Here is a 55,728-nt window from a genome sequence, read left to right as displayed (position 1 = left end):
TCGTGCCGCCCGTGCCTTGCTTGAATCCGATGATCCGCTCGACGGTCGTCACGTGCCTGAAGCGCCACTGGCGAAATGCATCCTCGAGATCGACAAGTTCCTCCGCCATCTCGTACAGCTCCCAATGTTGCGAAGGATTCCGATAGACCTCCAGCCAGGCTGCTTCGACAGAAGCATCATGGACAGTCGGCTGTGTCCAGTCTCTCTCCAACCTGGACGGTGAAATTGCAAACCCACGCCGCGCCAGCAAGCGCACGACTTCGTCGTAGAAAGAAGGTGATTCCAGCGAGGCCTTAACCTCTGCGAATACATCGGCCCGATGCGCATGCGGCTTCAGCATCTGCTCATTCTTATTGCCGAGCAAAAACTCGATCTGCCGATACTGATAAGACTGGAATCCGGAAGAGCTGCCCAGGTAAGGCCGCATCGCCGTGTACTCGGACGGCGTCATCGTCGCGAGAACGCTCCATGCCTGGACGAGCTGCTCCATGATCCGCGACACGCGTGCGAGCATCTTGAACGCTGGCGGCAACTCGTCGCGATGCACGGCCTTCAACGCCGCGCGCAGTTCATACAGCGCGAGCTTCATCCACAACTCACTCGTCTGGTGCTGGATGATAAACAGCATCTCGTTGTGATCCGGCGACAACGGATGCTGCGCGTCCAACACCTTCCCCAGCGAAAGATAATCGCCGTAACTCATCGACTCCGAAAAATCGAGTTGCGCGTCATGCCAGCCATCGCCGGAATCTGCAGCAGCGGCCGTAGCGGAGGCCGTCTCCGGAGCCGAATGGACAGCCCCACTGCCGTGCCCAAACGGACAGCCTTGCGCCGGCTTCTCTTCCGGCAATCCCGGCGTTTGCATGTGATCGGTCATTACGTGTTCCTCAGGTCACTGCGCCGCGTGCGGCAAATTCAGGTGCTCGCCAGCTCTCTTGCGTAAGCACCTCGCGCAGCGTCTCCACTGCATCCCATACATCGACAAAGCGCGTATACAGCGGTGTAAAACCAAACCGCAGCACATGGGGCTCACGATAATCGCCGATCACGCCACGCGCGATCAGCGCCTGCATCACTTCATAGCCATGCGGATGCTCGAAGCTCGCGTGCGAACCGCGTCGCGCATGCTCACGCGGCGTGACGAGCTTCAAGGGAAACTCGCCGCAACGCGCCTCGACCAGCTCGATAAACAGATCGGTCAACGCGAGCGACTTGGCGCGGATCGTTTGCATATCCGTTTGCAGGAACACATCGAGTCCGCATTCGACGAGCGACATCGACACCATCGGTTGCGTGCCGCACAGGAAGCGGCCGATGCCGTCATCGGGCTGGTAGGCCGGGTCCATCTTGAACGGCGCGCGATGCCCCCACCAGCCGGACAGCGGCTGCGCGAAATCGTTTTGATGGCGCTTCGGTACCCAAACGAACGCCGGTGAACCGGGGCCGCCATTCAGATATTTATACGTGCAGCCGACTGCGTAGTCGGCGCCGACGCCGTTCAGATCGACCGGCACCGCGCCCGCCGAATGCGCGAGATCCCACAGCGCGAGTGCGCCCTTGTCGTGGATGAGGTTGGTCAGCGCGGCCATGTCGTGCATGTAGCCGGTGCGGTAATTCACGTGCGTGATCATCGCGATTGCGGTGTCGTCGCCGATCGCGGCGGGCAACTCGGAGGGATCGTCGACAAGGCGCAATTCATAGCCGCGGTCGAGTTGTTCGATCAGCCCTTGCGCGATGTACAGATCGGTCGGGAAATTCGAGCGCTCGGAAACGATCACGCGACGCTTCGGATCGCGCGCGTTTGCGAGGCGCACGGCCGCCGACAAAAGCTTGAACAGGTTGATCGAAATCGTGTCGGTGACGACCACTTCGTTGTCGGCCGCGCCGATCAGCGGCGCGAGCTTGTTGCCGAGACGGCGCGGCAATTCGAACCAGCCCGCAGTGTTCCAGCTGCGGATCAGGCCTTCGCCCCATTCGGCGCCGATCACAGTCTGCGCGCGTTGGGCGGCGGCGGCCGGCGGCACGCCGAGCGAATTGCCGTCGAGATAGATGGTGCTCGGCGAGAGTGCGAACTGGTCGCGCAGCGGCGCGAGCGGGTCGGCGTTATCGAGCGCCAGTGCTTCGTCACGAGTGTTCATGTTGGTCCAGTCAAAGGGATTGGGAGAGTTCGGTGAATGTGATTCAGTTTCGGCAGGCACCAGCAGCGCCTTTAGCGCCCGTGTTCACCGCGATTCGGGCAGCGCCCGCAGCACGGCGCGCACAGGGCTCGCGTCGAGCGAGGTCAGCTTGAGCGGCAGCGCGATCAACTCGTAGTCGCCGGGCGCGACCGCATCCAGCACGATCCCTTCGAGGATCGCCATGCGGTGCGCGCGAATCCGGTGATGCGCGTCCATCGTCTTCGATTCCTGCGGATCGAGCGACGGCGTGTCGATGCCGATCAGCTTCACCCCTCTCGCTGCCAGCAAGTCGATCGTTTCCGGCGCGACCGCGCAGAATGAGCTGTCCCAGACCTCGGTCGGCGCGTTTTTGTAAGTGCGTAGTAAGACTCGCGGCGGCAGGTCGTCGAGCGAGCCGCTCAGGTGTTGTGGCGTCACAACAGGCGAAGCGCCGATGCAATGAATCACGCGACACCGTCCAAGGTACGCATCGAGCGCAACCTGGCCGATTGCCGGGCCTTCGGCGTCGTAGTGAAGGGGGGCGTCGGTGTGGGCGCCGGTGTGCGGCGACAGTGTCAGGCGCGCGACGTTGACGGGCGAGCCCGCCTCCATGCGCCACACGCGTTCAATGCCGACCGGCGTATCGCCCGGCCAGACGGGCGTCGCCGTATCGACGGCGGGGGTGATGTCCCAGAGTGTGTCCATGTCTCCATCGGCGGATTGTGTCTATCCACAAATGATAGGTGGCTTGACGCGAAATGTGATTGCGAAAAAATCTCCTTCTGAGCCGTGTCTTGGAACATAATTTGAGTCAAATGGGAAAGGGAGACCGAATATGAACGCGATCTCGCTCGACGCCACCGATTGCCGTATCTTGACGGTGCTTCAGCAAGAAGGACGGATCAGCAATCTCGATTTGGCGGAGCGTATTTCGCTTTCGCCGTCGGCCTGTCTACGACGCCTGCGTCTGCTGGAAGAGCAGGGCGTCATCGAACATTACCGCGCGTGTCTGAACCGCGAAGTGCTGGGTTTCGAACTGGAAGCGTTCGTGCAGGTGTCGATGCGCAACGACCAGGAAAACTGGCACGAGCGTTTTGCTGAAGCGGTGAGGGATTGGCCGGAGGTCGTCGGCGCATTTGTCGTGACCGGCGAAACCCACTATCTGTTGCGGGTGCTCGCCCACAATCTCAAACACTATTCGGATTTCGTGCTGCAACGCCTCTACAAGGCGCCGGGCGTGATGGATATTCGTTCGAATATCGTGCTGCAGACGCTGAAGGAAGATTCGGGCGTGCCGGTGTCGCTAGTGACGAAAAGCAGCGGTCATAGCGCGACGCATAGCTGAATGCGGGCGGCGGGGCCGCTTACGCGTGCCTGTATCTGGGCGCGTGGAGGCCGCCGATCCCAAGGCGCCGCCGTCCGTTCAGAACGGCTTGAGCCCGTGAAACTGGCCGTTCTGAAACACCAGCGGGGCAATCTCCGCAGCATGCTCGTGAACCCCGCAGCGCTCCACTTCGCCGACGAAAATCACGTGGTCGCCTTCCTCGTAGCGGCTGCGGTTATGGCATTCGAACCAGGCGAGCGCGCCGTCGAGCACCGGCATACCGGTGTCGCCCTCGGCATGCGAGACCCCTTCGAAACGATCTCCCTTCACCGTCGCGAAGCGTTTGCACAGATCGAGCTGCGACGCGGCCAGCACGTTGACCACGTAGTGACTGTTGGCGCGGAACACCGGCATCGACGCCGAGCGCGTGGCGAGGCTCCACAGCACCAGCGGCGGATTGAGCGAAACCGAATTGAACGAGCTGGCCGTGATGCCGATCAATTGGCCGGACGCCGCGCGTGTCGTAATCACGGTGACGCCGGTGGCGAATTGACTGAGCGCCTGTTTAAAGGCGGACTGGTCGAAGTTGGGCGGACTGGCGCGCTTCATTGGACGTAAGCCTTTGCGTCAAACCGGGTGAGCCCCGGTCCGGACCCATCGTGCATGCGGCCAGAAACAAATGATTCAAAAGTCATAGTGAAAATCGTCGATTTGTCCCAATTTTAACTGCAATCGCGGTGGACTGGCCGCGCGCCCTGCCAGCTAGTGGAAAAACCGCTAAGCTGGAAAGTCTGGGCGGTGGCATGAGCGTTGCGGTGAACTGGGACCGGCATTGGCCGGCTATGGGTATCAAGGAGCAAGCAGCATGAGTCAGACAGGCGAAATCGCCACCCTCGGTGGCGGGTGTTTCTGGTGTCTCGAAGCGGTGTATCTGGGCGTCGAAGGCGTGAACTCAGTGGAGTCCGGCTATGCGGGCGGCCACACCCAGCGGCCGACCTATGAGCAGGTGTGCGACGGCGTAACCGGCCACGCGGAGGTCGTGAACGTCGACTTCGATCCGGCGAAGATCAGCTATCGCGAGATTCTCGATATTTTCTTCGCGATTCACGATCCGACCCAGTTGAACCGGCAGGGTAACGACGTCGGCACGCAATACCGCTCGGTGATTTTTACCCATTCCGACGCGCAGCGCGAAACGGCCTTGCAGGCGATCCGCGAGATCGGCGAACAGGGTATCTACGATGGCCAGATCGTCACCCAGGTGCTGCCGCTCGACGGCAACTACTGGCCGGCCGAGGCATATCACCAGAACTATTTCGCGCAGCATCCGAATCAGGGCTACTGCTCGTTCGTGGTGGCGCCGAAGGTCGCGAAATTCCGTCAGAAGTTCGCGCATCGGATCAAGGCGAGCTGAGCCTTTGGCGGCGGACCGGCGGACCGGCGGTCCGATGCGGCTTGTTCTACCTGCGCCGACAGCTCAGTTCTGGCTGCCGGGCTCGGCGCCTTCGTCCCGCTCACTCGGGTCCGATTGCGGCTCAGCTGCAGGCGCCGCTTGCGTGTCGTCGTGGTCGTGCTCATGTTCGTGAGCTAGCCGCGCGTACGCCTCGATAATCTCCCGCGCGAGTTCCACGCAGCTTAACGGCGCCGAGCCTTCCGCCTTGTTGTTGACGGCGATCACCACCGGCTGGCCGGCCAGCGCGTAGCGCGCGGCCAGTTCGGCGAGCGCGGCGCGGGTGCCCGGGTCCTGATCGACCAGCCGGTCGAACGGTTCGTACTTGGCTTTCGCCTGCTCGTATTTGAAGCCGCCGTGCAAACTCCAGCGCACGATCAGCGGGCCGGCCGGCTCGCCGTCCAGCAGCGCGAGCGCCGCCGCCTGACGTAACGGGTCCGGCATCCGCGCATGAATCCCCACGCAATACCGCACCCCTGCCGCTTTCAGCGTGCGGATGAAGCGTGGCGTGAGCAGACTTGCATCGCGGATTTCGATCGCATAGCAGGTGCCGCCGGGCAGCTTGGGCAACGCTGCCATGAATTCCGCGAGTCGCTCGATGAACGCCGCCGGTTGCGCGAGCATCTGGTCGGGCAGCGGCGAGAGCTGGAACACCAGCGCACCGGCTTTGGCACCGAGGCCTTCGAGGCATGGCGTGACGAAGTCGTCGATCGCCATTTGCGCGTTCAGAAAGCACGGATTCAGCGAGACCGGCTCGCCGCGTTCGGCGCGCACGGTGGCGTCGGTGATCGTCATCGGAGCTTTGACGATGAAGCGGAAGTGCTCCGGCACCTGCTGCGCGTAGCGCAAGTATTCGGTGACCGTGAGCGCCTGGTAAAACGACCGGTCGATGCTGACAGTCTTCAGCAGCGGATGCGCGCCGTAGGCCGTCAGGCCTTCGCGCGAGAGTTTGCTATTGCTGTATTCGTCGCCGTAGACGATGCCGTTCCAGCCCGGAAACGACCATGTCGACGTGCCGAGATGCACCTGCGGCGGCAGTTCGGCAGCGATCGCGAGGAGTTCGGCAGAGGGCGGTGCGGCGAGAACGTCGCGTGAGCGGCGTTTCCTCGGCGTATCGGCCGTTGCCGGTGCGGCATTGGCTTGCGTAGTCGCACGCGGTGGTTTTGCTCCGGCGTCAGGCTTCGGTGCGGATGCCGGTGCCGATACCGGCTTCTGTTCCACCGGCATCCCGAACAGATCGAATTGCACGGCGCCGGCCTGCACCTCATCTGCGCCGCTCACCGGCTGTTCAACTTCGCTTGTCCCGCTCTGGTCCATCTATGTCCGACCTGCTGTCGTTTAGGGTTTGCGCCGCGTCGGCCTGCCTATGCAGTGTCCGTAGCCCCGGCACGCGGCGACGGTAGATCGCCACGGCGCAACCGTATCACAACGTTTTGTCGTACATATAGCGACGCGACCACGGCAAGGTTTTCGCGCTGCGGCCGGCTTTGCGGCACACCACCTGGTAGATCGAGACGTCGTCGTTTTCGAATGCATACGCGCAACCGGCGAGATACACGCGCCAGATGCGGAATTTTTCGTCGTCGACCAGCTTGCGGGCTTCGTCCGCGTGCGTTTCGAAGTTATCCGCCCAGATGTCCAGCGTGTGCGCATAGTGACGGCGCAGGCTTTCGACGTCAACCGCTTCAAGGCCACCGCGCTGCATCGATTCGAGCGCAAGGCTGATGTGCGGCAGTTCGCCGTCCGGGAACACATAACGGTCGATAAATTCGCCGCCGCCCAGCGCGGTTTCGCCGCTATCCGCATCGCTCGACGTGATACCGTGATTCATGGCGATGCCGTCGTCGACGAGCAGATCGTGGATCTTCTGGAAGTAGCCCGGCAGATTCTTGCGGCCGACGTGCTCGAACATGCCGACGCTGGTGATGCGATCGAATTGCCCCTCGACGTCGCGATAATCCTGCAGACGAATCTCAATCTGGTTTTCCAGGCCCGCGGCTTTCACACGCGCGGTCGCGAGATCGAACTGGTTCTGCGACAACGTCACCCCGACACACTTCGCGCCGAATTTCTGCGCGGCGCGCAGGACGAGTGCGCCCCAGCCGCAGCCGATATCGAGCAGGCGCTGCCCCGGTTGCAACTGGATCTTGGTGAGGATGTGATCGATCTTCTTGATCTGCGCGGTGGCGAGATCTTCATTGCCGTTTTCGAAGTACGCACACGAGTACACCATATTCTCGTCGAGCCACAGCTTGTAGAACTCGTTCGAGACGTCGTAGTGATACTGAATGGCCTTCTTGTCCGACGACTTCGAGTGATTGAAATAGCGTCGCACGCGCGCCAGCTTGCTTGCGCTCGTGACGGTGTTGCGCGCCAGCTGATAGCCGACGTTGATGATATCGGACAGCTTGCCTTCGATATCGATCTTGCCCTTCACGTACGCCTCGCCGAGATTGTCGAGGCTCGGTTCGAGCAGGTAAGGCAGCGCCGTAGCGCTTTTGACATGTAGCGTGACCTGAGGCGCGGCGAACTGCCCGAAGTCATGTTGCTGACCGTCCCACAGCACAAGGCGTGCTGGCAGGTTAGCCTTGGTTTTTACCTCTTCCACCCACTGCGCCAGCTTTTTCTCCCAGAACATGTGAACTCTCCGTGTCCGTTGAACTAAAGCAAAGCCTGTGCGGATTGCGTCTCCGTGCGGCGCAACTCCTATGCCGCGAGACGCAGTCCTTCCGGCGCGCGCTGCTGCGTTGGCAACGCGCGTATGGTGTTGTATTCCGATTCAAGGCGATAGGCGGGAGATTTGCCAGTCGCTGTTTTCGCTTGAACGTGTGTAGAGCAACCGGTCGTGCAAACGCGACGGCCGGCCCTGCCAGAATTCGATTGCTTCGGGTACCAAACGATAACCGCCCCAGTGCGGCGGGCGCGGTGGATGGTCGCCGTATTGCAGGCCAATTTCACGTTCGCGCGTCTCAAGCTGCGAACGGCTTTCAATTACCTGACTTTGATTGGATGCCCACGCACCGATGCGTGAGCCAAGCGGGCGCGACGCAAAATACGTATCGCTTTCTTCCGCGCTGGTTTTGACGATGCGGCCTTCAATACGCACCTGGCGCTCGAGTTCGATCCAGTAGAAGAGCAGGCTTGCGTAGGGATTGGCGGCCAGTTCGCGGCCCTTGCGGCTTTCGTAATTGGTGAAGAACACAAAGCCGCGCTCGTCGACCCCTTTGATCAGCACGATGCGCGCCGACGGCCGGCCACGCGAGTCGACCGTGGCTAGCGTCATGGTATTCGGCTCGGGCAATTGGGCGTCTACCGCTTGCTGAAACCACGTCTCGAATTGACGAAACGGGTTGCGGTCGATATCGGCCACGTCCAAAGAACCCAGCGAATAATTTTTTCGAAGTTCGGCGAGGGAGGTCATATTCTTATGCGAACGCTTCAGTCCAATCAGTATAGCCAGGGCTTGAAGTTTTTGCCCGCAACCAGATCAAGGCCCGCGGGGCTGTGTGGATATGCACGCTACAGCCACGTTACAACGTTAGCCGCCGTTTGTCCTCCAGATTGGCGTGGTCATGCCGATTGACGCGATCAGGCAAAATACGGGCTGGGAACGCTTGGGCGCGCCCGAGCGTTTTCATCACTTTGTGCTTTGCCTGCTTTGAACGAGCCTTCCACTATGTCCAGTACCGCCGCGCCTTCTGATCTTACTACCAGCCTCGACGGGAGCGAAACCGCCGACCGCGCGCGGCGCTTCGGCGGCGTTGCCCGGCTGTACGGCGCGCCGGCGCTCGCTGCATTCGAAGGCGCACACGTCGCCGTGATCGGCATCGGCGGGGTGGGTTCGTGGGTAGCAGAGGCATTGGCGCGCAGTGCGGTCGGCACGCTGACCCTGATCGATCTGGACAATGTCGCCGAGAGCAACACTAACCGCCAGATCCATGCGCTGGACGGTAACTACGGAAAACCGAAAGTCGAAGCGATGGCCGAACGCATCGCGGCAATCAATCCGTTCTGCGACGTGCGGCTGGTTGAAGACTTCGTCGAGCCGGACAATTTCGCGGCAACGCTCGGCGGCGGTTTTGACTACGTGATCGATGCAATCGACAGCGTGCGCACCAAAACCGCGTTGATCGCGTGGTGCGTCGAAAAGAAACAGCCGTTGATCACGGTAGGCGGCGCGGGTGGCCAACTGGACCCAACGCGCATCCGGATCGACGATCTCGCGCTGACCATCCAGGACCCGCTGTTGTCGAAAGTGCGCGGGCAGTTGCGCAAGCAGCATGGTTTCCCGCGTGGTCCGAAGGCGAAGTTCAAGGTGAGCGCGGTGTACTCCGACGAACCGTTGATCTATCCGGAAGCCGCCGTGTGCGATATCGACGAGGAAGCGGAGCATGTGACCACGTCGCCGGGGCATACGGGGCCGGTGGGTCTGAACTGTGCGGGATTTGGATCGAGTGTGTGCGTGACCGCGAGTTTCGGGTTTGCCGCGGCCGCGCATGTGTTGCGGGCTTTGGCAAAGCAGGCAGCGGGTTGATGCCAGGGGTAATACGGCAATAGGCCGGTAGGGCGGTAGGACGCCAGGGCGGTTTATGCCGCGTGTGCGGCAGTGCATTCAGACGCGGCTGCCGCGCCGCGCCTGAATGCAAAACGGAACAGGTCTAAAACCAGCCTAGAACAGCAGCGCGCTCAGCTTGCGCCGCCATTGCGACACCAGTTCCGGCTGATGCGCGGCGAGATCGAACACCGAAAGCATCGTCTTGCGGCCGATGTCTTCGCGGAACGTGCGGTCGCGTTGGACGATAGCTAGCAGCTGCTCGAGCGCGCCTTCGTATTTGCGGCGGGCAATGAGCGCACTCGCCAGATCGAAGCGGGCTTCGAGATCGTCAGGATGCGCCGCGACTTTGGCTTCGAGCGCGTCCGTAGGCGGCAGATCGGCCGCTGCATCCACGGCGTCGAGCCGGGTCTTGATCGCGTTGAAGCGGGCGTCGATCCCTTGCGTGGTCTTCGGCGACAGCAGGTCGACTTCATTGCGTGCTTCGTCGATACGTTGATCTTCGAGCAGCATCTCGATGCGATCCATGCGCGCCTCGTCGAAGCCGGGGTCATAGGCGAGCGCTGCTTGCAGTGCGTTGTAGGCATCCTCGCGGCGGCCTTCAGCCAACGCGGCTTGCGCTTCAAGACGCGCTGCTTCCGCGCCTTGTGGCACGAGGCGCTCGATGAATTCGCGCAACTGGCTTTCCGGCAGCACACCGACGAATTGATCCACCGGCTGGCCATCGGCAAACGCCATGACGTGCGGAATGCTGCGCACCTGGAAGTGCGCGGCCAGTTCCTGGTTCTCGTCCACGTTCACTTTGACGAGCTTCCATTTGCCGGCTGCTTCGGCTTCGAGCTTTTCCAGCATCGGGCCGAGCGTCTTGCAGGGACCGCACCACGGTGCCCAGAAATCGACCAGCACAGGGGCCAGTGTCGACGCCGTGATGACGTCCCGTTCGAAAGTGGCCAGCGTGGTATCCATTACGTCCTCGTCGATAAAACAGTTGATGGCTAAATGGGGGCGTGTGCAGCGAATTCAATGACTCAGCGCGGCGAATGCAGGCCGCGACCACGCTGGCTTATTTTTTCAGCGGCAGCGGAATCCACTCGGTTTCACCCGGCACTTTGCCCATCTCCTGATTGGTCCACGCCAGCTTCGCCGCTTCGATCTTCTCGCGCGAGCTGGCGACGAAATTCCATTCGATAAAACGCTCGCCGTCCAGTTTTTCGCCGCCGAGCAGCATGACACGCGCGCCGTGGGTGCTGGCAAGCGTGACGGTTTCGTCGAGTGCGAGCACGGCCATCTCACCGGCTTCGAGCGGTGTGCCGTCGATCTCCAGATCGCCTTCCGCCAGATAGACGCCGCGCTCCTCGTGTTCCGGTTCGAGCGCGAAGGCGCCACCCGGGGCGAATTCCGCAGCTACATACAGCGTGCCGGAAAAGGTCGCGACCGGCGAGGTTGCGCCGAACGCGGTGCCCGCGATCACGCGCAGCGCGACGCCGTTGCGTTCGACCACCGGCAGCGTCTCGGCGGCGTGATGCGAGAAGGACGGCTCGATATCTTCGTCTTCGAGCGGCAGCGCGACCCAGGTCTGGATGCCGTGCATGGTCTGGCCGCTCGCGCGCTCTTCGGCGGGCGTGCGCTCGGAATGGACGATGCCGCGGCCCGCCGTCATCCAGTTGACGTCGCCTGGGACGATCTTCTGCTCGGAGCCGAGGCTGTCGCGATGCATGATCGAGCCTTCGAACAGATACGTGACGGTGGCAAGCCCGATATGCGGGTGTGGACGTACGTCGAGTCCGACGCCGGGAGCGAGCGTGGCAGGGCCCATGTGGTCGAAAAAGATGAACGGGCCGATCAGGCGCGCCGCCATGGCCGGCAGCACGCGCCGCACGGTGAGGTTACCGACGTCGCGCAAATGCGGTTTGAGAACGGCTTTAATCGAGGAAGACATGGGCGGGCTCGGCTGAAAGGGGGTAGTCGGTTTTTTGCTCGATAGACGATTCTACTGCGGAGGGCGCAATGCTGACGGTTTGCGCCGCATGGCGACTTCGGGATTCCGTAATGCGCGCGGCTCCCGTGGCGCGGCGGGCTCCGCTAAACTGCCAGATCGAACAATCAAATGGAGACTGGGATGTCGCCCAGGGACTTACTGCTCGCGCTTGTCGTCGTGGTGGCGTGGGGCGTCAATTTCGTGGTGATCAAGGTGGGTCTGCACGGGGTGCCGCCCATGCTGCTCGGCGCGCTGCGCTTCACGCTCGCCGCGGTGCCCGCTGTGTTCTTCGTCAAACGGCCGCAGATGCCCTGGCGCTGGCTGTTGGCTTACGGCGCGACGATTTCATTCGGGCAATTCGCCTTCCTATTCTCGGCCATGTACGTCGGCATGCCGGCGGGGCTCGCTTCGCTTGTCTTGCAGGCACAGGCGTTCTTCACGCTGATTTTCGCGGCCGTGTTTCTGCATGAGCGCTTTCGCGTGCCGAACGTCGTTGGCTTGTCGATCGCGGCGGCCGGTCTCGCGGTCATCGGCATGCAAGGCGGCCATGCGATGACGCTCGCCGGTTTCGTGCTGACGTTGTGCGCCGCCTGTTCCTGGGCGTTAGGCAACATCGTCACCAAGAAGGTCGGCAAGGTCGATCTGGTCGCGCTGGTGGTGTGGGGCAGCCTGATTCCGCCGTTGCCGTTCCTCGCGCTGTCGTACGCATTCGAAGGGCCGCAGCGGATCGTCGCGGCGTTGTCCGGGATCAGCGCGATGTCGATTTTCGCCATCGTGTACCTCGCGTTTATCGCGACGTTGATCGGCTATGGTCTGTGGAGCCGGCTTTTGTCGCGCTATCCGGCCAGCCAGGTGGCGCCGTTCTCGCTGCTGGTGCCGATTGTCGGACTGGCGTCGGCTTCGCTGTTTCTCGACGAGCACTTGTCCACGGTGCAGGTCGTGGGCGCCTTGCTGGTGATGGCGGGTTTGGCGGTGAATGTGTTCGGCGGGTGGGTCGTGCAACGTTTTTCACCGGCGCGTTGAACAGCGCTCAAGCGTGACGCAGAAAAAAACGGCCGCATCGAGCGGCCGTTTTTTTGTTGCCTGCGTGCCACCCCGCATCAGGTCATGCGGTTCTTGGCCAGAGGGGGATTGGCCGCGAAATAGCGCTTGATGCCGTTCATGATCGCATCGGCCATCTTGTCGCGATAGGCGTCGTCATTCAGGCGGCGCTCCTCGTCCGGGTTGCTGATGAACGCGGTCTCCACCAGGATCGACGGAATGTCCGGCGCCTTCAGCACGGCGAATCCGGCCTGTTCGACCGAACCCTTGTGCAGCTTGTTGATACCGCCGATCTCCTTCAGCACGAAGTTGCCGTAGCGCATCGAATCGCGAATCTGCGCGGTGGTCGACATATCGAACAGCGCGCGGTTGACGGAGGCGTCGGCCGACTTGATGTTGATGCCGCCGATCTGATCCGACGAGTTCTCCTTGTTTGCCATCCAGCGCGCCGCGGCGCTCGACGCGCCGTGCTCCGACAGCGCGAACACGGACGAACCCTTCGCTTCGGGCGTGGTGAACGCGTCGGCATGGATCGACACGAACAGGTCCGCGCCCACGCGCCGCGCCTTCTGCACGCGCACGTTGAGCGGCACGAAGAAATCGGCGTCGCGCGTCATCATGGAGCGCATGTTCGGCTGGGCGTCGATTTTTGCGCGCAGCTTCTTCGCGATGTCGAGCGCGATGTGCTTCTCGTAGGTCCCCGCGCCGCCAATCGCGCCCGGATCTTCGCCGCCGTGACCCGGGTCGATGGCGACCGTGAGCAAACGCACGGTGTTGCTCTTGCCGGTTTTCGGGTTGGTGAAGGCGTAGTTGTCGCTGCTGTCGCTGTCGTCGCCGCCCAGATTGCTGCCGCTGGTGCCGCCCTTGTTGCGGGCGATTGCGGTGGGCGGCGCGACAGGCGCCGTCGGTGTGGCAGGTTTGCCGAGGATGGGCGGAACGGGCGGCGGCGCGCTATGCGTGGGCGGGTGCGGCACGGCCGACCCGGACCCGCTGCCGCCGTTCTGCGCATAACGTTCGAAAAAGGCCTCGCTGTTGTCAGCGGTGGGCGGCGTGGTGCCGGGACCGCTCAGCGTGACGGGCGGCGCGTTGTTTTCGTCCAGCGTTTGTTGCTTGCGCTCGGTCTGCGCGAGCAGATCCATCAACGGATCGGGTGCGACCGCGGGGTACAGGTCGAACACCAGCCGGTATTTGTACGCGCCGACGGGCGGCAGCGTGAACACCTGCGGCTTCACCGAGCCTTTCAGATCGAACACCATGCGCACGACGTGCGGCTGATATTGGCCGACGCGCACCGACTGGATCTGCGGGTCATTCGGCGTAATCTTCGATACCAGATCCTTCAGCGCCTGATCCAGATCGAGGCCGTTCAGATCGACCACCAGCCGGTCCGGACCCTGCAGCAATTGCTGCGTGTTCTGCAAAGGCTGATCCGACTCGATCGTGACGCGTGTGTAATCTCGCGCCGGCCAGACCCGCACACCCAGCACCGAACTCGCCCACGCGAGGCGCGGCGCGACCAGGCCGAGCACCAGCGTGGAAGCGCCTGCGCGCAGAATCTGCCGGCGCCGCCAGTTATGCGTTGCGGTGGCCGCCGATTCGATCGAGCGGAACGGTTTGATTAACATCTTTCGAGACATGCCTTTCCTGATTCGCTGTATGCCCGTGCAACGAGTACCCGGCCTTCGCCCTCCTGGTCCAGGTCGAGTGCGAAGACGAGATCCGGTATGCCAAGCAGACGCCCGGCGCGCTGCGGCCATTCGACGAGGCAAATAGCGCCGCTGTCGAAGTACTCGCGAAAGCCGGCGTCGGCCCATTCGGCCGGGTCGGTGAATCTGTACAGATCGAAGTGATAGAGCGCGAGTTCCCCAACGGGCCGCTCGAGCACGTAGGGTTCGACAAGCGTGTAAGTGGGACTGCGCACGCGGCCGGTGTGGCCGAGGCCGCGCAAGGTCGCGCGCACGAGCGTGGTCTTGCCCGCGCCGAGGTCGCCGATGAGTTGTACTTGCAGGCCATGGAATGGCTGCTTGGCTTCGGTGCCCGGCGTGGCTTGCGGCGAGTTTTGCTGTGGGTCTTGCCGCGAGTCTTGCTGCGGGTTTTGCTGCGGGTTTTGCTGCAACTCGCGCATGCTTTCGATTGCCCGTGCAAAGCGCTCGCCGAATGCATTGCTGGCGGCCTCGTCCGCGAGCGCGAAGGAGCGTTCGAGCAGGATATCGGCGGGCGGTTGGATCGCGAGATCGGGATTGACGGGCATTCTCGTAAAATGGCGTGATGAACCGAAGTCCGGAGTCCCCTGTTTCTGGCATGCCCACGTCCGACGACGATGCGCATGCCGAACGTCGTTTCGATGAAACGGCGCTGAACGCGCTCGCGCTCGACATCAAAACGTGGGGCCGTGAACTGGGTTTCGGGGCAGTCGGTATCAGCGACACCGACCTCTCCGCTGCCGAAGCGCCGCTTGCAGCATGGCTGGACGCGGGTTGCCACGGCGAGATGGATTATATGGCGAAACACGGTATGAAACGCGCGCGGCCCGCCGAGCTTGTGGCCGGCACGCGACGTGTGATTACCGCGCGCATCGCCTATTTGCCCGCTCAGACATTGAGTGGAAAGGCACACGAAAGCGCTTTGCAGGACTCGCCGCGGATACCGCAAGACTGGCGCGCAGCCGAGCATGCGCGGCTTGCGGACCCATCGGCGGCGGTGGTCTCGATCTATGCGCGGGGCCGCGATTATCACAAGGTGATGCGTAACCGTCTGCAACAACTAGCCGAGAAAATAGAGGCGGCGATTGGTGCATTCGGCTACCGCGTATTTACCGATTCGGCGCCGGTACTCGAAGTTGAATTGGCCCAGAAGGCCGGCATCGGCTGGCGCGGTAAGCACACGCTGCTGCTGCAACGCGATGCGGGGTCGCTGTTTTTTCTCGGCGAGATCTACGTCGATGTGCCCTTGCCTGCCGATGCCGAGACCTCGCCCGACGATGCGCCTGAAACGCCGGGCGCGCATTGCGGCAGTTGCACGCGCTGCATCGACGCCTGCCCGACGGGTGCGATTGTTGCGCCGTACAAGGTCGATGCGCGCCTCTGCATTTCCTATCTGACGATCGAATTGAAGGGCAATATTCCCCTGGAAATGCGGCCGCTGATCGGTAATCGTGTGTATGGCTGCGACGATTGCCAGCTCGTCTGTCCGTGGAACAAGTTTGCGCAGGCCGCACCGGTCGCCGATTTCGATGTGCGGCACGGGCTCGATCGCGCGACGCTGGTCGAGCTGTTTGCATGGAGCGCGGAGGACTTCGATACGCGCATGCAGGGGAGTGCGATTCGCCGTATCGGCTATGAGAGCTGGTTGCGCAATCTGGCGGTGGGGATGGGCAATGCGCTGCGGGCCCCTTCGGAGCATCTGGGCGCGGATGCGCGCGCGGCGATTGTGCACGCGCTTGAATTGCGCGTCGGAGACCCCTCTGCCGTTGTGCGAGAGCATGTGGAATGGGCGTTGGAAGCGGCGTAAAGTAGCGGCAATCCGGTGGCGGGTGCATGCCTGCACGCCATGCAGGTACGCTACCGCGAAGTTTAAAAGGCACCGGTTCAGTCATGAGGCAAGCACCATGTTCAACGCAGTGATCGATGCACCGTTCGGCAAGGTCGGCATTCGTCTCGAAGGCGAGGCCGTGCGCGAGATCGTCTATTTGCCGGAGTCGGTGCAGAGCGTTGCACCGGACACGCTATTGGCCAGACAGGCAGCCGGGCAGATCGAGCGTTATTTCGAGCGTGCGTCGGCGAAGTTCGAATTGCCACTGGCGCAGGTCGGCACCGCGTTCCAGCGCCGCGTATGGCAAGCGATCAGCGACATCCCGCCCGGTGTCGTGCTGACCTATGGACAACTGGCACGGCAGGTCGGCAGCGTCCCGCGCGCGGTCGGCCAGGCGTGCGGCTCCAACTATTTCCCGATTGTGGTTCCGTGTCATCGGGTGGTGAGTTCGAGCGGCATCGGCGGATTCGCGCATACGGGTGGAGACGGCTTCTTTCGCAACGTCAAGCGTTGGCTTCTGGCGCATGAAGGCATTCCCTACGCATGAGCGACACCGTGACTGAAGACGCGCTCGTCGCGTCGCCTTTGTTTGTCGCGAGCTCGGCCTCGATCGATGCATTCTGCGACGCGCTGTGGCTCGAACACGGCTTGTCGCGCAACACGCTCGACGCGTACCGGCGCGATCTGCGGTTGTTCTGCGAATGGCTCGCACAAACCCGCAACGCGTCGCTCGATACCGCCAGTGAGGCCGATCTCAACGCCTACAGCGCGGCGCGCCAGAAAGACAAATCGACCTCGGCGAACCGGCGCCTCTCGGTGTTTCGCCGCTACTACGGTTGGGCGGTGCGCGAACATCGCGCAAAGGTCGATCCGACGGTACGCATCCGTTCGGCCAAGCAGCCGCCGCGTTTTCCGTCGACGCTCACTGAAGCCCAGGTTGAGGCGCTGCTCGGTGCGCCGGATATCGACACGCCCTTGGGCCTGCGCGACCGCACCATGCTGGAGTTGATGTACGCGAGCGGTTTGCGTGTCACCGAACTCGTCACGTTGAAGACCGTGGAAGTGGGCCTGAACGAAGGCGTCGTGCGTGTGATGGGCAAGGGTTCGAAAGAGCGCCTGATTCCATTCGGCGAAGAGGCTCACGGCTGGATCGAACGCTATCTGCGCGAAGCGCGGCCTGCTTTGCTGGGCGCGCGCGCGACGGATGCGCTGTTCGTCACGAGCCGCGCGGAGGGCATGACCCGTCAGCAGTTCTGGAACATCATCAAGCGTCACGCGGCAGCGGCCGATGTGCACGCGCCGCTCTCGCCGCATACGCTGCGGCACGCGTTCGCGACGCACCTGCTGAACCATGGCGCCGACCTGCGCGTCGTGCAACTGCTGCTCGGCCATACGGATATCTCGACCACGCAGATCTATACGCACGTGGCCCGCGAACGGCTGAAGTCGTTGCATGCGCAGCATCATCCGCGCGGATGATTCACACAAGGCGTGCTACTCGCGTTTGCCCGCGCCGTTAGATGAACTCGCGCAACCGGTGCTTGAGAATCTTGCCCGTCGACGCCGCCGGCAGCGCGGCGAGCACCTTCACTTCAGCAGGACGCTTGTAGGGCGCGAGACGCTCGCCGCACCACGCGATCAGTTCCGCTGGCGACACCGTTGCTCCCGCGATCAATTCGACGAACGCGACCACTTCTTCGTTGCCCTCTACCGCGCGCCCGATCACGGCCGATTGCACTACCTGCGGATGCGCGTTCAACACATGCTCGACTTCCGACGGATACACGTTGAAGCCCGAGCGGATGATCAGCTCCTTGCTGCGCCCGACGATATGCAATGCACCGTCCGCGTCCTGGCGGGCGAGGTCGCCGGTTTTGAGCCAACCGTCTTCGGTGACGGCAGTGCGGGTCTGCTCAGGGTTCCGGTAATAGCCGAGCATCACGTTCGGACCGCGAACCCATAGTTCGCCGATTTCGCCCGCCGCAGCATCCACGCCATCGGGTCCGACGAACCGCACGTCGACGCCGGGAATGACTTCGCCGACCGAGCAATCGCTGCGCGGTGCGTCGAGCATGGTGTGCGAGACGGTCGGGCTGCTTTCGGTCATACCGTAGCCGTTGTGCAGCGTAAGGCCGTAGACGGTTTCGACGTGCGCCTTTAGTGCAGCATCGAGCGGCGAGCCGCCCGAATAGGCGAAGCGCAGACGTGGCGCGGACCAGGCGTGGCCGTGCGTGTGCAGATGTTCGAGCAGTTTGGCGTGCATGGCCGGAACGCCCTGGAAGATCGAGACGCGTTCTTCGGCGAGCGCGCGCCGCACCGCTTCTGGCGCGAAACGCGGGGCGAGCCGCAAGGTTGCGCCGGCGTGCAGGCTGCCAAGGCAAACCGAGGCGAAACCGTACACATGCGAGATCGGCAGGACGGCGTACACCACATCGTCCGGCCCGACTTTGCGCAAGCGGCTCGACACGGCCGCGATGAAGAGCAGATTGCGATGCGACAGCATCACGCCCTTCGGCGCGCCGGTGGTTCCCGTGGTGTAGATCAGCGCGGCGCATTGGCGGTGACTGGCGGCTTCGACCGGCTCGGCTTGCGCGTTGGCGTCGATCGCGTACGACCAGCCGCCGATATCCGGCGTGATGGCAGGCGCCTTGACGGCTTGATGCCGCTCGGCATGCTGTTGGGCATCCACGGAGCTTTCGACCGCGTAGGCGACCACGCGAGGCTGCGCATGCGCACGGATCGCGTCGAGTTCCGCAGCCGACAGGCGCGCGTTCGACACCAGCGCCCACGCGTCGAGTTTCGCGGTCGCGAACAGCAGCACGATCTGCGCGATGCTGTTCTCGGCCACGATCATCACCCGATCGCCGCCACGCACCCCCCATTCGCGCAGCAGCGCGGCGGCGGCGTCGACGGCCTCCAGAAGCTGTGCATTGGTCAAGCGGCGCGCGTCCTCGATCAAGGCGACGTGCTGCGGATCCCGCGCGGCCGCAAGCACCGGGATTTCGGCGATACGCGTGGGCAGGCCGGCCAGTAACGCGGGGATGTCGATAGTGGAACGGGTGGAGGAATCGAGGTTCAACGCTGTCTCCAGGAAGCAATCCGGTACCCGGCATGCGGTGCGCCGGAACATTTGCGAACGATCGTGCCACAATCGCCGGGCCCGCACAATTGGCCGTTCGGCAAATAGCCGTTGTGCAAACTCGCTATTACAATGCGCCGATGAGCAAATCCAGACACGTCTCCGAAACGCCCGCGACGCAGTTTCTGCGCCGCCATGGCGTCACTTTCGGCGAGCATCCTTATGATTATGTCGAGCATGGCGGCACTGAAGAGTCGGCGCGCCAGCTCGGTGTGGACGAACATCATGTCGTGAAGACTTTGGTGATGGAAGACGAGCACGCCAAGCCGCTGATCGTGCTGATGCACGGCGACCGCACCGTCAGCACCAAGAATCTGGCGCGGCAGATTGGCGTGAAACGCGTCGAGCCGTGCAAGCCCGAGGTGGCGAACCGCCATTCGGGTTATCTGATCGGCGGCACGTCGCCGTTCGGCACGCGCAAGCAGATGCCGGTGTACGTGGAGTCCAGTATTCTCGAGTTGGACAAAATCTGGCTGAACGGCGGCCGGCGAGGTTTTCTGGTCAGCATCGAGCCCGGGATCTTGACCGGTTTGCTGGCGGCGCAGCCGGTTCAGTGCGCGAGCGTCGATTGACGTTTGCCTGAATGTTGGCCGGGCAGGCGGGTTCGGTAGAATGTGCGCCGCCTTGTTCCCTGTTGCGGTTGAAGTATCGAGTTTCAGACCGCCGATCCTTATAAGAGTCCCCAGATGCAAAACCTGATCGTTGCTGTCGTTGCCTACCTGATCGGCTCGGTGTCGTTTGCCGTGATCGTGAGCGCTGCAATGGGGCTGGACGACCCGCGCTCGTATGGTTCGGGCAATCCGGGCGCCACTAACGTGCTACGCAGCGGCAGCAAGAAGGCCGCGATTCTCACGCTGATCGGCGACGCCTTCAAAGGCTGGTTGCCGGTGTGGTTCGTGGTGCACTTCGGCGCGCGCTACGGGCTCGACGATACGTCGGTGGCGATAGCGAGCATCGCCGTGTTTCTCGGTCATCTGTATCCGGTTTTCTTCCGCTTCAAGGGCGGCAAGGGTGTGGCGACCGCCGCGGGTGTGCTGCTCGCGATCAATCCGATCCTCGGCATTGCTACGTTGCTGACGTGGCTGATCGTGGCATTCTTCACGCGCTATTCGTCGCTGGCGGCTTTGGCCGCGGCCGTATTCGCGCCGCTCTTCGACGGTTTTCTGTTCGGGCCGCATATCATCGCGCTGGCGATTGTCGTGATGAGTTCGCTGCTGGTATGGCGTCACCGCGGCAATATCGCCAAGCTGATGCGCGGCCAGGAAAGCCGCATCGGCGACAAGAAGAAAACCGACGCAGCGGGGAGCGCGGCCGGCGGTAACGAGTCTTGAGCGTGGACCCATTGGCGGGCCTCAACGGGGCCTCAACGCACGTCCGCTACCAGGCGTCCACACATGCCTGGTTTTAAGCGTCACGCGTGTCAGTCACGGAAGTTGTTGAAGTCGAGCGGCGTGTCAGTCACGTCCTTGCGCAGCATTGCGATCACGCTTTGCAAGTCGTCGCGCTTGCCGCCTGTGATGCGCACCGCATCGCCCTGAATGCTCGCCTGGACCTTGATCTTGCTGTCCTTCACGAGGCGCACGATTTTCTTCGACAGATCGCCGGAGACGCCTTTCTTGATCTTGATGACCTGCTTGACCTTGTCGCCGCCGATCTTCTCGATCTTGCCGTAGTCGAGAAAGCGCACGTCCACATTGCGCTTGGCCATTTTCGACAGCAGGACGTCCTTGACCTGGCCGAGCTTGAAATCGTCGTCGGCGTAGGCCGTGATTTCACTTTCCTTCTGCTCGACACGCGCGTCCGACCCTTTGAAGTCGAAGCGGGTTGAAATTTCCTTGTTGGACTGCTCGATCGCGTTCTTGACTTCGATCATGTCCGCTTCGCAGACGACGTCAAACGATGGCATTGTTTTCTCCCAATGGTGCTGCGGTGCGTGGCGCAACCGGTCGGCTGCTCACGGGGCACTCGCTATAATCACGAACCTGGTGTCATTTTACCGATGCCACTCCCTTTTGCCTAAGGCCGCCGCGCATTGTCGCGCGGCAGGGGCCAGATGCCGTTTCGTTCGCCGTCCCATTCTTTCTATTCCGATGTCTCTATCCGACTCTGCCGCGTTCGTTGCCGGCTATCCGCTGAAGGCGCATAACACCTTCGGTTTCGATGTTCGCGCGCACTTCGCGTGCCGGATCGAGCACGAAGCGCAACTGATGGCTGCCGTGCGCGATCCGCGCGCCACCGGCTTGCCGCGGCTGGTGCTGGGCGGCGGCAGCAACGTCGTGCTGACGGACGACTTCGCCGGACTGGTGCTGCTAGTGGCGCTGCGAGGCCGCCGCGTCGTGCGTGAGGACGATGACGCCTGGTACGTCGAGGCGGCCGCCGGCGAGCCGTGGCACGAGTTTGTCGCATGGACTTTGTCGCAAGGGCTGCCTGGATTGGAGAACCTCGCGCTGATTCCCGGCACGGTGGGCGCAGCGCCGATTCAGAACATCGGCGCGTACGGGCTGGAAATGTGCGAGCGGTTTGCGTCGCTGCGAGCGGTTGAGCTGGAAACGGGCGCCGTGGTCGAACTCGATGCCGCCGCTTGCCGATTCGGCTACCGTGACAGTTTTTTCAAGCGGGAAGGGCGCGACCGTTTTGTGATTACTTCGGTCACGTTCCGTTTGCCGAAAGTTTGGCAGCCGCGCGCCGGCTATGCGGATATCGCGCGCGAACTGGCTGCGGGCGGCCATGCCGCGGCCGCGCCGAGTGCGCAGGCGATTTTCGACGCGGTGGTCGCGGTGCGGCGCGCCAAGCTGCCCGACCCGCTTCAGCTTGGTAACGCGGGGAGTTTCTTCAAGAATCCGGTCGTGGAAGCGGCGCAGTTCGAGGCGCTGAAGCTCAAGGAGCCAGAGGTCGTGTCTTACCTTCAACCGGACGGCCGGGTGAAGCTCGCCGCTGGCTGGTTGATCGATCGATGTGGCTGGAAAGGCCGTGCGATGGGCGCGGCGGCGGTGCATCAGCGGCAGGCGCTGGTGCTGGTGAATCTCGGCGGCGCAAGCGGGGCGGAGGTATTGGCGCTTGCAAAGGCGGTGCAGCGGGACGTGCTGGCACGGTTTGGGGTGGAGCTGGAGGCGGAACCGGTTTGTTTGTGATGGCGTAAGTGGCTTGCGGCAAGGAAAAAAGGCGCCGGGAGAAAACTCCCGGCGCCTTTTTTTGCGTCTGTGATTCAGTGCCGGTCACGCCTTGCGGCGCTTAACTTCGCTCACGCGAAGTTAGCCTGCACTGAAACCCGTGCTCAGCCGCGTTGACGACGTGCGTTTTCAGCAATCCGCATACGCAGCGCGTTCAGCTTGATGAAGCCGCCAGCATCGGCCTGGTTGTAAGCGCCGCCGTCGTCGTCGAACGTGGCGATCGTCTTGTCGAACAGCGTTTCTTTCGAATCGCGCGCGACAACCGAGACGCTGCCCTTGTACAGCTTTACACGCACCCAGCCGTTGACCTTCTCTTGCGTATGGTCGATCAGCACCTGGATGGCGCGGCGCTCCGGGCTCCACCAGTAGCCGTTATAAATCAGCGACGCGTAACGGGCCATCAGATCGTCTTTCAGGTGAGCGACTTCACGGTCGAGCGTGATCGACTCGATACCGCGGTGCGCCTTCAGCATGATCGTGCCGCCCGGCGTTTCATAGCAGCCGCGCGACTTCATGCCGACGTAACGGTTTTCGACCAGATCCAGACGGCCGATGCCGTGCTTGCCGCCCAGGCGGTTAAGCTCGGTCAGCATCTCGGCCGGCGACAAACGCTTGCCGTTGATCGCGACCGGGTCGCCGTGCTCATACTCGATGTCGAGATACTCAGCCTGATCCGGCGCCTGTTCCGGCGACACCGTCCAACGCCACATATCGGCTTCGGCCTCGGCCTTTGGGTCTTCCAGGTGACGGCCTTCGAACGAGATGTGCAGCAGGTTCGCGTCCATCGAATACGGCGCGCCGCCTTGCTTGTGCTTCATTTCGATCGGAATGCCGGCCTTTTCGGCGTACGCGAGCAGCTTTTCGCGCGACAGCAGATCCCATTCACGCCACGGCGCGATCACCTTGATGCCCGGTTCCAGCGCGTAGTAGCCGAGTTCGAAGCGAACCTGGTCGTTGCCCTTGCCGGTTGCGCCGTGCGAGACCGCTTGCGCGCCGGTGGCGCGGGCGATTTCGATCTGACGCTTGGCGATCAGCGGACGCGCGATCGACGTGCCCAGCAGGTATTCGCCTTCATAGATCGTGTTGGCGCGGAACATCGGGAACACGTAGTCGCGCACGAACTCTTCACGCAGGTCTTCAATGAAGATGTTGTCCGGCTTGATGCCGAGTTGCAGGGCCTTTTTGCGCGCCGGTTCCAGCTCTTCGCCCTGGCCGATGTCGGCCGTAAACGTGACGACTTCGGCGTCGTAGTTGTCCTGCAACCACTTCAGGATGACGGAGGTGTCGAGGCCGCCCGAATAGGCGAGCACGACTTTCTTGATATCGCTCATGGTGAACTCGTAGCTGGAGAAAGCTGGAAAACAAGGCGCACCGGCGGTTCCGGAGCGCGGAAAACCACTATTTTGACACTAAACCGCCGCTTGCCCGTGTTTTTGGGGCAGGGCGGCGGGTAAGCCGGGTCCACTTGGGAGCGTGAACAACCCGTGAACAGCCCGCGGACACCGGCCTGATGCGTGGCGCTAAACGTGGATGCCTTGCCTCGTATTCAAGGCCCCGTCGCGCTTCACGCAGGTGCTGCGTAGCGGCTCGCTCAGTGATTGAGCTTGCCGAGCAGCAGATATTCCATCAACGCCTTTTGCACGTGCAGACGATTTTCCGCTTCGTCCCACACGACGCTTTGCGGGCCGTCGATCACTTCCGCGCTGACTTCCTCGCCGCGATGGGCGGGCAGGCAGTGCATGAACAATGCGTCGGAATTGGCGCGCGCCATCATGTCGGCGTCTACGCACCAGTCCGCGAAGGCTTTCTTGCGGGCTTCGTTTTCGGCCTCGAAGCCCATGCTGGTCCACACGTCGGTGGTGACCAGATCGGCACCGGTGCAAGCCTCGTTCGGATCGTCGAATTCCTGATAGAACGGGGCGCTTTCCGGCGCGACCATTGCGTGGTCGAGTTTGTAGCCCGGCGGCGTGGACAGGCGCAGCTTGAAACCGAGAATCTGCGCGGCTTCGATCCACGTGTACAGCATGTTGTTGGCGTCGCCGACCCATGCGACCGTCTTGCCGCGAATCGGACCGCGATGCTCGAAATACGTGAAGATGTCCGCCAGCACCTGGCACGGGTGATATTCGTTGGTCAGCCCATTGATCACCGGCACGCGGGAATTCTCGGCGAAGCGCTGAAGAATGTCCTGGCCGAACGTGCGGATCATGATGATGTCGACCATGCGCGAGATCACCTGCGCCGCGTCTTCAATCGGTTCGCCGCGGCCGAGCTGCGTGTCGCGCGTACTCATGAAGACGGCGTGGCCGCCTAGCTGGAAGATGCCGGCTTCGAACGACAGGCGCGTGCGCGTCGAATTTTTCTCGAAGATCATCGCCAGCGTGCGGTCGTGCAGCGGATGGTACGTCTCGTAGTTCTTGAACTTGCGTTTGAGAATGCGCGCGCGTTCCAGTACGTACTCGTAGTCGTCCAGCGAGAAATCCTTGAACTGCAGGTAGTGGCGAATTTTCTTGGCGGTCATGAAACAAATACGGCGGTCTCACCCGGCAGGATTGCCGGACGGCGCCGCCGTCGTTTGTGGTAACTCAATGCAGCATAAAGGATTTCGCCTCGTTTGACGAGTCGGCTAAAACGTCCGGCAAGCCGGCTGAAAGCCGTTTGCAACCCTCAAACGAGGCTTGTGTGCGCTGCGGAAAAAGGTCCGCTGCGCTATAATCTACCGGTTATCCCTAAGCCCAGCAGGCTGATATCGAGCTTGCGGGACACGGCTCGCGCGCTCCGGAAAGTTTCGTCGCGGTGCGCCGTCATGATGAGCGCCGCGGCGGCCTGTCCGGCCCTTCGCGGTATCTGGCGGCGCAGCTCGCCAATCAGGCGTGGTCACGTGTTCAGGCATCCCAAAGCCGCTTTGCAGTCAGCTTTGCCGTCATTCCGCTGGGCAGTCACACAGGTATTCCTACATGGCCGAAGCAGCTCCAACCGAATATTTCATTCAGGGCATCACGTCGACCGGGAAAAAGTTTCGGCCGAGCGACTGGTCGGAGCGGCTCGCAGGCGTCATGGCATGCTTTGGTCCCAGCCCGGGCGGCAAGGGGCCGAACGCTTACCTGCAATACTCGCTGTACGTGCGGCCCACCATGATCGGTGACCTCAAGTGCGTGATTCTCGATTCGCGTTTGCGCGATATCGAGCCGATGGCCTTTGATTTCGTTTTGAACTTCGCAAAAGACAACGATCTCGTCGTGACGGAGGCTTGCGAGTTGCAACTCGAGCAGCACCCGGCGCCGCAAGAGAAGAGGCATGTGATCTAGCAGGAGCTTCTGCCGGATCGGCAAAAAAGCAAAAACCCGCAGCCAGCGGGTTTTTTTGTGCCTGAAGCAATGACTTCAGGGCGGGTGGCATGGGTGCTGTGGAGTCGATGTGCCGCTAACTGAGGCGCGAACCGGTGAAGGTCCGTATCCGCTGCCGTTAGTAGGCAAACTCGAGGCAAGCCCCAAGCAAAAAAGCCCGCCGAAGCGAGCCTTTCCGTTGCAGCGGAAACAGGAGGTAGCCCACCGAAGCGGGCTGACCGAATTTACTGCGCTGCAGGCGCTTGCAGACCTTTGAGGGCTGCAGCCAGACGGCTCTTGTTACGAGCTGCCTTGTTCTTGTGGACGATTTTCTTGTCGGCGATGATGTCGATGGTCTTCGACGATGCCTGGAAGATCTCAGCGGCCTTAGCCTTGTCGCCGGCTTCGATTGCCTTGCGGACAGCCTTGATAGCCGTGCGGAACTTCGAGCGCAGTGCCGAGTTGTGCGAGTTTGCCTTGGCGGCCTGGCGGGCGCGCTTACGTGCTTGTGCGGAGTTAGCCATGACGGTTCCTTATCCTGTTCCTGTTTCCAGTACCTGACCTTCAAGTGGGTGAGGTGCTGCTTTTAGATCGAACTCTTGGAAGCGATTGCCCAAGAGCGCAAAAAGTGTCGAAAAAAATCGATCGGACTACGCGAAGGCGCGCCCGTGTTCGGAGTATTTCGAGGATAAAGGTGACCGTTTGATGCCGACCTGAACCCCGTCCGAAAATTGAGCGAGCTTCGAAACCGGCGATTATAGCAACAAAATCAGGCACGTGGCAACGGGGAATCGTCGGGCGCGGCGTGCCGGTTGCCGCGCGAGATCCGGGATTCTGCCGGCCCTGACTAGGGCGGGATCGTCTGCGGGTGTGCCGACGACCGTGCGGCAACAGGCGAGCGGATGGCAGGCCCGGCACGCAGGGGGTGCGGCGCGGGTACGGCGGCCAACAAAAAAACAACCATAAAACGGCCCGATTCGCTCGTCTGAACGAACGTATGCGGCGCAAATCGGTCCGATTCGCGTTCTGGCTCGTCGTCCGCCCCTGCGGCACCCGTATAATAAGCGCCCCATGAATCTATTCCGAGCCCTGCTGACGGTCAGCGGCTTCACGCTGCTGTCGCGCGTGACCGGACTGGCCCGCGAAACGCTGATCGCCCGCGCGTTCGGCGCCAGTCAATACACTGACGCGTTTTACGTCGCCTTCCGCATCCCGAACCTGCTGCGCCGCATTTCCGCCGAGGGTGCGTTCTCGCAGGCCTTCGTGCCGATTCTCGCCGAGTTCAAGAACCAGCAAGGACACGACGCCACCAAGGCGCTGGTCGACGCCACCTCGACGGTGCTGGCCTGGGCGCTCGCGATTCTCTCGCTGATCGGCGTGGTGGGGGCCTCGGGCGTGGTGTTCATCGTCGCGTCGGGACTCGCGCATGAGGGCCATGCCTATGCGCTCGCGGTCACGATGACGCGCATCATGTTCCCGTACATCATTTTCATCTCGCTGACGTCGCTGGCGTCCGGCGTGCTGAATACGTACAAGAATTTTTCGCTGCCCGCGTTCGCGCCGGTCCTGCTGAACGTGGCTTTCATCTTCGCGGCGGTGTTCGTCGCGCCGCGCCTGCAAACGCCGGTTTATGCGCTCGCGTGGGCGGTGATCGCCGGCGGCGTGCTGCAGTTCATCGTGCAACTGCCAGGTCTGAAGAAGATCGACATGCTGCCGCGCATCGGCCTGAATCCACTTAAAGCGCTCGCGCATCGCGGTGTGAAGCGGGTTCTGTCGAAGATGGTGCCGGCAATGTTCGCCGTATCGGTCGCGCAGATCAGCCTGATCATCAACACCAACATTGCGTCGCGGATCGGCCCGGGTGCTGTTTCCTGGATCAATTACGCCGACCGGCTGATGGAGTTTCCGACCGCGCTGCTCGGTGTCGCGCTTGGCACGATCCTGCTGCCGAGCCTCTCGAAGGCGCACGTGGATGCCGATTCGCACGAATATTCGTCGCTGCTCGACTGGGGGCTGCGTGTCACCTTCCTGCTGGCGGCGCCCAGCGCCATCGCGCTGTTTTTCTTCGCTCAGCCGCTCACCGCGACGCTGTTCCACTACGGTAAGTTCGACGGCAACGCCGTGGTGATGGTCGGTCGCGCGCTGTCTGCGTACGGCATCGGTCTCATCGGCCTGATTCTCATCAAGATCCTCGCGCCCGGTTTTTACGCCAAGCAGGACATCAAGACGCCCGTGAAGATCGGCGTCGGCGTGCTGATCGCCACACAGATGAGCAACTATCTGTTCGTGCCGATTTTCGCGCATGCGGGCCTCACGCTGAGCGTCGGGCTCGGTGCTTGCGTCAACGCGCTGTTCCTGTTCCTCGGTTTGCGCAAGCGCGGCATCTATACACCGTCGAAAGGCTGGTTGAAGTTCTTCGTGCAGTTGTTCGGCGCCTGCCTGGTGCTGGCCGGCGCGATGCATTGGTTCGCGATCAGCTTCGACTGGATCGGCATGCACAGCCGGCCGGTCGATCGCATCGTGTTGCTGGGGGCGTGCCTCGTTCTGTTCGCCGCGCTATATTTCGGTATGCTTTGGCTGATGGGCTTCAAGTACGCGTATTTCAAAAGGCGGGTGAAGTGATCACGATGACGCGAGTTCTCGACTATTTCAGTACGCTGGTTGCCGAAGATGACAGCCTGCCGCTGACCGAGGCGGCGCTCTCGCTCGCGCAGGACGCTTATCCCGATCTCGATTTGCAAGGCACGCTGGCCGAGATCGACGAGCTGGTTTTGCGTTTGCAGCGCCGCATACCGGACGACGCCGACATCAGACAGAAGGTCGGCATTCTGAACCGGTTCTTCTTTCGCGAGCTGGGTTTCGCCAGCAACCTCAACGATTATTACGACCCCGACAACAGTCATCTGAACGCAGTGCTGAAGCGCCGCCGCGGCATTCCGATTTCGCTGGCGGTGCTGTATCTGGAGATGGCCGAGCAGATCGGCATTCCGGCGCGCGGCGTGTCGTTTCCGGGTCACTTCCTGTTGCGCGTGACAACGCCGGACGGCGACGTGATGCTCGACCCGACTACTGGGCATTCGCTGTCCGAGTCGCAGATGGTGGATATGCTGGAGCCCTATGTGGCTTCGGCGGGCGACTCGGTGAGCCGGGCGTTGCGCATGTTGCTGCAGCCGGCCACGCGCCGCGAAATCATCGCTCGCATGCTGCGTAATCTGAAGTCGACTTATCTTCAGACGGAGCGCTGGCAGCGCCTGCTGGCGGTGCAGCAGCGTCTTGTGATCCTGCTGCCGGACAGCATCGAGGAAGTGCGCGATCGCGGGTTCGCTTATGCGCGGCTCGATTACCTGCGCCCGGCGCTCGAGGATCTCGAGCGCTATCTCGGCGACCGGCCGGATGCTGAGGACGCGACGGTGGTGGAATCGCAGTTGCATGAACTGCGCCAACGCACCCAGTACGACGACCGCGACTGAGAACGTTTCAACCGGACAAAACAGAACGCCTGCCAGTGAGTCATGCTGATTCACCGGCAGGCGTTTTTCATTGGCACGGCCGCGCAATGCGGCTCGCCGGGTGCATTGTTACTTCGGCTGCATCCGGATCGCGCCGTCCAGACGAATCACTTCGCCGTTGAGCATCGGATTGTCGAAGATCTGCTTGGCCAGCATTGCGTACTCCGCCGGTTTGCCCAGCCGCGGCGGGAACGGCACCATTGCGCCGAGCGCGTCCTGCACCTCCTGCGGCATGCCGAGCAGCATGGGCGTTTCGAAGATACCCGGCGCGATCGTCATCACACGAATCGCGTTGCGCGACAGATCGCGGGCGATCGGCAGCGTCATGCCGACCACGCCGCCCTTGGACGCCGCATACGCGGCCTGGCCGATCTGGCCGTCAAATGCCGCCACCGAGGCCGTATTGATGATCACGCCACGCTCGCCATTCGCATTCGGTTCATTCTTCGACATGGCCGCGGCGGCGAGCCGGATCATGTTAAAGGTGCCGATCAGATTGATGGAGATGGTGCGGGAAAACGATTCGAGCGGATGCGGGCCGTCTTTGCCGACCGTCTTGATGGCGGGCGCAACACCCGCGCAATTGACGAGGCCGCGCAGCGTGCCGAGTTTTGTGGCGGCTTCGACAGCTTGCGTGGCGTCGTCTTCGCGGCTCACGTCGCATTTGACGAATACACCGCCGAGTTCTTTCGCGAGTGCGTCACCCGCGTCCTGATTCAGGTCGGCCAGCACCACCTTGCCGCCGTTCTCGACGAGCAGGCGCGCGGTGGCCGCGCCGAGTCCCGATGCACCGCCGGTGATCAGGAATACGTTGTCACGAATCTCCATGTCTTCTCCTTTGCTTCGGTTCAGTAATGTCTTGATCGAATATTTTTTCGATGATCGATTGTAACGGCTATGCTGCAATGCGGAAAGTGAAGCGGGCACCGACCGCCGTGGGCACTCGCGGGAAGCCCGCAGCACCGTCAAACTGATATGGATGGCTAATTAATATCGGGCGGGGTGGGCGCCGCCGGCGCATGGCGATGCGTGCCGTGCGATACGGCACGCAATAAAAAAACCCGCCGGCATGGGCGGGTTTTTATACGGCAGGCAAGCACAGACGCGAGCTTACTTCAACGCGTCGAACGCGCGGTTGCGAATTTCTTCGACCGTGCCGAGGCCCGAAATGCGGCGATATTGCGGCGCCTTCAACGGGGTAGTCGGGTCGCCGTTCTGCGCCCAGTTATTGTAGTACTCGATCAGCGGCTTGGTTTGTGCAACGTACACGTCGAGGCGCTTCTTGACCGTTTCTTCCTTGTCGTCGTCGCGCTGGATCAGCGGTTCGCCGGTCACATCGTCCACACCTTCGACCTTCGGCGGGTTGAACTTGACGTGGTACGTACGGCCCGACGCGGCGTGCGAGCGGCGGCCGCTCATCCGCACGATGATCTCGTCGAACGGCACGTCGATTTCCAGTACGTAATCGATCGCGACGCCTGCCTGCTTCATCGCTTCGGCTTGTGGAATGGTGCGCGGAAAACCGTCGAACAGATAGCCGTTCGCACAATCCGGCTGCTGCAGACGTTCCTTCACCAGATTGATGATCAACTCGTCCGTTACCAGCTCGCCGGCGTCCATGAAGCGCTTTGCCTCAATGCCGAGCGGCGTGCCTGCCTTAACGGCGGCACGCAGCATGTCACCGGTGGAAATTTGCGGAATGCCGAATTTTTCCTTGATGAAGTTTGCCTGAGTGCCCTTGCCCGCGCCGGGCGCACCCAAAAGGATCAAACGCATGTGATATCTCCAGATCTATGTGAATTCTTTGGTAGCGCTGCAGCCATCCCGCGAATCGTCGAGGGACCCCGCGCCGGCTGCCGTTTCGGGTCTCGCGCTGCACGTCGACAACGACGGCGCTGCAAGCCGGCAACGGCGCGACCGGGGCAAACCCTGACTCTCGCGTTTAACGGGAGGCGCGCATAACCGTTCGATTATGCCATGGGTTTTTACGCTCACGCCCCGAATAAAGCCTGCACCCGCGCGAGATCGGCGGGCGTGTCGACGCCGGGCAGCGGCGCATTCTCCGTGACCAGCACCGCGATTCGCTCGCCGTGCCACATCGCGCGCAGTTGTTCGAGCGCTTCGACCTGCTCGATCGGCGAAATCGCGAGGCTCGGATAGGTGCGCAGGAACTGGGCGCGATACGCGTACAGACCGATATGGCGATAGACCACCGCGGGCGTCGGCGGCGCAGGCATCGACGCCACATCGGGCCAATGCGCTTGATACGCGTCGCGTGCCCATGGAATCGGCGCGCGCGAGAAATACAGCGCGACGCCGCGCGCGTCGAGCACGACCTTGACGACGTTCGGATTGAAGATTTCCGCCGCATCGGTGATCGGATGCGCGGCGGTGGCGATCGCGCATCCGTGGCTCGACGCGAGGTGCGACGCGACGCCGCACACGAGCGCCGGATCGATCAACGGCTCGTCGCCTTGCACGTTCACCACGATCGTGTCGTCGCTCCAGCCGAACTGCGCCGCCACTTCCGCGAGGCGGTCGGTGCCCGACGGATGATCGGCGCGTGTCAGCACGGCGTCGAAGCCGTGCTCACGGGCCACATCCAGCACCGCTTGCGCGTCGGAGGCGATCAGCACCTGTTGCGCGCCCGATTCGCGGGCACGTTCGGCGACCCGCACCACCATCGGCTTGCCGCCAATGTCGGCGAGCGGTTTGTTGGGCAGGCGCGACGAGGCGAGCCGGGCCGGTACGACGGCGACAAACGGAGGAGTGGTGACGTTAGCGTTGGTCATCGGAAGGACGGGCGGCGATGAAACCGGAAGAAAGCGCTCGCAAGTCGTGCATTGCGCGCGCCAACGGGAAAGAGGGCAAATACGACGGTGAATTGCGGCGGATCGGAGAGCGAGGGCGCGCCGAATCCCGCCACCCCGCATCTTGCCAGCGCCGGGCAACCCCGATTCAGGCGACCGAGCCCGGATTCAGGTCGACCGGTGTGCCTTCGACGGTCTGGCGCGCTTCGTCGACCAGCATCACGGGAATACCGTCGCGGATGGGATAGGCAAGCTTGTCCGCGTTGCAGATCAGTTCCTGCGCAGAACGGTCGTAGCTGAGCGGGCCCTTGCAGATTGGGCAGACGAGAATTTCAAGCAGGCGAGCGTCCACGGACTTTCTCCACAACTAATGCAATGAGGCGATGATCGAGCGCGGCTTCGACAGGAACAACCCAGATGCGCGCGTCGCGCCAGGACCCTAATTTTACCGCATCCTTTTCGGTTATCAGGATGGTGTCCGCGTCGACGTCCGTAAAAGGATTGCGCTCGAACGCGTAGTGATCCGGCAAAGCGCGGGTGGTCGGCGTGAGACCGGCCGCGCGCAGCGTCGCGAAAAAACGTTCCGGCGCGCCGATGCCGGCCGCCGCCAACACGCGCTCGCCGCTGAATTGGGCGAGCGGGCGGCGCAGACCGGGGTTGTCGAGATGCCAGGCGTCGGCGGGCGCAAGTTGCAGCGCGAACGTATTCGGCCAGGGAGGCAGTGTGCGCGCGTAAGGATCGTTGACCAGCGTCGCGTCGCGGCGGCGCGACAGCGGCTCGCGCAGCGGACCGGCCGGCAGCAGAAAACCATTGCCGCCCAGCCGGTGATCGAAGACCACCAGTTCGGCATCGCGCTCGAGGCGGTAGTGCTGCAAGCCGTCGTCGCTGACAATCACGTCGACTTCGCGATGCGCGGCGCACAATGCCTGCGCGGCCGCGACGCGATCCGGGCAGACCCACACCGGTGCGCCGGTGCGGCGCGCGATCAGCAACGGTTCGTCGCCGCCGACGTTTGCCGCCGAGGTCGCGAGAACCGGCGTCGGTTCTTTGACGCGTGCGCCATAGCCGCGCGACACCACGCCGGGCTTGAAACCGGCGGCGCGCAAGGCTTCGACCAGCGCGATGACGGTCGGCGTCTTGCCGGTGCCGCCGACGGTCACGTTGCCGACCACCACCACCGGCACGCCAATGCGCACGGATTTCAGCCAGCCGAACGAGAAGGCGGCGCGGCGCGCGGCGGCAATCGCGCCGAACACACACGCGAGGGGCGTCAGCGCCCACGCAAGCGGGCCGCGCTGCTGCCATTCGCGCGCAAGGCGTGCCTCGAGACGGTCGTTCAGGCCGCTCATTGGCGAGCCGCAAGGACGGGCGATGCACGGCGCGCCCGAAGGGGGCGGGGCGGCGTGGCAGTGCCAGGTGCGATACGCGGGGCAAGCATCAACGCGGTTCTCCGGACAATCAAAAAGGGCAGCAAAAAAGTGCGGCGGCATGAAGCAGCGGGACCGAGCAGCGGCCGCAGCCGATGCGCTCGCGCGGCGTGGCGTCAGTGTGCCGCAATGGCGGGCGCCGCGGGGCTTTCGGCATGCTGTCGAACCCGCCACTCTAGCGCGCGGGCGTCCCGCCCGGCAAGTCGCGCGTCCCGCACCGCGCGGCAGGCAGCGGCGCCGGACGATGCCCACAGCCTGTGGATAACTTTGTGGAGAACCTGCCTGTCGATCGGCTGGAAAGGCCGCGCCGAGCGCTCCGTATCGGCAATCGTTCTCTTTAATGAGATGTAAATGCCATATAAATCAACGACATGCTTCCAATTCGCGCGGTCCGGCGGGCGATCTGGACGGTATTTGTCTAATGGGTCCCGGCATGTGGACACTTTTAACAATTTGGCCGCCGCGCTGGACGCCGCTGGCCACTCGGTCTATCGTCTGTCCGGCCAGTCACAGATATTCCTCGCATGAATTCCGAAAGCCCTTTTGCTTCGTCGGCTACGCCCGGCGGTGAAGTCGTCGTCCCCGTTTCAGCGCTCAACCGGGCGATCGGCACGATGCTCGAACGCTCGTTTCCGCTCGTCTGGGTGGCGGGAGAAGTGTCGAACTTCACCCGTGCCGCGAGCGGCCATTGGTATTTCTCGATCAAGGACGCTCAGGCGCAGATGCGCTGCGTGATGTTCCGCGGCCGCGCGCAATACGCCGAGTTCACGCCGCGTGAAGGCGATCGCATCGAAGTGCGCGCGCTGGTGACCATGTATGAGCCGCGCGGCGAACTGCAACTCAATGTGGAAGCGGTGCGCCGCACCGGGCAAGGGCGTCTTTACGAAGCCTTTCTCAAACTGAAGGCGCAACTCGAAGCCGAGGGTCTCTTTGCCGCCGAGCGCAAACGCGCGTTGCCGGCGCATCCGCGTGCGATAGGCATCGTGACATCGCTCCAGGCAGCGGCACTGCGCGACGTCCTGACCACCTTGTCGCGCCGCGCGCCGCATATTCCGGTGATCGTCTATCCGGCGCCGGTGCAGGGTGTGGGCGTGAGCGCCAAGCTGGCCGACATGGTCGACGCGGCCAACGCGCGGCGCGAAGTCGATGTGCTGATCGTGTGCCGCGGCGGCGGCTCGATTGAAGACCTGTGGGCGTTCAACGAAGAAGTGCTGGCGCGCGCGATCGCCGAAAGCGCCATTCCGGTGGTGAGCGGCGTGGGGCACGAAACCGATTTTACGATCGCCGACTTTGCCGCCGACGTGCGCGCGCCGACGCCCACCGGCGCCGCCGAACTCGTCAGCCCGCAGCGCGTGCTGTTGCTGCGCGAACTCGATCACCGGCATGCGACGCTCGCCCGCGGTTTTGGCCGCATGATGGAGCGGCGCGCCCAGCAACTCGACTGGCTCGCGCGGCGGCTCGTATCGCCGGCCGAGCGGCTCGCGCGGCAGCGCACCCATTTGCAGCAATTGAGCGTGCGGCTGGCATCGGCGGGGGCGCGTCCGGTGCGTGACGCCCGAGCGCGCTTTTCTCTGTTGCAGATGCGCTGGCAGCGCTGGCGTCCCGATCTCGCCGCGCATCAGGCGAAACTCGGCAGCCTTTCGCAACGTCTCGACGCGGCATTGTTACGCCAGCATGAACGTCAGGCCGCGCGGATCGACACGCTGGCCGCGCGGCTCGAAGTGTTGAGTCCGAAGCGCACGCTGGAGCGCGGCTATGCCGCCGTGCTCGACGCACAGAGCGGTCGCGCGGTGCGCGCTCCGTCGTCGCTGAAACCGGGGCGGCGCCTGACGGTGCATCTCGCGGAAGGGGCCGCGGACATTGCGCTCGCCGATGTGCAGCCGCGTCTGACCGACGCTTTCTGACCGGTCGCCGGCAGCCGTCCGAGGCGTCTTTTCGACATCCGCATGCGGCGGGCACAACTCGTGCGAAGGCACGAATTACGCTATGTGTGCGGCAAGTTCGCCGATGCCGGACATAAAGTCCGTTGGTTTGCGGGGTTATTCCAACTCGCCTACAATCGAGTGCTCAATAGCGTTATCCCGCAGACTCCCCCACAACAGATACAGACTGAAGGAAAGCACCATGGAACATACGCTCCCGCCGCTGCCGTTTGCCAGAAACGCACTCGTTCCGCACATGTCGGAAGAGACGCTCGACTATCACTACGGCAAGCACCATCAGACCTATGTGACTAACCTGAACAATCTGATCAAGGGCACGGAGTTCGAGAACCTGTCGCTCGAAGAGATCGTCAAGAAGGCATCGGGCGGCATCTTCAACAACGCTGCTCAAGTGTGGAACCACACGTTCTTCTGGAACAGCCTGTCGCCGCAAGGCGGCGGTGCGCCGACCGGCGCACTGGCTGACGCGATCAACGCCAAGTGGGGTTCGTTCGACAAGTTCAAGGAAGAATTCGCCAAGACCGCAGTCGGCACGTTCGGCTCGGGCTGGGCATGGCTGGTGAAGAAGGCCGACGGTTCGCTCGACCTGGTGTCGACGAGCAACGCCGCTACGCCGCTGACCACGGATGCGAAGGCGCTCCTGACGATCGACGTGTGGGAACACGCGTACTACATCGACTACCGCAATCTGCGTCCGAAGTTCGTTGAAGCGTACTGGAACATCGTCAACTGGGAATTCGCGTCGAAGAATTTCGCGTGAGATTGCCGGTTGCAGCGTGACGAGATAGTTCGGATTTCCAGGTAAGTTGCAAATCCGGATTGATCGCTGCGATCAAGTCTGAAAAAGTAGTAAAACAGAAAGCCCTCCTTCGCGAGGGCTTTCTGTTTTTTGGGCGCTTCGCAAGTTGGTGCGGCCAGTTGCTGGTCGAATCACCGGCCAAGTAAATACATTGAATCCGATAGAGCGGATTCGCGCATTTCATGCTGTCTGTCGTATTCGCACGTCGAATGTTTACCGATTTACGTCCATTGTTACTGTCGAATTACTGAAGATTTCTTTCGGCTGGAAAGTTTCGTCGGCATTCCGAATTGAGGATGCGGTCTTGTCGAAAGCTCCCGGTCTCACCATCGAAAGACTCGTCCTCTCCGCCCTCATCCTCTGAGCATAGCGAGCGCCGTACCGGGTATGCCCGGCACGCCTGCCATGCATGCTTACAGCCCCGCGCCGCCGAGGTTTCCACGACGTTCCGCCGTTGCGCCGGCCCCGGCGTCAATGCATTGCAACATGTTTCTGACGGTGAGCACCGGTAAACATCGGTAAGAACTGGCTCGTTATCGTTCGCTGACGTTTATCCCCCGTCGCGCAGCCAGCGGGCTGTCCCGCGCGACGGCATCACATCGACGTGATGCGGACGAAAGGTCCGGGTCGACGTGAGATCGACGACGAAATAGCAGTTCATCCGCGGGGCATGATGGAAACCACTCAGATTCTGGAACGCGCGACGGCACATCATCTCGCGGGTGAGTTCGGCCATGCGCGCGCGCTGTACGAAGCCGCACTCGCGATTGCGCCCGACGACGCGAACGTGATGCTCCGTCTCGGTGTGCTCGACATGCAAGGTGGCGCGTACGACGCCGCGCTCGCCTGGCTCGATAGGGCGCTGACGCGTGCGCCTGACAACGCGCGATATCACTTCGTTCGCGGACAAGTCTTTGCCGCGGCCCAGCGGTTCGCCGAGGCGATCGACGCCTATCTGCAAGCGTTGTCATTCGACGCCAATTCCACCGACACACTGTTCGCGCTCGCTGCGGCGTTGCAATCGGCCGGTGAAGATGCGGCCGCGATCGAGACCTACGAATCGTTGCTGGCGCTCGAGCCGAACCACATCGACGCGCTTAACAACCTGGGCAACTGCTACCGGCAGCAGGGCGGCGCGAAGGCGGCCGAAGCCGCATACCGCCGCGCGATCACAGCGCAACCCGGCGATGCCAACGCCCTGACGAATCTCGGCACGCTGCTCGAGGCGGCCGGCCGTCTGGACGAAGCCGTGACCCTGCTCGAAGCGGCGGTGCGCGCGGCGCCCGATTCGCCGTGCGGCCTCGTGAACCTGGGTGTCGCGCTGCACCGGCGCGGCGAGTTCGAGTCGAGTGCCGTGTTGCTGGCACGTGCGTTCGCGTTGGACCCCGCGTTCCCCGAAGCCGCATACAACCTGGGCAACGCGCTGCATGCGCTAGGCCGGCGGCGCGAAGCGGTGCTTGCCTATCGGCGCGCGATCGAGCAGGCGCCTGCTCACGCCGATGCGTACAACAATCTGGGTATCGTCTACCAGGAGTCGGGCGCGCGCGAGGAGGCGGCGCAGGCGTTCGACGCGGCGATTCGCCTGCGCCCCGGTTTTGTGGCCGCGCTCAACAATGCCGCTACGCTGATGCGCACGCTTGGCCGCTTTGCCGAAGCGGAATCTCATTTGCACGAGGCGCTTATCGTCGACCCGCACTACGCCGTCACGCACAACAACCTGGGCAACGTGCTCAAGGACCAGGGGCGCCTCGACAACGGCATCGACTGTTATCGCCGCGCGCTCGCGTGCGATCCATCGAACGTCGTTGCGCACAGCAACCTCGCTTATGCGTTGACCTTTCAGGCAGAGCAACCCCAGCCGCTGCTGGACGAATGCCGCCGATGGTCCGCACAGCACGAGGCGCCTTATCGCGACACGCATGAACCGCATTCGAACGATGCGACAGCGTCGCGCCGCCTGCGTATCGGCTACGTGTCGCCGGATTTCCGTGAACACTGCCAGACGCTGTTCACGCTGCCGCTTCTGTCGCATCACGACCACGCTCAGTTCGAGGTGTTCTGTTATGCGAGCGTCACGCGGCCGGACGACCAGACGCAGCGCCTGGCCCGTCATGCCGACGTATGGCGCGACGTACGCGAACTCGACGACGAGCGGCTTGCACGGGTGATTCGGGACGACGGCATCGACATTCTGGTCGACCTGACCATGCACATGGCGGACGGCCGTCCGCTGCTGTTCGCGCGCAAACCAGCGCCGGTGCAGATTGCGTGGCTGGCTTATCCGGGGACTACCGGCATCGAGGCAATCGACTATCGGCTGACCGACTCATGGCTCGACCCGGCCGGCACGGATGCACAGTACAGCGAACAGTCGATCCGTCTGCCGGATTCGTTCTGGTGCTATGACCCGTTGACCGATACGCCGCAGGTCAACGCGTTACCCGCGTTATCGAACGGCTATCCGACCTTCGGCTGCCTGAATAACCCGTGCAAGCTGAGCGACGCGACGTTCAGACTGTGGGGCGGCGTGATGCGCGAGGTGACGGAGGCCCGGCTCCTGCTGATGGCCCCGGATGGCGCGGCCCGTGCGAGTCTGCTCGAGCGGCTCGGACGCCATGGGATAAGCGCGGAGCGGGTTTCTTTTACGCCGTTCCGGCCACGCGCGGACTATCTGCGCACGTATCACCAGATCGATGTCGGGCTCGACACGTTTCCGTACAACGGCCATACGACGAGCCTTGACTCGTACTGGATGGGCATTCCTGTCGTTACTCGGGTCGGCGGCACGTCGGTGGGTCGCGCGGGGTTGAGCCAGCTGGAAAATCTGGGTCTGCGCGAACTCGCGGCGGATAGCGACGCACGGTTTGTCGAGACCGCGGTTCAGTTGGTGCGCGATCTGCCGCGGCTGGGCGAGATGCGGGTAAACCTGCGGGCGCGGCTCGCTGCTTCGCCGTTGATGGACGGCGCGCGTTTTGCGCACCACGTCGAGGCCGTTTATCGCGGCGCCTGGCTGGCGTGGTGCGAGCAGGTTCACGGGAGAGCGTCCGTTAGAGGCGAGCGCGCTACCGCTGCGCACTGATGCGCGAACGTCCGCCCGCCGCGCCCAATCCCAGGCGCAAACGGTTGCCGCCGACGGAGCTTTGCGAGGTCATGTCGGTCACGTCGGCAATGGTCCCCAACTGCCGTTCCAACGGACTCGCCACGCTGTTGGCGACGGGGCGGTCGATAAAGGGACGCGAAGGGTTCATCAGCGATCGTCAGCGCGACAACAGGCGGGGAGGGTATGACGATGCCGGGGAAGGGCTTCGATTGATGGGTTACGGATGTTTTTCCGGCGGTTACCCGGCATTGGGGCGGGAAACAACTGTCAGGTCGGAGTCTGCCGGGCTGGCGCCGAGTGCAAGCTTTGTCACAGTTGGTAACTGCGGTGAGCCCGGCGGATCCGTGTCCAACTCGGATTCAGAGCGTGCGGACATCCATCAAGGTTGCGTGGAAGCGGCCCCGGTCGAATCGGAATCCGTCGACATCTGCCGATGCCGGTGACCGCGGCCGCCGCCGGTGGATGCAACCGTGCTTGCCGGCGCGGGCGGCGGCGGCGGGTGATTCATGTACTGAAAATTCTGCGCGATCGAGGCACTGGGAAATGTCGTGGTCGGCGCGACGAGCACACTGCTCGTCAGCGGCGCGTCCGACTGCGCGAAGGCGGGCGATATGCAACCGGCGCAAGCCGCCGCTACTACGAAAACAAGCCGGTTCATCGAGTGATCCTCTTTCTCTAATGCATGGATTGACGCGGCACGAGCCATGGGTGAGCGCATGTTTGGCGGGGTTGCCGTGCGATTCGCGGCGGCATGCTTCGACGGTCCGATCGCGCGACGCAGGTGCCACGCTGGTGTCGGCCAGTTTAGGCCGGATGGTGTGAAATCAGGTTGCCGTCACGCTTACAAGCATTACCTCATATGACGTCGCCGGAGCGGCGAGCGAGCCGTCATTCCCGCACGGTGGCATAGTGCGCAGGCCATGCCGCGGGCCGAAGTTCGGGTCGACGTCCGGGGCGACGTCCAGGTCAAAGTCCGAATGTAAGCGAAAAACTTTCTGTAACGATCTGGTAACCAAGGACGGTAGCGATTGGCCTAACGTTTAAATTCCAACGTCCTTGAAGCGTACCAACATGATCTCCAGTACCAAGTCGATAAGCATCGCCATACCTGCCGCGGCCGTCGCGCTTGCGCTCGGTGGTTGCGCGGTGATGCCGCCGAGCGGTCCGAGCGTGGTTGCCCTGCCGCGCAGCGGCGAGCCGCTCGGCCAGTTCCAGCAGGACGACTATGCATGCCGCGACTACGCGAGTCGCTCGACGGATCCGAACGGCACCGCGTCGCAGGCGGCAACCACGAACAGCGTGAACAGCGCGGCGATCGGCACGCTCGGCGGCGCGGCGGTCGGCGCACTGATCGGCGCGGCGGCGGGCAATGCCGGGGCGGGCGCGGCGATCGGCGCCGGCAGCGGGCTGTTGCTCGGCGGCGCGAACGGCGCGAATAGCGCCCAGTATTCGGCCGCGGGTTTGCAGGCCCGCTACGACGCCTCCTACGCGCAGTGCATGACCTCGAAAGGCAACACGATCTCGCAGCCGCCGCAGCCGGCCTATTACGCGCCGCAGCCGTACTACTACGCGCCGCCGCCGAGATATGTCGCGCCGCCCCCGGTGATATACGCGCCTTATCCTTACTACTGAGGTCGGCTGCCTCGCTTAACCGGGGCGAAGTGTTTGCGCCGGGTACCAGGCAAGCTTGTTGCTGTAAAGCTTTTGTCATGTCTGGCGGAAAGACACGACACCATGGCGGCTCAGCGCCTGGCAAACGGCGTAGGTTTGGATCGAGGGCTGGGTCGCCGCTATCCGGCGGTGCCGCGCAGCCCGCGAATGCCACTCCGCCCCTGCCGACAGACGCCGTTTCTGACTTCGCCGCGCGACGTAGCCTGAACATTGGGAGTCGGCCGGGCATCGTGCAAGCGAGGCGACCATGCAGCGACCGCGAACCGGCACGTTCAGTCCGAGTGTAGTGTCCCGGGTGTGTGAGTGGCTGGCGATTGCATTCGTTGTCGTCTTCTTTCTTTCATGCGGTGGTGGCTCAGGAAGCGGGTCGGGCACGCTCTCGGGTTCGGGCGCCGGCAGCGGCACCAATGGCGGCGGCTCGACAACAGGCGGCAGCACGAGTGGGACCGGCTCAACCGGCTCAGCCGGTTCAGGCGGCATGCCCTCGGGCACGACGGCCTACGCGACCGACGTGCTGATGCATCACAACGATCTCGCTCGCACTGGCCAGATGCTTGCCGAGACGACCCTCACGCTCGCGAACGTCAATTCGGCGAGCTTCGGCAAAATCGCGTTTCTTCCCGCGGACGGCAAGGTTGACGCGCAGCCGCTCTTCGTCACCAGTCTGTCGATCGGCGGCACCCCCCACGACGTGGTCTACGTGGCGACCGAACACGACAGCGTGTACGCCTATGACGCTACGACCTTCGCGCAATTGTGGAAAGTTTCGCTGATGGGCAACGGCGAAACACCCAGCGATGACTTTAGTTGTCCGGACTTCACACCGGAAATCGGCATTACATCGACACCGGTGATCGACCGCAATCGCGGCCCGAACGGCGTCCTTTATGCCGTGGCGATGACCAAAGACAGCAGCGGTGCATACCATCACCGCCTGCATGCACTCGACCTGACGACTGGCGCCGACATGCTGGGCGGTCCGACCGAGATCGCGGCGACCTACCCTGGCAACGGCGCGGGCAGCGTCAACGGCGTGATTACTTTCAATCCGGCACAGCATACCGAGCGCGCGGCGCTCACGCTGGTTGGCGGCAACCTCTATATGGGCTGGACCTCGCATTGCATGGCGGGTGCGTATACCGGCTGGCTGATGGCCTATAGCGCCGACACGCTGCGGCAGACCAGCGTCCTCAATATCACGCCGAATGGCAGTCAGGGATCGATCTGGATGGCCGGGTCGGGGATGGCGTCGGACGGCACCTCGGTTTACGTCGTGGACGGCAACGGCACGTTCGGCACCACGCTCAACGCGCAGGGCTTTCCGGTCGACGGTGACTTCGGCAACTCGCTGATGAAGCTATCGACGGGCAATCTGCAGGTCACCGATTACTTCGCGATGGATAACGTCGTGGCCGAGGCAAACGCCGACAACGATTTCGGTTCGGGCGGTGTGATGCTGTTACCGGATCAGACGACCGCGAGCGGCGTCGTCAAGCATCTGGCGGTGGCGGCGGGCAAGGACAATCTGATCTATGTCGTCGATCGCGACTCGATGGGCAAGTTCAGTCCGACCGCGAACAACATCTGGCAGGTGTTGACCGGCACGCTTGCCGGCGGCATCTGGGGATCGCCGGCTTATTACGCCGGCGTGGTGTACTACGGCGGCTGGAACGACAACCTGAAAGCGTTGCCGGTATCGGGTGCGTATCTCGCCACCACCGCCGCATCGAAGAGCGCTACGACCTTTGCCTATCCTGGCGCGACACCGGCCGTGTCGGCCAACGGCACCAGCAACGGCATCGTCTGGGCGGCGGAAAACGGCACGACGGGCGCCTTGCACGCGTACAACGCAAGCAATCTCGCGAACGAGTTGTACAACAGCAATCAGGCCGGCACGCGCGACCAATGGGGAGCGGGCAACAAGTTCATCACGCCGATGATCGCGCGCGGCAAAGTGTATGTCGGCGCGACCAACGGAGTGGCGGTGTTCGGTTTGCTGTAGGCGGCGTTGCGGCGCTCGCATTGCGTGAGTGCCAGTCCATGTCACGCAATGCGAGGGGCTTATTCCGCGTCGCTCGTTGCCGCTGTCTTGCGTGGCCGGCGACTGCGCGGAGCCGCTTTGCGCGCTGCCTTTTTGGCAGCGGCAGGCGGTTTTTCTTCGGCGACAGACGCGGCCGGTGCTTCGGCAGGCGCGGCGATTTCCGGCACTTCGTCGATCGTTCGCGGGCTTGCCTTCTTCGTTTTCTTCGCGGCCGTCTTGCGCGGTGCGCGTTCCTTGCGGCGCTTCGGTTGAGCGCCGTTCGCTTCCTGCGCTTCTTCCACGGCCGGCGCGACGGGTTCCGCTGCGAAGGCCTCCGGTTCTGCCCAGGCGGCTTCTGGCCGCTCGAAAACGGCATCGTCGGCCAACGGCGCAGGCGCGTGCATTGCCTGTTCTTCCGCGGGACCTCGCGCGCGGCTGCCGCGCTCGAACGTCGCGCGTTCTTCGTGCGCCGTTTCCTGCTGGCCACGACCCGCCTTGCGATTGCCACGGGTTCTGCGGCGCGACTCGTGTTTGTTGCCCGATTCGCCCACTACGGTGTCGGCGAATTGGGCCTCAACGACCTGTTCCACCGATTCACCCGATTCACCCGCTCCGGGCGGCTCGGTCACGTTCTCAACGACCACGTTCGCAGCCGTGCCCCGGTAAACGTACGCACCCGACTTCTCATCGCGGCCGAACTCGAGCAGTCCGCGCGCCTGTGCCTCTTCCAGCAGATTGCCGAACGCGCGGAACCCGTAGTACGTCTCGTTGAAATCCGGCTTGCGGCGCTTGATCGCGTTCTTCAGCACCGAGGCCCAGATCTTGCCGCTGTCGCCACGTTCGGACGCGAGCGCGTCGAACGTTTGCACCGCGATCTCGACCGCCTTGGTGCGGCGCTTTTCGAGGTCTTCCTTGTTGCGCGACTTTTCTTCGTCGGGCGCGCGTTTGGCAGTCTGCTGCGCGGCCTGCTGTGGGCGCGACGATTCCCGTTTGGCGACCGTGCGCTGACTTTCGCGCACGAGGTCGTCGTAAAAGAAGAACTCGTCGCAGTTGGCGATCAGCAGATCGGAGGTGGATTGCTGCACGCCGACGCCGATCACCTGCTTGTTGTTCTCGCGCAGCTTCGACACCAGCGGCGAGAAGTCCGAGTCGCCGCTGATGATCACGAACGTGTTGACATGCGATTTCGTATAGCAGAGGTCGAGCGCGTCGACTACGAGCCGGATGTCGGCTGAATTCTTGCCTGACTGGCGCAAGTGCGGAATCTCGATCAACTCGAAATTGGCCTCGTGCATAGCGCCTTTGAAGCTCTTGTAGCGGTCCCAGTCGCAATACGCTTTCTTCACGACAATGCTGCCCTTGAGCAACAGACGTTCGAGCACCAGCTTGATGTCGAACTTGTCGTACTTCGCGTCGCGCACACCGAGCGCCACGTTTTCGAAGTCGCAAAATAGCGCCATGCTGACGGTTTCGTTGGATGACGCCATGAATATCTCCATTGAAGCGATCGTCGAATTCGACGAATCGCGACCATGATAGCGATTCCGGCGCCGGCGATCAGCTTTTGTGTTGCGCGCGTGTTTCCAGCACCTCGTCGACGAGGCCATACGCTTTGGCGTCGTGGGCGGACATGAAGTTGTCGCGGTCGGTGTCGCGGACGATATCTTCGATGCTGCGCCCGGTGCACTCGGCCATCATCGCGTTGAGGCGTTGGCGTTGGTAGAGCACCTCTCTCGCCTGGATTTCGACGTCCGCGGCGGTGCCCTGGCTGCCGCCGGACGGCTGGTGAATCATGATGCGCGCGTTCGGCAGCGCGAAGCGTTTGCCGCGTTGTCCGGCGGTCAGCAAAAACGTTCCCATGCTGGCGGCAAAGCCGGTGCACAAGGTCGACACTTCGGGCTTGATGAATTGCATCGTGTCGTAGATGGCGAGGCCGTCGTACACTGAGCCGCCCGGCGAGTTGATGTAAAAGGAAATATCCTTGTCGGGATTCTCGGATTCCAGGAACAGCAATTGGGCGACGATCAGACTCGCCGACTGTTCATTCACCGGGCCGACCAGAAAGACGATCCGTTCGCGTAGCAGACGCGAATAAATGTCATAGGCGCGCTCGCCGCGGCCGGACTGTTCGATCACGGTGGGCACGAGGCCGAGGCCGGTGATGGCAGGATAGCTGGAATGCATGTTTACCTCGTTTGGGACGGTAAGTAGGTTGCCGGCAGCAGCAAGCGGCACGGTGCGTTGACCGATTCGAACCGCCACGCGCCGTTTGCGCGGGTTGTTGTCCGTATGACGAGGGGGAGGGCGGCCGTGTGACGGGAATATTTTTTCGCCGGCCTGTCACATCGGCGAGGGCTCGGGCGTCAAGCTGGAAAGGATGCAGATCTGGAGGTGTACGCATGACGGAACAGGCAATCGACAAGGCATCCCGTTTCGAGGCGGCGCGCGCCCGCCTGGTCGCGCTGGCGTACCGGATGCTCGGCAGCCGCGCCGACGCGGAAGACGTGGTGCAGGACGTCTGGCTCAAATGGCATCTCGCCGATACGAGCGAGGTGCGGGCACCGGCCGCCTGGCTCACCACGATCACCACGCGCGCGGCCATCGATCGGTTGCGCCACGTTCAGCGCGAACGCGCGTCGCGGCCTGCGGGCTGGTTGCCGGAGCCCTGGCTTGACGAGGTGGCGCCATCGGCGGAGGACCTGGTCTTGCGTGCGGCGCAGATGTCGTACGGTGTGATGCTGCTGCTCGAGCGTTTGAAGCCCGACGAGCGGGCAGCATTCGTGCTGCACGAGGCTTTCGATTGCGACTACGCGGAGATTGCGAAAATCCTCGAGCGCACGCCGGCCGCTTGCCGTCAGATGGTCCACCGGGCCAAAGCGCGTTTGCAGCGTGAGGGCGAGCCGCTTGGACGGCCCGATCCCGCCGCGCACGCGCGGGTCGTCGAGCGCTTGCGCGCCGCGCTGGAGGCACAGGATCGGGTGGGTTTGCTGCAACTCTTTAGCGACGCGCCGGAAGTCGTCAGCGACGCGCCGGTGTGCACGCAGGAACGGGCCCCTGTGGGCTGGGGGGATACGGTGATAGCGCTCGCGCAGCGGGCGAGCCATGCAGAGACGGTGTCAGTGGAAGGCGCAATGGGTATTGCGCTGCTCTTCGCAGGCGAGGTCGTCGGTGTCATCGACGTGTCCACGCGGATTCTTGCGGACGGCTCGGTCAAAATCGTCGCGTTGCGCGCCGTCACCCGCGCGGCGCGGTTGCAGGCAGTCAATCGCGTGCTGGGACGCGCGGCCATCGCGAAGCTGCTCGCGCGAATCCAGCACCACGCTGCCGTGTCAATTACGATGCGCAGCGACTTCCCAGTTGATATCGACGCATAGCACCTGGGTGCCGTGCGGCGTATGCGCGGCGATCGAAGCCGTCACGCACAGGTGCGCTTCGTTGATCGACAGGTAAGGCGGCGTGAGGTGCACCTGATCGGGCACGCGCATGGCCTGAATGAAATACGGCCGGCGTTCCCAACTCGCGCCTTCCGAATGCAGCAAGGGCCGGAAGCGCTTCGCGCGTTGCGAAGTACGGCCCGGCGGCAGTACGTTGTCGCCGATTTGCCGCCCGGAGCCGTCGAGCACGAAGCAGCGTGCCGTTTCACCGAGCGCGAGCAACGGCGCGCTCGCCTCGGTAACCGATTCGCCGGCCACGAGTTGGGCGGCCGCCGTTTCCAGTGCCTTGACGTAAGGCGCGAGCCGCGTGGACTGTGCGCGTTCGCGCGCGGCAACCCGCTCGCGCAGCGCTGCGGAGAGCGAGTCCATCAGACCGGCCGCCGCTTGCGGTTTCACCGGCTCGACGCTCGGGCCCGCGAAGAACGCGCCCTGTACGAAATCGACGTTGCATTCGAGCGCAATCAGCGCATCGCGCTCGGTGCTCAGGCCGCCCATCAGTACGAGTTGACCGGATTCGTGCAGCAGCGAGACGAGGCCCGGCAGCACGCGTTCGATATGCGAGTGCTCGCTTGCCTGCGCGAGGATGCAGCGGTCGAGCGTGACGATGTCCGGGCGCAGATTCCACACGCGATCGATGTTCGAATGCTTCGCGCCAAAGCCGTCCAGCGCGATCAGGAAACCGGATTTGCGCAACGCGTCGATGATCTCGGCGAAGCGCGTGGTTTCGCCACCCGCCTGCTCGGATACTTCCAGCACCACCCGTTGCGGCGGCAAGCCCAGCGCCTTGAGGCCGGCGAGCAGCGCGTCGCCGTAACTGGTGTCCATCAACGCCGCCGGGTGCAGGCTGAGGAAAAGCCATTCGTCGTGACTGTCGAATGCGTTGAAATTGCCCAGATGCAGCGATTCGGCGAGCCGTCCCAGTTCCAGCAGGTCGCCGCGCCGTGCCGCCTGCGTGAAAACCTCGTGCGAAGGCACTTGCAGCGCATGTTCGTCGTGCGCGCGCAATGAAGCGTGATAACCGATCGCGCGCCGGTGCGACACCGAGAAAACCGGCTGGAACACGCTGAAGACGGTGTAGCCGCCGTACAGAACGGTGCGCCGGGAGCCTTCGTCGCCGGCCATCGGGCGCGGTGGCTGGAAACCGGGAGGATCGAGTTCGATCATGCTCATCATGTCAGTCGTGTCTGGAAGTGGCGGCGCGCCTGCATGCTCGGCACGAGTCCGCACGCGCAAATTGAGAGTTTACAGGATAGGCGAGCAAGAACTATGCGCACGCGGAAACATGCTGCGCGCGCCCGGTTACCACGGCCGGTACGCCGATTGTGCGCCAGCGCGGCCGTGAAAGCGACGCTTCGCACATCGGTGGTGCGATACGCGCCCCGTTGCGGGTCGGTGGCGGGTAACGGTCAACGGCAGCAAGTCAAAGGCAGTAAGTCAACGACAGTAAGTCCACCGCAGCAACACCGCCGCCCGCAGCAAAACTCAGGTCCGCTCTGAGGGATCGGTCTTTTTCGCGGGCGTGCGGATGTCCGGCGACAGTTGCGCGAAGATCCACGACGAGCCCGCGGTGATGATGCCGACACACAGGAACGTCGCATGGAACGCGGGCAGCGAGTTGGCGGCCGTCACGCGCGGCAGGAGGCCGGTGAAGGTCGCGAGCAAGGCGCCGGCGACTGTCACGCCGAGACTCATCGACAGCATTTGCACCAGCGAGAACAGGCTGTTGCCGCTGCTCGCGCCGCCGGTGCCGAGGTCCTTGAGCGTTAGCGTGTTCATGGCGGTGAACTGCATCGAATTGACGCCGCCGAAGAACGCCAGTTGCACGAGCCGCAGCCACAGCGGCTGGCCGGCGCTGGTCAGCGCGAAGCTCGCCATGGTCAGGCCCACCAGCACCGTGTTGACGATCAGCACGCGCCGGTAGCTGTATCTGACGATCAGTGTCGTGACGAGGCGCTTGGCCGCCATGCCCGCGGCCGCTACCGGCAGCATCATCATGCCGGCCTCGAAGGCGCTATAACCGAGACTCACCTGCAATAGCAGCGGGATCAGATACGGCATCGCGCCGCTGCCGATCCGCGCGAACAGATTGCCGAGCAGCCCGACGCTGAAGGTGTGGATCTTGAACAGGTCGAGCGAGAAAATCGGTTCAGGTTCGCGCACCGCGTGCAAACCATAGGCGACGAAGCAGGCGAGGCTCAGGATCAGCAGCACCAGCACGGTGGCGTGCTGAATACCAAACTCGGTGCGGCCGTCGAGCGCGAACGAAATCGCGACCATGCCGAAGATCAGCAGCAGATAGCCTTTCAGATCGAACTTGCCGGTGTGCTCGTTGCGGCTATCCGGCATGAAGATGAAGGTGGCGATGCAACCCACGATCCCCACCGGCACGTTGATCAGAAAAATCCAGTGCCACGAAGCGATCTTCACAAGCCAGCCGCCGAGCGTCGGCCCGATCAGCGGCCCGATCAGCCCCGGGATCGCCACGAACGACAAAGCCGGCAAGTAGCGCTCCGCCGGGAAGGTGCGCAGCACCGCGAGCCGGCCAACCGGCAGCAACATCGCCCCACCCACGCCTTGCACGATGCGGTAGATCACCAGTTGATTCAGGGTATGCGCGTTCGCGCACAGCAGCGAGCCGACCGCGAACACGAGGATCGCGCTGAAAAACACGCGCCGCGTGCCGAGTTTGTCGGCGAGCCAGCCGGACACCGGGATCATCACCGCCATGGTCAACGAATACGCGATCACCACCGATTGCATGCGCAACGGCAACTCGCCCAGGCTCGTCGCCATCGCGGGGAGCGCGGTATTGACGATGGTCGAATCGAGCGTCTGCATGAAGAAGCCGGTGGCGACCAGCCACAGCATCACCGTGAGCGAGCGGGCCGAAGGTGCCGGCGTGGCCGGGGCGGAAGAGGAGGCGGGCAGGGTCGGCGGCGTGGACATGGAGGGCGGCAGGGCGCGCAGGGACGGACTGGGGAGTCGCTATTCTAGGGAAAAGCGGGACCCGGCGCAGCGAATAAGCACCAGCTACGATGACGGCTCAAGCCGCTCGTGCCACAGCCGGCAACGCCACGGCAGCATGGAAAAATGCCTGCGCGCGCGGCTCGTTGCCGAACGCCGCGTGAATTCTGATCCACGGGCTGACTGCGGTATTCGGCCGGAAATAGCTGCCGGGAATCACGGTCACACCGAGCGGCGCGGCACATGCCACGAACCTTTCGGAGTTGTCGACGTGCGGTACGCGTGCCCAGACGAATTTGCCGCCGACGGGCTTTTCGAACAACTCCCAGCCGGCATCTTCGAGCGTCTGGATGGTCGATCCGAGCGCGTCGCGCATACGGCGGCGCAGACGCTCCAGATACTTGCGGTACGCGCCGCGCTCCAGCAGCGACACCGCCACCGCTTCGGCAAAACGCGACCCGCCAATGCTCGTCAGCATCTTGATGTCGACCAGATCCTTGATGATCGCGTGGCTTGCCACCACACAGCCGATGCGCAACGAAGACGACAGCGTCTTCGACAGGCCGCCCACGTAGATCACGTGCTCGAGCTGGTCGAGGGTCGCGAGGCGGTCGGTGACGTCGCTCTGGAAGTCGGCGTAGATGTCGTCTTCGATGATCTTGAAGCCGTGTTCGCGCGCCAGTTGCAGCAGCCGGAACGCGACCGGCGGCGCGACCGTGGTGCCGGTCGGATTGTGGAACACCGTGTTGATGAACATCAGCTTCGGCCGGTGCAATTGCAACTGTGCCTGCAATACGTCGAGATCGGGGCCGTTGTGGGTGCGTGGAATGCCGATCAGCTTCACGCCGTGCAGCTTCAGCAGACCGTAAAGATTGTAGTAACCAGGGTCTTCGACCAATACCGTGTCACCGGCTTTGAGCATGTAGCGCATCAGCAGATCGAGCGCCTGGCTCGCGCCGTTCGTGATCAGAATCTGCGAGGCGTCTGCCTGAATTCCCAACTGGCCGATGCGGCTTTGCAGATGTTCACGCAAGGTCAGATTGCCGAGCGGGGTCGCGTAGTCGACCATGCTTGCGGCGTCGGTGCGCGATACGTGGCGGATCGCCTGCGCGAGGCTATCCATGTCGCGCCACGCGTCGGGGATGAAGCCGCTGCAGAGCTTGAGCGTTTCACCCGGATGATTGAACTGCTGCAGAAGGTGCCCCGATTCGTCCTCGGCGCGGCGCGGGTCCGAGGTGCCCTGGCACTGCGTGCTGGCCGGCTGGCGCTCGGAGACATAGAAGCCCGAGCCGTGGCGCGAGTCGACGTAGCCAAGCGACACCAGCCGGTCGTAAGCCTCGATCACGGGGAAACGGCTAACGGCGTAGTCGGCGGCAAACTGGCGGATCGACGGCAGCTTGGCGCCCGGGTGAACCGTGCGCGAGCGGATCCAGGCGGTGACGCCAGCGACGATCTGTTCGGTGAGCGGCACGCCGCTGTCCCGATCGAGTTGGATTTCGAGTTTCATGGTTCTTTCCTTCAACGGATAGCGGGGCCGCCGCGCGCTCTTCTGAAGCGTGTTTACCCTAACTGTCCGTTTTTTCGACTGAACAGTTCCGATGAAAGTGTTCGGAACTGTGCATGGGTATCTGATGATCGCACGTCAATAATCCATACAACAGGAAAGTTCTTCGAAGGAGAAAAGCGATGCGTGAAGTCCGTATTTTCGAAATGGAACATGACGAGCCCGCGGCGGCCTGGCGTGTCGCGCGTCCGTCGACCTTCAAGGCGATCTCGGGCGAGATCTGGCTGACCGTCGAAGGTGAACATCACGATCACTGGCTGGCAACGGGGCAATCGATCGAGTTGCCGCGCGGCGCGGTGGCGTGGGTCAGCGCCGGGCGGGCCGGTGCGCGCTTCGCGTTGGCCAGCGGGTCGGAACACCTCGCCATGCGGTCGCTGCGCGGGTTGCCGGGCTTGAACTGGCTGCCGCGTTGGCTGGGTGTGGCGTAACGCGGGGCCATGGCTGCCTGCACTGCTGCGGCTGAGGCAAGCACGGATTACGTGTTGCGTCCGCTCAAGGCCGCGGCTCAGGCGGTTGCATCAACCTCCCCGATATAGCGCGCGCGTGGCCGGATCAACCGGCCGTCGCGCGTCTGTTCGATTGCATGGGCAATCCAGCCGACCACCCGGCCGAGCGCAAACAGCGTGAATGCGGCGCCGGCTGGCAGACCAAGTACCCGTTCGATCGCGGCCAGGGCAAAGTCGACGTTCGGCTCTACGCCGGTCGTGTCGCGCACCGCGCGCGCGAGCTTTTCTACTTCGGCTAATGGCGAGCGGGCCGGTGCGCAGTCGGCAAGCATCCCGAGCAGCAGACGTGCGCGCGGATCGCCTTGCGGATACAGCAGATGACCGAAGCCCGACAGCACCGGCCGATGCATGCTCTGTTCGTGGTGCGCAAGCCGGTTCGCCAGATAGCGATGCAGATCCGGCGCGCGCGACGCTTCGTCGAAAAGCGCGGCAATCCTCACTGTCTCGCCACCATGCCGCGGCCCGGCCAACGCGGCCAGACCGCCGGCCACCGCGCCGAACAGGTGCGTTCCCGTCGACGTGATGCAGCGAACCGTGAAGGTCGACGCGTTCAGTTCATGATCGGCGCATGCCACCAGCGCCGCGCGCAGCAGCCCGGCCTGCTGACGGTTGCGCACGTTCCACGCCGAAGCCAATTGCCGGTGCAGCGGTTCGTTCGACGGCGTCGCCGAGACCATTGCCGCCGCCAGCAAACGCATGACCGAGCACGCGGTATCGAGTTGCGCATCGCGGCCGAGCGCCCATACCCGCGGCATTTGCGCTGCGGCGGCCGGCAGCAGCACGAGCGCGCGGTCGAGTGGCGTGCTGTCGCTCCAGAGCTTGAGCCACGCCGCCCACTGAGCGGTGGCGAACGGCACGGCCGGCGCCTCGGCGATACGCCTCGCACTGCATTCCCACAACAGCGCCGCGACCTCTTCCAGTGACGTCGTGCGTGCCAGTTCCATCGCGTCATGTCCGCGATAGAGCAGGCGCCCCTCGGCCACCAGCGTGATAGACGATTCGAGCACCGGCACGCCCCAGTCCAGCACCTTTTGCGCGACCTTGCCGGCACGCTTGCCGTCTTCCTTGCGCCGCGCGAGCCGCCGCACTTCGCCGGCATCGTAGAGCCGGCGCTTGCCTTGCGCATCGGGCGACGAACTTAGCATGCCGCGGCTGACATACGCGTACAGGGTAGGCAGGCTGATGCCGAGTTCGGCGGCGGCGTCGGCAGCGGTCAGAGTAGGGGCGAGTGGCATGGAAACGCGTGGAAACCGAAGAAATCAATATATATTGATTATCATAATCAAGATTGATTGCGGCAAGGCGGAATTCTAGACTCGGTTCACTTTCTTTCTGTTCCAACCTGAATGAGATGAACGCCATGACGCCTGACCTTGCGCTCAAACATATCTGGACGACGGCGGGATGCGACCCGACTGCATTGAAATCCGTGTCGCTTGCCGGTACCGATCCGGAGCTGCCGTCGGTCTATCGGGTCGGCACGCTGGCCTCGGCGACCATCGCCGCCGCGGGTCTTGCCGCGGCTGAATACTGGCGCTTGCGCACGGGGCATCGGCAACACGTTGCGGTTGAGATGCGGCGCGCGCTGGCCTCGTTTCGCAGCGAGCGCTATCTGCGCATCGACGACGGGCCGCCGCCTGCTTTGCGCGATCCGGTGATGGGCTTCTATGCGACGCGTGACGACCGCTGGATTCAACTGCACACCAACTTTCCGCATCATCTTGCCGGGGTATTGCAGGTGCTCGGTTGCGCGAACGATCGCGCGGCAGTGGCCGAGGCCATTCGCGGCTGGGATGGCGCGACGCTCGACCAGACGCTCGCCGACGCCGGCTTGTGCGCCGCCTTGATTCGCTCACCCGACGAATGGGCCGCGCTCGATCAGGCAAAAGCGATTGCGAGGCTGCCGCTGTTCGAGATCGAGCGCATTGGCGACGCACCCGTCGAACCGCCGCGCCGAGACGGTGCGCGGCGGCCGCTGGCGGACGTGCGGGTGCTGGATCTGTCGCGCATCATTGCCGGGCCGGTGGCGGGACGCGCGCTCGCGCAACATGGCGCGGACGTGTTGATGATCAACGGTCCGCACTTGCCGAACATTGCGCCGCTGGTGATCGACAACGGACGCGGCAAGCGTTCGGCCGTCGTCGATCTGCGCGATGACGCAGGGCGGGAAACCTTGCGTGGCCTCGCTGGCGGCGCCGACGTGTTTTTGCAGGCGTATCGGCCAGGCGCCCTGGCGGCGCACGGGTTTGGACCCGAGGAACTGGCGCGGATACGGCCGGGGATCGTCTATGTTTCGGTTTGCGCTTATGGGCATACGGGACCATGGGCCGGGCGGCGTGGCTTCGATAGCCTGGTGCAGTCAGCGAGTGGAATTGCCGTGACTGAGCGCGACGCGGCGGGATGGACCGACCCGAAGCATTTGCCCTGTCAGGCGCTGGATCACGCGACGGGCTATCTGGCCGCTTTCGGCGCGATGGCCGCATTGGCGCGGCGCGCCACCGAAGGCGGAAGCTGGCACGTGCGGGTGTCGCTCGCGCAGACCGGACGGTGGCTGCAGTCGTTTGGATTGTTGCCGGACGGCTGGAAAGCGCCCGATGTTGCGATCGACGACGTGCGGGATTGCCTTGCGACCGTTGAGTCCGAGTTTGGGCGTGTTCTCGGCGTGATGCCGGCCGAGCGGCTGGATGAGACGCCCGCCGGTTTCGCGTTGCCGCCGTCCCGGATCGGGGCGCACGAGGCGAAATGGATGTGAAGACGGCTTGGCGGCCCGGCACTGGCATTTACCCGCACAGCGCCTGGCCGCAGGCGCCGCGAAAAATCGCCGCGTGGGCGGAAAACTACTTCCTCAACTCCGCCACGAAATCATAGTAATCGTTGCGGCAGTAGGTATCGGTCAGCTCGATCGCGCGCTGATCCGCCGTGTACCCGACGCGAGTAATCAGCAACAGCGCTTCGTTATTCGCAATGCTCATTTGCTGCGCGATCTCTTCATTCGCGTTCACCGCGCGAAAATGCTGCAGCGCGCGCACGATCGTCAGTCCGCGACTTTCCAGGTACGAGTACAACGACTCGCCAATTGCCTGAGGATCGGGAATCACCGCAGCCGGGAACGTGGAGTTTTCCACGGCCATCACGATGCCGTCGGCGAGGCGCAAGCGGCGCAGGCGCGTCACGGCTGCTGCCGGAGACAAGCCCAGTTGAATCACTTCATCGCGATTGGCCGGCGAAATTTCCCGCGACAGCCATTTCGAACTCGGTGTAAAACCGCGCCGCCGCAGCATTTCGCTGAAGCTCGACAGACGCGACAGCGGATCTTCGTAGCGTGGCGTGATGAAGCTGCCGGCACCCTGGGTGCGCCGGATCAATCCCTGTTCGACCAGCAGGGCGATGGCTTTGCGCGACGTGATCCGCGACACGCCGAGCGCTTCGGACAGCACGCGCTCGGAGGGCAGCGCCTCGCCCGCGTTCCAACGGTTTTCGTGAATCGCAGTGCCGAGCTTGCGCGCGAGTTGCAGATACAGCGGCGTGTCGTTTTCCGGGTCCGGGCGCAGATCGCGCCAGCGGTCTTCCGAGGCAGAGGTCATGGGGCTCACGCAAGAAGGGCAAGCGGCAATTCTATGACATCGGCGCGCTCCGTTATAGCGGGCTTTTGCCGGAGGCCCGATCCGATGCCCGGGCAAGCGCTAAACTCGTCCCTATGATGTCCGTACCGTCCGCCTGCGCCGCCGCGGCGGCTGCCGCGCGTTGGCTTCCGTCCGCCTGACCATTTTCTGCCACTTTAGCCACATCGAGGAGAAAGCATGACGACCGATATCGCAAGCGTAAGCCTGCCCGACGGCGAGCGCATTCCGAAACTGGGGCAGGGCACCTGGGAGATGGGCGAACAGCCGGCACGCCGCGCTTCGGAAATCGCCGCGCTGCGCTGCGGCATCGAATTGGGCATGACGCTGATCGATACGGCGGAGATGTATGGCGACGGCGCGACCGAATCGCTCCTGAGTGAGGCGCTGGCGGGGCTGCGCGACCAGGTATTTCTCGTCAGCAAGGTGTATCCGCATAACGCCAGCCGGCGCGGTGTGATCGCGGCCTGCGAACAGAGCCTGAAGCGTTTGAAGACGGATCGGCTCGATCTGTATCTGTTGCACTGGCGCGGCTCGGTGCCGCTCGCGGAAACCGTCGAAGGATTCGAAGCGTTGCGCCGCGCGGGCAAGATTCGCCACTGGGGCGTCAGCAATTTCGACACCGACGACATGGAAGAACTGGTCGCCGCGCCGGGCGGCGACGCATGCGCGACCAATCAGATTCTCTACAACG

Annotated in this window: 52 protein-coding genes (2 of these 52 cut by a window edge); 22 read left to right on the top strand and 30 right to left on the bottom strand. The window is 63.2% G+C overall.

Going from position 1 to position 55,728, the window contains the following annotated elements; translation table 11 throughout:
* The 3 genes from kynA to kynB form a co-directional block, all read right to left on the bottom strand.
* On the bottom strand, positions 1-877 hold the 5' portion of the coding sequence (gene kynA / locus AC57B6_RS31560; protein ID WP_030101098.1) for a tryptophan 2,3-dioxygenase. The gene continues 77 nt to the left of window position 1, outside the view; the window shows 877 of its 954 coding nt (coding positions 1-877); it begins with the start codon at positions 875-877; its stop codon lies beyond the left edge, outside the window.
* Between the two features lie 10 nt (positions 878-887).
* Positions 888-2,138: a kynureninase gene (gene kynU / locus AC57B6_RS31555; protein WP_496422796.1), complete on the bottom strand. Its 1,251-nt coding sequence runs from the start codon at positions 2,136-2,138 to the stop codon at positions 888-890.
* Positions 2,139-2,222: 84 nt separating this feature from the next.
* Complete coding sequence (kynB, locus tag AC57B6_RS31550) at positions 2,223-2,861, bottom strand: arylformamidase (protein ID WP_406867505.1); 639 nt, start codon at positions 2,859-2,861, stop codon at positions 2,223-2,225.
* Positions 2,862-2,991: 130 nt separating this feature from the next.
* Here kynB and AC57B6_RS31545 point away from each other — a divergent pair, with 130 nt between their 5' ends.
* The gene (locus AC57B6_RS31545) at positions 2,992-3,501 is read left to right on the top strand and encodes an Lrp/AsnC family transcriptional regulator (protein ID WP_028197961.1); all 510 of its coding nucleotides are present in this window, start codon (positions 2,992-2,994) and stop codon (positions 3,499-3,501) included.
* A gap of 78 nt (positions 3,502-3,579) precedes the next feature.
* Here the strand turns inward: AC57B6_RS31545 and AC57B6_RS31540 are convergent, their stop codons facing one another.
* Positions 3,580-4,089 (bottom strand): flavin reductase family protein, encoded by a 510-nt coding sequence (locus AC57B6_RS31540; RefSeq protein ID WP_046567896.1) that lies wholly within the window; start codon positions 4,087-4,089, stop codon positions 3,580-3,582.
* A 256-nt stretch (positions 4,090-4,345) separates the two neighbouring features.
* On the opposite strand from AC57B6_RS31540, the gene msrA reads away from it, so the two are divergent.
* Positions 4,346-4,894 (top strand): peptide-methionine (S)-S-oxide reductase MsrA, encoded by a 549-nt coding sequence (msrA, locus tag AC57B6_RS31535; protein WP_028197959.1) that lies wholly within the window; start codon positions 4,346-4,348, stop codon positions 4,892-4,894.
* A 63-nt stretch (positions 4,895-4,957) separates the two neighbouring features.
* Here the strand turns inward: msrA and AC57B6_RS31530 are convergent, their stop codons facing one another.
* From AC57B6_RS31530 to pdxH, 3 genes are all read right to left on the bottom strand, one after another.
* On the bottom strand, positions 4,958-6,247 hold the full coding sequence (locus AC57B6_RS31530) for a DUF72 domain-containing protein (protein WP_496422795.1): 1,290 nt from the start codon (positions 6,245-6,247) through the stop codon (positions 4,958-4,960).
* Between the two features lie 106 nt (positions 6,248-6,353).
* A complete protein-coding gene (locus AC57B6_RS31525) occupies positions 6,354-7,568 on the bottom strand; it encodes an SAM-dependent methyltransferase (RefSeq protein WP_144192434.1) in 1,215 nt (404 codons plus the stop codon).
* 141 nt (positions 7,569-7,709) lie between these two features.
* A complete protein-coding gene (gene pdxH / locus AC57B6_RS31520) occupies positions 7,710-8,351 on the bottom strand; it encodes a pyridoxamine 5'-phosphate oxidase (protein WP_496422794.1) in 642 nt (213 codons plus the stop codon).
* Between the two features lie 255 nt (positions 8,352-8,606).
* Between pdxH and tcdA the strand changes: the two genes are divergently transcribed.
* Positions 8,607-9,464 (top strand): tRNA cyclic N6-threonylcarbamoyladenosine(37) synthase TcdA, encoded by an 858-nt coding sequence (gene tcdA / locus AC57B6_RS31515; RefSeq protein WP_028197955.1) that lies wholly within the window; start codon positions 8,607-8,609, stop codon positions 9,462-9,464.
* A 135-nt stretch (positions 9,465-9,599) separates the two neighbouring features.
* On the opposite strand, the gene trxA is transcribed toward tcdA, so the two are convergent.
* Together trxA and AC57B6_RS31505 are read right to left on the bottom strand one after the other, a co-directional pair.
* Positions 9,600-10,448 carry a thioredoxin gene (trxA, locus tag AC57B6_RS31510; RefSeq protein ID WP_496422793.1) on the bottom strand — a complete coding sequence of 283 codons (849 nt, stop codon included), beginning with the start codon at positions 10,446-10,448 and terminating at the stop codon, positions 9,600-9,602.
* A 97-nt stretch (positions 10,449-10,545) separates the two neighbouring features.
* On the bottom strand, positions 10,546-11,421 hold the full coding sequence (locus AC57B6_RS31505) for a pirin family protein (protein WP_496422792.1): 876 nt from the start codon (positions 11,419-11,421) through the stop codon (positions 10,546-10,548).
* Positions 11,422-11,601: 180 nt separating this feature from the next.
* Between AC57B6_RS31505 and AC57B6_RS31500 the strand changes: the two genes are divergently transcribed.
* Positions 11,602-12,483, top strand: coding sequence for an EamA family transporter (locus tag AC57B6_RS31500; protein WP_216750050.1), 882 nt, complete (start codon positions 11,602-11,604; stop codon positions 12,481-12,483).
* Positions 12,484-12,560: 77 nt separating this feature from the next.
* On the opposite strand, the gene AC57B6_RS31495 is transcribed toward AC57B6_RS31500, so the two are convergent.
* The gene (locus tag AC57B6_RS31495; RefSeq protein ID WP_496422791.1) at positions 12,561-14,138 is read right to left on the bottom strand and encodes an N-acetylmuramoyl-L-alanine amidase; all 1,578 of its coding nucleotides are present in this window, start codon (positions 14,136-14,138) and stop codon (positions 12,561-12,563) included.
* Entirely contained in the window at positions 14,120-14,752 is a 633-nt protein-coding gene (tsaE, locus tag AC57B6_RS31490) for a tRNA (adenosine(37)-N6)-threonylcarbamoyltransferase complex ATPase subunit type 1 TsaE (RefSeq protein ID WP_496422790.1), read from the bottom strand. Before tsaE ends, AC57B6_RS31495 begins: the two co-directional genes overlap by 19 nt.
* A gap of 17 nt (positions 14,753-14,769) precedes the next feature.
* Between tsaE and queG the strand changes: the two genes are divergently transcribed.
* The 3 genes from queG (at position 14,770) to xerD (ending at position 17,511) form a co-directional block, all read left to right on the top strand.
* Complete coding sequence (gene queG / locus AC57B6_RS31485) at positions 14,770-16,011, top strand: tRNA epoxyqueuosine(34) reductase QueG (RefSeq protein ID WP_496422789.1); 1,242 nt, start codon at positions 14,770-14,772, stop codon at positions 16,009-16,011.
* Positions 16,012-16,108: 97 nt separating this feature from the next.
* A complete protein-coding gene (locus tag AC57B6_RS31480) occupies positions 16,109-16,579 on the top strand; it encodes a methylated-DNA--[protein]-cysteine S-methyltransferase (RefSeq protein ID WP_106352495.1) in 471 nt (156 codons plus the stop codon).
* Positions 16,576-17,511 carry a site-specific tyrosine recombinase XerD gene (gene xerD, locus AC57B6_RS31475; protein WP_496422788.1) on the top strand — a complete coding sequence of 312 codons (936 nt, stop codon included), beginning with the start codon at positions 16,576-16,578 and terminating at the stop codon, positions 17,509-17,511. Before AC57B6_RS31480 ends, xerD begins: the two co-directional genes overlap by 4 nt.
* Before the next feature lie 37 nt (positions 17,512-17,548).
* On the opposite strand, the gene AC57B6_RS31470 is transcribed toward xerD, so the two are convergent.
* On the bottom strand, positions 17,549-19,111 hold the full coding sequence (locus AC57B6_RS31470; RefSeq protein ID WP_496422787.1) for a class I adenylate-forming enzyme family protein: 1,563 nt from the start codon (positions 19,109-19,111) through the stop codon (positions 17,549-17,551).
* A 140-nt stretch (positions 19,112-19,251) separates the two neighbouring features.
* Between AC57B6_RS31470 and ybaK the strand changes: the two genes are divergently transcribed.
* Positions 19,252-19,743 carry a Cys-tRNA(Pro) deacylase gene (gene ybaK / locus AC57B6_RS31465; RefSeq protein WP_028197945.1) on the top strand — a complete coding sequence of 164 codons (492 nt, stop codon included), beginning with the start codon at positions 19,252-19,254 and terminating at the stop codon, positions 19,741-19,743.
* A 114-nt stretch (positions 19,744-19,857) separates the two neighbouring features.
* Entirely contained in the window at positions 19,858-20,502 is a 645-nt protein-coding gene (gene plsY, locus AC57B6_RS31460; RefSeq protein ID WP_028197944.1) for a glycerol-3-phosphate 1-O-acyltransferase PlsY, read from the top strand.
* 89 nt (positions 20,503-20,591) lie between these two features.
* On the opposite strand, the gene AC57B6_RS31455 is transcribed toward plsY, so the two are convergent.
* Entirely contained in the window at positions 20,592-21,077 is a 486-nt protein-coding gene (locus tag AC57B6_RS31455; protein ID WP_030101113.1) for a YajQ family cyclic di-GMP-binding protein, read from the bottom strand.
* 184 nt (positions 21,078-21,261) lie between these two features.
* Here AC57B6_RS31455 and murB point away from each other — a divergent pair, with 184 nt between their 5' ends.
* Positions 21,262-22,302, top strand: coding sequence for a UDP-N-acetylmuramate dehydrogenase (gene murB, locus AC57B6_RS31450; protein ID WP_496422786.1), 1,041 nt, complete (start codon positions 21,262-21,264; stop codon positions 22,300-22,302).
* Positions 22,303-22,445: 143 nt separating this feature from the next.
* On the opposite strand, the gene AC57B6_RS31445 is transcribed toward murB, so the two are convergent.
* Together AC57B6_RS31445 and argF are read right to left on the bottom strand one after the other, a co-directional pair.
* A complete protein-coding gene (locus tag AC57B6_RS31445; RefSeq protein ID WP_028197941.1) occupies positions 22,446-23,672 on the bottom strand; it encodes an argininosuccinate synthase in 1,227 nt (408 codons plus the stop codon).
* A 260-nt stretch (positions 23,673-23,932) separates the two neighbouring features.
* Positions 23,933-24,862 carry an ornithine carbamoyltransferase gene (gene argF, locus AC57B6_RS31440; RefSeq protein ID WP_028197940.1) on the bottom strand — a complete coding sequence of 310 codons (930 nt, stop codon included), beginning with the start codon at positions 24,860-24,862 and terminating at the stop codon, positions 23,933-23,935.
* 436 nt (positions 24,863-25,298) lie between these two features.
* On the opposite strand from argF, the gene AC57B6_RS31435 reads away from it, so the two are divergent.
* Positions 25,299-25,649, top strand: a complete 351-nt coding sequence (locus AC57B6_RS31435) for a DUF3579 domain-containing protein (RefSeq protein ID WP_028197939.1) — start codon at positions 25,299-25,301, stop codon at positions 25,647-25,649.
* 263 nt (positions 25,650-25,912) lie between these two features.
* Here the strand turns inward: AC57B6_RS31435 and rpsT are convergent, their stop codons facing one another.
* Entirely contained in the window at positions 25,913-26,191 is a 279-nt protein-coding gene (rpsT, locus tag AC57B6_RS31430) for a 30S ribosomal protein S20 (protein WP_028197938.1), read from the bottom strand.
* A gap of 547 nt (positions 26,192-26,738) precedes the next feature.
* Here rpsT and murJ point away from each other — a divergent pair.
* Both murJ and AC57B6_RS31420 read left to right on the top strand, forming a co-directional pair.
* Positions 26,739-28,289, top strand: coding sequence for a murein biosynthesis integral membrane protein MurJ (gene murJ, locus AC57B6_RS31425; RefSeq protein WP_030101116.1), 1,551 nt, complete (start codon positions 26,739-26,741; stop codon positions 28,287-28,289).
* A gap of 5 nt (positions 28,290-28,294) precedes the next feature.
* On the top strand, positions 28,295-29,137 hold the full coding sequence (locus AC57B6_RS31420; RefSeq protein ID WP_028197936.1) for a SirB1 family protein: 843 nt from the start codon (positions 28,295-28,297) through the stop codon (positions 29,135-29,137).
* Between the two features lie 108 nt (positions 29,138-29,245).
* Here AC57B6_RS31420 and AC57B6_RS31415 read toward each other — a convergent pair whose 3' ends face one another.
* The 5 genes from AC57B6_RS31415 to lpxK all read right to left on the bottom strand — a co-directional run bounded on the left by AC57B6_RS31415 (position 29,246) and on the right by lpxK (position 33,335).
* Complete coding sequence (locus AC57B6_RS31415; RefSeq protein WP_028197935.1) at positions 29,246-30,004, bottom strand: 3-hydroxyacyl-CoA dehydrogenase; 759 nt, start codon at positions 30,002-30,004, stop codon at positions 29,246-29,248.
* A gap of 282 nt (positions 30,005-30,286) precedes the next feature.
* Positions 30,287-30,952: an adenylate kinase gene (gene adk, locus AC57B6_RS31410; RefSeq protein ID WP_028197934.1), complete on the bottom strand. Its 666-nt coding sequence runs from the start codon at positions 30,950-30,952 to the stop codon at positions 30,287-30,289.
* A gap of 215 nt (positions 30,953-31,167) precedes the next feature.
* Positions 31,168-31,968 carry a 3-deoxy-manno-octulosonate cytidylyltransferase gene (gene kdsB / locus AC57B6_RS31405; protein ID WP_496422785.1) on the bottom strand — a complete coding sequence of 267 codons (801 nt, stop codon included), beginning with the start codon at positions 31,966-31,968 and terminating at the stop codon, positions 31,168-31,170.
* A 166-nt stretch (positions 31,969-32,134) separates the two neighbouring features.
* The gene (locus tag AC57B6_RS31400) at positions 32,135-32,338 is read right to left on the bottom strand and encodes a Trm112 family protein (protein ID WP_006050060.1); all 204 of its coding nucleotides are present in this window, start codon (positions 32,336-32,338) and stop codon (positions 32,135-32,137) included.
* On the bottom strand, positions 32,319-33,335 hold the full coding sequence (lpxK, locus tag AC57B6_RS31395; protein ID WP_035519901.1) for a tetraacyldisaccharide 4'-kinase: 1,017 nt from the start codon (positions 33,333-33,335) through the stop codon (positions 32,319-32,321). The genes AC57B6_RS31400 and lpxK overlap by 20 nt, the downstream gene beginning before the upstream one ends.
* Before the next feature lie 602 nt (positions 33,336-33,937).
* Between lpxK and xseA the strand changes: the two genes are divergently transcribed.
* The 3 genes from xseA (at position 33,938) to AC57B6_RS31380 (ending at position 39,234) form a co-directional block, all read left to right on the top strand.
* A complete protein-coding gene (gene xseA, locus AC57B6_RS31390) occupies positions 33,938-35,317 on the top strand; it encodes an exodeoxyribonuclease VII large subunit (RefSeq protein WP_030101119.1) in 1,380 nt (459 codons plus the stop codon).
* 220 nt (positions 35,318-35,537) lie between these two features.
* Complete coding sequence (locus tag AC57B6_RS31385; protein ID WP_028197930.1) at positions 35,538-36,116, top strand: superoxide dismutase; 579 nt, start codon at positions 35,538-35,540, stop codon at positions 36,114-36,116.
* A 709-nt stretch (positions 36,117-36,825) separates the two neighbouring features.
* Complete coding sequence (locus tag AC57B6_RS31380; RefSeq protein ID WP_496422784.1) at positions 36,826-39,234, top strand: tetratricopeptide repeat protein; 2,409 nt, start codon at positions 36,826-36,828, stop codon at positions 39,232-39,234.
* On the opposite strand, the gene AC57B6_RS31375 is transcribed toward AC57B6_RS31380, so the two are convergent.
* Together AC57B6_RS31375 and AC57B6_RS31370 are read right to left on the bottom strand one after the other, a co-directional pair.
* Positions 39,218-39,403, bottom strand: coding sequence for a hypothetical protein (locus AC57B6_RS31375; protein ID WP_028197929.1), 186 nt, complete (start codon positions 39,401-39,403; stop codon positions 39,218-39,220). The two genes, AC57B6_RS31380 and AC57B6_RS31375, sit on opposite strands and share 17 nt — an antisense overlap.
* Positions 39,404-39,634: 231 nt before the next feature.
* A complete protein-coding gene (locus AC57B6_RS31370; RefSeq protein WP_028197928.1) occupies positions 39,635-39,913 on the bottom strand; it encodes a hypothetical protein in 279 nt (92 codons plus the stop codon).
* A 413-nt stretch (positions 39,914-40,326) separates the two neighbouring features.
* On the opposite strand from AC57B6_RS31370, the gene AC57B6_RS31365 reads away from it, so the two are divergent.
* Complete coding sequence (locus AC57B6_RS31365) at positions 40,327-40,887, top strand: glycine zipper family protein (RefSeq protein WP_028197927.1); 561 nt, start codon at positions 40,327-40,329, stop codon at positions 40,885-40,887.
* Between the two features lie 286 nt (positions 40,888-41,173).
* A complete protein-coding gene (locus AC57B6_RS31360; RefSeq protein ID WP_496422783.1) occupies positions 41,174-42,928 on the top strand; it encodes a PQQ-binding-like beta-propeller repeat protein in 1,755 nt (584 codons plus the stop codon).
* Between the two features lie 59 nt (positions 42,929-42,987).
* On the opposite strand, the gene AC57B6_RS31355 is transcribed toward AC57B6_RS31360, so the two are convergent.
* Together AC57B6_RS31355 and clpP are read right to left on the bottom strand one after the other, a co-directional pair.
* A complete protein-coding gene (locus AC57B6_RS31355; protein ID WP_496422782.1) occupies positions 42,988-44,433 on the bottom strand; it encodes an NYN domain-containing protein in 1,446 nt (481 codons plus the stop codon).
* A gap of 70 nt (positions 44,434-44,503) precedes the next feature.
* Positions 44,504-45,130 carry an ATP-dependent Clp endopeptidase proteolytic subunit ClpP gene (gene clpP, locus AC57B6_RS31350; RefSeq protein ID WP_028197924.1) on the bottom strand — a complete coding sequence of 209 codons (627 nt, stop codon included), beginning with the start codon at positions 45,128-45,130 and terminating at the stop codon, positions 44,504-44,506.
* A 215-nt stretch (positions 45,131-45,345) separates the two neighbouring features.
* On the opposite strand from clpP, the gene AC57B6_RS31345 reads away from it, so the two are divergent.
* On the top strand, positions 45,346-46,320 hold the full coding sequence (locus AC57B6_RS31345) for a sigma-70 family RNA polymerase sigma factor (RefSeq protein WP_046567928.1): 975 nt from the start codon (positions 45,346-45,348) through the stop codon (positions 46,318-46,320).
* On the opposite strand, the gene AC57B6_RS31340 is transcribed toward AC57B6_RS31345, so the two are convergent.
* The 3 genes from AC57B6_RS31340 to AC57B6_RS31330 form a co-directional block, all read right to left on the bottom strand.
* On the bottom strand, positions 46,276-47,550 hold the full coding sequence (locus tag AC57B6_RS31340; RefSeq protein WP_028197922.1) for an EAL domain-containing protein: 1,275 nt from the start codon (positions 47,548-47,550) through the stop codon (positions 46,276-46,278). The two genes, AC57B6_RS31345 and AC57B6_RS31340, sit on opposite strands and share 45 nt — an antisense overlap.
* A 312-nt stretch (positions 47,551-47,862) precedes the next feature.
* Positions 47,863-49,326, bottom strand: a complete 1,464-nt coding sequence (gene mdtD, locus AC57B6_RS31335; RefSeq protein WP_030101126.1) for a multidrug transporter subunit MdtD — start codon at positions 49,324-49,326, stop codon at positions 47,863-47,865.
* A 97-nt stretch (positions 49,327-49,423) separates the two neighbouring features.
* Positions 49,424-50,851: an aminotransferase-like domain-containing protein gene (locus AC57B6_RS31330; protein ID WP_028197920.1), complete on the bottom strand. Its 1,428-nt coding sequence runs from the start codon at positions 50,849-50,851 to the stop codon at positions 49,424-49,426.
* Positions 50,852-51,030: 179 nt separating this feature from the next.
* Here AC57B6_RS31330 and AC57B6_RS31325 point away from each other — a divergent pair, with 179 nt between their 5' ends.
* Complete coding sequence (locus AC57B6_RS31325) at positions 51,031-51,336, top strand: DUF2917 domain-containing protein (RefSeq protein WP_144192449.1); 306 nt, start codon at positions 51,031-51,033, stop codon at positions 51,334-51,336.
* 77 nt (positions 51,337-51,413) lie between these two features.
* Here the strand turns inward: AC57B6_RS31325 and AC57B6_RS31320 are convergent, their stop codons facing one another.
* Positions 51,414-52,649, bottom strand: coding sequence for a citrate synthase (locus tag AC57B6_RS31320; protein WP_496422781.1), 1,236 nt, complete (start codon positions 52,647-52,649; stop codon positions 51,414-51,416).
* 125 nt (positions 52,650-52,774) lie between these two features.
* Here AC57B6_RS31320 and AC57B6_RS31315 point away from each other — a divergent pair, with 125 nt between their 5' ends.
* Positions 52,775-54,166, top strand: a complete 1,392-nt coding sequence (locus AC57B6_RS31315) for a CoA transferase (protein ID WP_496422780.1) — start codon at positions 52,775-52,777, stop codon at positions 54,164-54,166.
* 85 nt (positions 54,167-54,251) lie between these two features.
* On the opposite strand, the gene AC57B6_RS31310 is transcribed toward AC57B6_RS31315, so the two are convergent.
* On the bottom strand, positions 54,252-54,998 hold the full coding sequence (locus AC57B6_RS31310; protein WP_028197916.1) for a GntR family transcriptional regulator: 747 nt from the start codon (positions 54,996-54,998) through the stop codon (positions 54,252-54,254).
* 216 nt (positions 54,999-55,214) lie between these two features.
* Between AC57B6_RS31310 and AC57B6_RS31305 the strand changes: the two genes are divergently transcribed.
* Positions 55,215-55,728, top strand: partial view of an aldo/keto reductase gene (locus tag AC57B6_RS31305; protein WP_496422779.1) — the 5' portion only. 332 nt of this gene lie beyond the right edge of the window; only the first 514 of its 846 coding nucleotides appear in the window; it begins with the start codon at positions 55,215-55,217; its stop codon lies off the right edge, out of view.

The organism is Paraburkholderia sp. BGA-UO-ETr-F12, from assembly GCF_059567945.1.
Note: the sequence above shows the minus strand (reverse complement) of the source record. Positions and strands in the feature narration are given on the sequence as shown.

What these genes read in the sequence shown, in the direction of transcription:
- AC57B6_RS31315 (WP_496422780.1), top strand. Translation starts at nt 52,775, where the DNA reads ATGACGCCTGACCTTGCGCTCAAACATATCTGGACGACGGCGGGATGC.
- AC57B6_RS31480 (WP_106352495.1), top strand. Translation starts at nt 16,109, where the DNA reads ATGTTCAACGCAGTGATCGATGCACCGTTCGGCAAGGTCGGCATTCGT.
- AC57B6_RS31495 (WP_496422791.1), bottom strand. Translation starts at nt 14,138, where the DNA reads ATGTCTCGAAAGATGTTAATCAAACCGTTCCGCTCGATCGAATCGGCG.
- AC57B6_RS31435 (WP_028197939.1), top strand. Translation starts at nt 25,299, where the DNA reads ATGGCCGAAGCAGCTCCAACCGAATATTTCATTCAGGGCATCACGTCG.
- kynB (WP_406867505.1), bottom strand. Translation starts at nt 2,861, where the DNA reads ATGGACACACTCTGGGACATCACCCCCGCCGTCGATACGGCGACGCCC.
- AC57B6_RS31530 (WP_496422795.1), bottom strand. Translation starts at nt 6,247, where the DNA reads ATGGACCAGAGCGGGACAAGCGAAGTTGAACAGCCGGTGAGCGGCGCA.
- adk (WP_028197934.1), bottom strand. Translation starts at nt 30,952, where the DNA reads ATGCGTTTGATCCTTTTGGGTGCGCCCGGCGCGGGCAAGGGCACTCAG.
- queG (WP_496422789.1), top strand. Translation starts at nt 14,770, where the DNA reads ATGAACCGAAGTCCGGAGTCCCCTGTTTCTGGCATGCCCACGTCCGAC.
- AC57B6_RS31370 (WP_028197928.1), bottom strand. Translation starts at nt 39,913, where the DNA reads ATGAACCGGCTTGTTTTCGTAGTAGCGGCGGCTTGCGCCGGTTGCATA.
- ybaK (WP_028197945.1), top strand. Translation starts at nt 19,252, where the DNA reads ATGAGCAAATCCAGACACGTCTCCGAAACGCCCGCGACGCAGTTTCTG.
- rpsT (WP_028197938.1), bottom strand. Translation starts at nt 26,191, where the DNA reads ATGGCTAACTCCGCACAAGCACGTAAGCGCGCCCGCCAGGCCGCCAAG.
- AC57B6_RS31340 (WP_028197922.1), bottom strand. Translation starts at nt 47,550, where the DNA reads ATGAGCATGATCGAACTCGATCCTCCCGGTTTCCAGCCACCGCGCCCG.
- pdxH (WP_496422794.1), bottom strand. Translation starts at nt 8,351, where the DNA reads ATGACCTCCCTCGCCGAACTTCGAAAAAATTATTCGCTGGGTTCTTTG.
- AC57B6_RS31545 (WP_028197961.1), top strand. Translation starts at nt 2,992, where the DNA reads ATGAACGCGATCTCGCTCGACGCCACCGATTGCCGTATCTTGACGGTG.
- lpxK (WP_035519901.1), bottom strand. Translation starts at nt 33,335, where the DNA reads ATGAGCGGCCTGAACGACCGTCTCGAGGCACGCCTTGCGCGCGAATGG.
- argF (WP_028197940.1), bottom strand. Translation starts at nt 24,862, where the DNA reads ATGACCGCCAAGAAAATTCGCCACTACCTGCAGTTCAAGGATTTCTCG.
- AC57B6_RS31500 (WP_216750050.1), top strand. Translation starts at nt 11,602, where the DNA reads ATGTCGCCCAGGGACTTACTGCTCGCGCTTGTCGTCGTGGTGGCGTGG.
- murB (WP_496422786.1), top strand. Translation starts at nt 21,262, where the DNA reads ATGTCTCTATCCGACTCTGCCGCGTTCGTTGCCGGCTATCCGCTGAAG.
- AC57B6_RS31355 (WP_496422782.1), bottom strand. Translation starts at nt 44,433, where the DNA reads ATGGCGTCATCCAACGAAACCGTCAGCATGGCGCTATTTTGCGACTTC.
- AC57B6_RS31320 (WP_496422781.1), bottom strand. Translation starts at nt 52,649, where the DNA reads ATGCCACTCGCCCCTACTCTGACCGCTGCCGACGCCGCCGCCGAACTC.
- xseA (WP_030101119.1), top strand. Translation starts at nt 33,938, where the DNA reads ATGAATTCCGAAAGCCCTTTTGCTTCGTCGGCTACGCCCGGCGGTGAA.
- AC57B6_RS31455 (WP_030101113.1), bottom strand. Translation starts at nt 21,077, where the DNA reads ATGCCATCGTTTGACGTCGTCTGCGAAGCGGACATGATCGAAGTCAAG.
- AC57B6_RS31525 (WP_144192434.1), bottom strand. Translation starts at nt 7,568, where the DNA reads ATGTTCTGGGAGAAAAAGCTGGCGCAGTGGGTGGAAGAGGTAAAAACC.
- AC57B6_RS31375 (WP_028197929.1), bottom strand. Translation starts at nt 39,403, where the DNA reads ATGAACCCTTCGCGTCCCTTTATCGACCGCCCCGTCGCCAACAGCGTG.
- trxA (WP_496422793.1), bottom strand. Translation starts at nt 10,448, where the DNA reads ATGGATACCACGCTGGCCACTTTCGAACGGGACGTCATCACGGCGTCG.
- AC57B6_RS31385 (WP_028197930.1), top strand. Translation starts at nt 35,538, where the DNA reads ATGGAACATACGCTCCCGCCGCTGCCGTTTGCCAGAAACGCACTCGTT.
- AC57B6_RS31420 (WP_028197936.1), top strand. Translation starts at nt 28,295, where the DNA reads ATGACGCGAGTTCTCGACTATTTCAGTACGCTGGTTGCCGAAGATGAC.
- AC57B6_RS31345 (WP_046567928.1), top strand. Translation starts at nt 45,346, where the DNA reads ATGACGGAACAGGCAATCGACAAGGCATCCCGTTTCGAGGCGGCGCGC.
- msrA (WP_028197959.1), top strand. Translation starts at nt 4,346, where the DNA reads ATGAGTCAGACAGGCGAAATCGCCACCCTCGGTGGCGGGTGTTTCTGG.
- tcdA (WP_028197955.1), top strand. Translation starts at nt 8,607, where the DNA reads ATGTCCAGTACCGCCGCGCCTTCTGATCTTACTACCAGCCTCGACGGG.
- AC57B6_RS31445 (WP_028197941.1), bottom strand. Translation starts at nt 23,672, where the DNA reads ATGAGCGATATCAAGAAAGTCGTGCTCGCCTATTCGGGCGGCCTCGAC.
- AC57B6_RS31310 (WP_028197916.1), bottom strand. Translation starts at nt 54,998, where the DNA reads ATGACCTCTGCCTCGGAAGACCGCTGGCGCGATCTGCGCCCGGACCCG.
- AC57B6_RS31365 (WP_028197927.1), top strand. Translation starts at nt 40,327, where the DNA reads ATGATCTCCAGTACCAAGTCGATAAGCATCGCCATACCTGCCGCGGCC.
- AC57B6_RS31325 (WP_144192449.1), top strand. Translation starts at nt 51,031, where the DNA reads ATGCGTGAAGTCCGTATTTTCGAAATGGAACATGACGAGCCCGCGGCG.
- AC57B6_RS31415 (WP_028197935.1), bottom strand. Translation starts at nt 30,004, where the DNA reads ATGGAGATTCGTGACAACGTATTCCTGATCACCGGCGGTGCATCGGGA.
- AC57B6_RS31505 (WP_496422792.1), bottom strand. Translation starts at nt 11,421, where the DNA reads ATGTCTTCCTCGATTAAAGCCGTTCTCAAACCGCATTTGCGCGACGTC.
- tsaE (WP_496422790.1), bottom strand. Translation starts at nt 14,752, where the DNA reads ATGCCCGTCAATCCCGATCTCGCGATCCAACCGCCCGCCGATATCCTG.
- xerD (WP_496422788.1), top strand. Translation starts at nt 16,576, where the DNA reads ATGAGCGACACCGTGACTGAAGACGCGCTCGTCGCGTCGCCTTTGTTT.
- mdtD (WP_030101126.1), bottom strand. Translation starts at nt 49,326, where the DNA reads ATGTCCACGCCGCCGACCCTGCCCGCCTCCTCTTCCGCCCCGGCCACG.
- AC57B6_RS31540 (WP_046567896.1), bottom strand. Translation starts at nt 4,089, where the DNA reads ATGAAGCGCGCCAGTCCGCCCAACTTCGACCAGTCCGCCTTTAAACAG.
- murJ (WP_030101116.1), top strand. Translation starts at nt 26,739, where the DNA reads ATGAATCTATTCCGAGCCCTGCTGACGGTCAGCGGCTTCACGCTGCTG.
- plsY (WP_028197944.1), top strand. Translation starts at nt 19,858, where the DNA reads ATGCAAAACCTGATCGTTGCTGTCGTTGCCTACCTGATCGGCTCGGTG.
- AC57B6_RS31330 (WP_028197920.1), bottom strand. Translation starts at nt 50,851, where the DNA reads ATGAAACTCGAAATCCAACTCGATCGGGACAGCGGCGTGCCGCTCACC.
- AC57B6_RS31380 (WP_496422784.1), top strand. Translation starts at nt 36,826, where the DNA reads ATGATGGAAACCACTCAGATTCTGGAACGCGCGACGGCACATCATCTC.
- kynU (WP_496422796.1), bottom strand. Translation starts at nt 2,138, where the DNA reads ATGAACACTCGTGACGAAGCACTGGCGCTCGATAACGCCGACCCGCTC.
- clpP (WP_028197924.1), bottom strand. Translation starts at nt 45,130, where the DNA reads ATGCATTCCAGCTATCCTGCCATCACCGGCCTCGGCCTCGTGCCCACC.
- AC57B6_RS31360 (WP_496422783.1), top strand. Translation starts at nt 41,174, where the DNA reads ATGCAGCGACCGCGAACCGGCACGTTCAGTCCGAGTGTAGTGTCCCGG.
- kdsB (WP_496422785.1), bottom strand. Translation starts at nt 31,968, where the DNA reads ATGACCAACGCTAACGTCACCACTCCTCCGTTTGTCGCCGTCGTACCG.